General features: G+C 47.7%; 56 protein-coding genes (2 of these 56 running past the window's edge). 29 read left to right on the forward strand and 27 right to left on the reverse strand.

Features of this window, described 5'->3' with window-relative positions:
* On the forward strand, positions 1-21 hold the 3' portion of the coding sequence (locus tag ACT6R0_RS11070) for a sensor histidine kinase (protein ID WP_444653371.1). It extends 1,257 nt beyond the left edge of the window; 21 of the gene's 1,278 nt are visible here — the last part of the coding sequence; its start codon lies beyond the left edge, outside the window; it ends in the stop codon at positions 19-21.
* Positions 18-698, forward strand: a complete 681-nt coding sequence (locus tag ACT6R0_RS11075) for a response regulator transcription factor (RefSeq protein ID WP_444653370.1) — start codon at positions 18-20, stop codon at positions 696-698. The genes ACT6R0_RS11070 and ACT6R0_RS11075 overlap by 4 nt, the downstream gene beginning before the upstream one ends.
* A gap of 125 nt (positions 699-823) precedes the next feature.
* Here ACT6R0_RS11075 and ACT6R0_RS11080 read toward each other — a convergent pair whose 3' ends face one another.
* From ACT6R0_RS11080 to hemA, 10 genes are all read right to left on the reverse strand, one after another.
* Positions 824-1,228, reverse strand: a complete 405-nt coding sequence (locus tag ACT6R0_RS11080) for a c-type cytochrome (protein ID WP_444653369.1) — start codon at positions 1,226-1,228, stop codon at positions 824-826.
* Positions 1,229-1,375: 147 nt separating this feature from the next.
* A complete protein-coding gene (hemB, locus tag ACT6R0_RS11085; protein ID WP_444653368.1) occupies positions 1,376-2,371 on the reverse strand; it encodes a porphobilinogen synthase in 996 nt (331 codons plus the stop codon).
* A gap of 166 nt (positions 2,372-2,537) precedes the next feature.
* A complete protein-coding gene (locus tag ACT6R0_RS11090; protein ID WP_444653366.1) occupies positions 2,538-3,473 on the reverse strand; it encodes a DUF4421 family protein in 936 nt (311 codons plus the stop codon).
* A complete protein-coding gene (gene hemF, locus ACT6R0_RS11095) occupies positions 3,464-4,366 on the reverse strand; it encodes an oxygen-dependent coproporphyrinogen oxidase (RefSeq protein WP_444653364.1) in 903 nt (300 codons plus the stop codon). Before hemF ends, ACT6R0_RS11090 begins: the two co-directional genes overlap by 10 nt.
* Positions 4,367-4,368: 2 nt before the next feature.
* A complete protein-coding gene (locus tag ACT6R0_RS11100; protein WP_444653363.1) occupies positions 4,369-6,189 on the reverse strand; it encodes a hypothetical protein in 1,821 nt (606 codons plus the stop codon).
* The gene (locus tag ACT6R0_RS11105) at positions 6,176-6,715 is read right to left on the reverse strand and encodes a GNAT family N-acetyltransferase (RefSeq protein ID WP_444653362.1); all 540 of its coding nucleotides are present in this window, start codon (positions 6,713-6,715) and stop codon (positions 6,176-6,178) included. Before ACT6R0_RS11105 ends, ACT6R0_RS11100 begins: the two co-directional genes overlap by 14 nt.
* Before the next feature lie 19 nt (positions 6,716-6,734).
* Positions 6,735-7,760: a uroporphyrinogen decarboxylase gene (hemE, locus tag ACT6R0_RS11110; RefSeq protein ID WP_444653360.1), complete on the reverse strand. Its 1,026-nt coding sequence runs from the start codon at positions 7,758-7,760 to the stop codon at positions 6,735-6,737.
* 99 nt (positions 7,761-7,859) lie between these two features.
* The gene (locus ACT6R0_RS11115) at positions 7,860-8,528 is read right to left on the reverse strand and encodes a uroporphyrinogen-III synthase (RefSeq protein ID WP_444653358.1); all 669 of its coding nucleotides are present in this window, start codon (positions 8,526-8,528) and stop codon (positions 7,860-7,862) included.
* Complete coding sequence (gene hemC, locus ACT6R0_RS11120) at positions 8,528-9,448, reverse strand: hydroxymethylbilane synthase (RefSeq protein WP_444653356.1); 921 nt, start codon at positions 9,446-9,448, stop codon at positions 8,528-8,530. Before hemC ends, ACT6R0_RS11115 begins: the two co-directional genes overlap by 1 nt.
* Complete coding sequence (gene hemA, locus ACT6R0_RS11125; RefSeq protein WP_444653354.1) at positions 9,445-10,701, reverse strand: glutamyl-tRNA reductase; 1,257 nt, start codon at positions 10,699-10,701, stop codon at positions 9,445-9,447. Before hemA ends, hemC begins: the two co-directional genes overlap by 4 nt.
* Positions 10,702-10,935: 234 nt before the next feature.
* On the opposite strand from hemA, the gene ACT6R0_RS11130 reads away from it, so the two are divergent.
* The 7 genes from ACT6R0_RS11130 (at position 10,936) to ACT6R0_RS11160 (ending at position 17,687) form a co-directional block, all read left to right on the forward strand.
* Entirely contained in the window at positions 10,936-11,808 is an 873-nt protein-coding gene (locus ACT6R0_RS11130; RefSeq protein ID WP_444653353.1) for a helix-turn-helix transcriptional regulator, read from the forward strand.
* A 179-nt stretch (positions 11,809-11,987) separates the two neighbouring features.
* Complete coding sequence (hemH, locus tag ACT6R0_RS11135) at positions 11,988-13,019, forward strand: ferrochelatase (protein WP_444653351.1); 1,032 nt, start codon at positions 11,988-11,990, stop codon at positions 13,017-13,019.
* Positions 13,020-14,363 (forward strand): MATE family efflux transporter, encoded by a 1,344-nt coding sequence (locus ACT6R0_RS11140; protein ID WP_444653350.1) that lies wholly within the window; start codon positions 13,020-13,022, stop codon positions 14,361-14,363.
* A 1-nt stretch (position 14,364) separates the two neighbouring features.
* Positions 14,365-14,823 carry a hypothetical protein gene (locus ACT6R0_RS11145; RefSeq protein ID WP_444653348.1) on the forward strand — a complete coding sequence of 153 codons (459 nt, stop codon included), beginning with the start codon at positions 14,365-14,367 and terminating at the stop codon, positions 14,821-14,823.
* A gap of 24 nt (positions 14,824-14,847) precedes the next feature.
* Positions 14,848-15,393: a CopD family protein gene (locus ACT6R0_RS11150; protein ID WP_444653347.1), complete on the forward strand. Its 546-nt coding sequence runs from the start codon at positions 14,848-14,850 to the stop codon at positions 15,391-15,393.
* Positions 15,393-16,901 carry a sensor histidine kinase gene (locus ACT6R0_RS11155; RefSeq protein ID WP_444653346.1) on the forward strand — a complete coding sequence of 503 codons (1,509 nt, stop codon included), beginning with the start codon at positions 15,393-15,395 and terminating at the stop codon, positions 16,899-16,901. The genes ACT6R0_RS11150 and ACT6R0_RS11155 overlap by 1 nt, the downstream gene beginning before the upstream one ends.
* A 3-nt stretch (positions 16,902-16,904) precedes the next feature.
* On the forward strand, positions 16,905-17,687 hold the full coding sequence (locus ACT6R0_RS11160; RefSeq protein ID WP_444653345.1) for an enoyl-CoA hydratase/isomerase family protein: 783 nt from the start codon (positions 16,905-16,907) through the stop codon (positions 17,685-17,687).
* Positions 17,688-17,805: 118 nt separating this feature from the next.
* Here the strand turns inward: ACT6R0_RS11160 and ACT6R0_RS11165 are convergent, their stop codons facing one another.
* Both ACT6R0_RS11165 and ACT6R0_RS11170 read right to left on the reverse strand, forming a co-directional pair.
* Positions 17,806-18,636, reverse strand: a complete 831-nt coding sequence (locus ACT6R0_RS11165) for a ZIP family metal transporter (RefSeq protein WP_444653344.1) — start codon at positions 18,634-18,636, stop codon at positions 17,806-17,808.
* Positions 18,637-18,640: 4 nt separating this feature from the next.
* Entirely contained in the window at positions 18,641-19,294 is a 654-nt protein-coding gene (locus tag ACT6R0_RS11170) for a metal-dependent transcriptional regulator (RefSeq protein WP_444653342.1), read from the reverse strand.
* 95 nt (positions 19,295-19,389) lie between these two features.
* Between ACT6R0_RS11170 and ACT6R0_RS11175 the strand changes: the two genes are divergently transcribed.
* From ACT6R0_RS11175 to ACT6R0_RS11195, 5 genes are all read left to right on the forward strand, one after another.
* Positions 19,390-20,538: a lycopene cyclase family protein gene (locus tag ACT6R0_RS11175; protein WP_444653341.1), complete on the forward strand. Its 1,149-nt coding sequence runs from the start codon at positions 19,390-19,392 to the stop codon at positions 20,536-20,538.
* Positions 20,539-20,686: 148 nt separating this feature from the next.
* Complete coding sequence (locus tag ACT6R0_RS11180; protein WP_444653339.1) at positions 20,687-21,097, forward strand: BrxA/BrxB family bacilliredoxin; 411 nt, start codon at positions 20,687-20,689, stop codon at positions 21,095-21,097.
* A 328-nt stretch (positions 21,098-21,425) separates the two neighbouring features.
* Entirely contained in the window at positions 21,426-22,160 is a 735-nt protein-coding gene (locus tag ACT6R0_RS11185) for a lysophospholipid acyltransferase family protein (RefSeq protein WP_444653338.1), read from the forward strand.
* A gap of 6 nt (positions 22,161-22,166) precedes the next feature.
* Entirely contained in the window at positions 22,167-23,162 is a 996-nt protein-coding gene (locus ACT6R0_RS11190) for an acyl-ACP desaturase (RefSeq protein WP_444653337.1), read from the forward strand.
* A gap of 116 nt (positions 23,163-23,278) precedes the next feature.
* Entirely contained in the window at positions 23,279-23,926 is a 648-nt protein-coding gene (locus tag ACT6R0_RS11195; protein WP_444653336.1) for an HD domain-containing protein, read from the forward strand.
* A 144-nt stretch (positions 23,927-24,070) separates the two neighbouring features.
* Here ACT6R0_RS11195 and ACT6R0_RS11200 read toward each other — a convergent pair whose 3' ends face one another.
* Positions 24,071-25,564 carry a hypothetical protein gene (locus tag ACT6R0_RS11200; protein ID WP_444653334.1) on the reverse strand — a complete coding sequence of 498 codons (1,494 nt, stop codon included), beginning with the start codon at positions 25,562-25,564 and terminating at the stop codon, positions 24,071-24,073.
* A 172-nt stretch (positions 25,565-25,736) separates the two neighbouring features.
* Here ACT6R0_RS11200 and yiaA point away from each other — a divergent pair, with 172 nt between their 5' ends.
* The 3 genes from yiaA (at position 25,737) to ACT6R0_RS11215 (ending at position 28,074) form a co-directional block, all read left to right on the forward strand.
* Positions 25,737-26,168 (forward strand): inner membrane protein YiaA, encoded by a 432-nt coding sequence (yiaA, locus tag ACT6R0_RS11205; RefSeq protein WP_444653835.1) that lies wholly within the window; start codon positions 25,737-25,739, stop codon positions 26,166-26,168.
* 75 nt (positions 26,169-26,243) lie between these two features.
* Positions 26,244-27,512, forward strand: coding sequence for a DUF2157 domain-containing protein (locus tag ACT6R0_RS11210; RefSeq protein ID WP_444653333.1), 1,269 nt, complete (start codon positions 26,244-26,246; stop codon positions 27,510-27,512).
* A complete protein-coding gene (locus tag ACT6R0_RS11215) occupies positions 27,496-28,074 on the forward strand; it encodes a GDYXXLXY domain-containing protein (RefSeq protein ID WP_444653331.1) in 579 nt (192 codons plus the stop codon). The genes ACT6R0_RS11210 and ACT6R0_RS11215 overlap by 17 nt, the downstream gene beginning before the upstream one ends.
* Positions 28,075-28,083: 9 nt before the next feature.
* On the opposite strand, the gene ACT6R0_RS11220 is transcribed toward ACT6R0_RS11215, so the two are convergent.
* Genes ACT6R0_RS11220 through ACT6R0_RS11235 form a run of 4 tightly spaced genes read right to left on the reverse strand, consistent with a single transcriptional unit; the run spans position 28,084 to position 31,274 of the window.
* Complete coding sequence (locus tag ACT6R0_RS11220) at positions 28,084-28,203, reverse strand: FeoB-associated Cys-rich membrane protein (RefSeq protein WP_444653330.1); 120 nt, start codon at positions 28,201-28,203, stop codon at positions 28,084-28,086.
* Positions 28,203-30,296 carry a ferrous iron transport protein B gene (gene feoB / locus ACT6R0_RS11225; protein ID WP_444653328.1) on the reverse strand — a complete coding sequence of 698 codons (2,094 nt, stop codon included), beginning with the start codon at positions 30,294-30,296 and terminating at the stop codon, positions 28,203-28,205. Before feoB ends, ACT6R0_RS11220 begins: the two co-directional genes overlap by 1 nt.
* The gene (locus tag ACT6R0_RS11230; protein WP_444653327.1) at positions 30,296-30,538 is read right to left on the reverse strand and encodes a FeoA family protein; all 243 of its coding nucleotides are present in this window, start codon (positions 30,536-30,538) and stop codon (positions 30,296-30,298) included. Before ACT6R0_RS11230 ends, feoB begins: the two co-directional genes overlap by 1 nt.
* A gap of 43 nt (positions 30,539-30,581) precedes the next feature.
* Positions 30,582-31,274 carry an SCO family protein gene (locus tag ACT6R0_RS11235; protein ID WP_444653326.1) on the reverse strand — a complete coding sequence of 231 codons (693 nt, stop codon included), beginning with the start codon at positions 31,272-31,274 and terminating at the stop codon, positions 30,582-30,584.
* A 172-nt stretch (positions 31,275-31,446) separates the two neighbouring features.
* Here ACT6R0_RS11235 and ACT6R0_RS11240 point away from each other — a divergent pair, with 172 nt between their 5' ends.
* Complete coding sequence (locus tag ACT6R0_RS11240) at positions 31,447-33,507, forward strand: M13 family metallopeptidase (RefSeq protein WP_444653325.1); 2,061 nt, start codon at positions 31,447-31,449, stop codon at positions 33,505-33,507.
* 390 nt (positions 33,508-33,897) lie between these two features.
* Entirely contained in the window at positions 33,898-34,557 is a 660-nt protein-coding gene (locus ACT6R0_RS11245) for a response regulator (RefSeq protein ID WP_444653323.1), read from the forward strand.
* Here ACT6R0_RS11245 and ACT6R0_RS11250 read toward each other — a convergent pair.
* The 3 genes from ACT6R0_RS11250 to ACT6R0_RS11260 are packed head-to-tail and all read right to left on the reverse strand — an operon-like array spanning position 34,554 to position 37,287.
* A complete protein-coding gene (locus ACT6R0_RS11250) occupies positions 34,554-35,342 on the reverse strand; it encodes an SDR family NAD(P)-dependent oxidoreductase (protein ID WP_444653322.1) in 789 nt (262 codons plus the stop codon). The genes ACT6R0_RS11245 and ACT6R0_RS11250 overlap by 4 nt on opposite strands.
* Positions 35,339-35,695, reverse strand: a complete 357-nt coding sequence (locus ACT6R0_RS11255) for a hypothetical protein (RefSeq protein WP_444653321.1) — start codon at positions 35,693-35,695, stop codon at positions 35,339-35,341. Before ACT6R0_RS11255 ends, ACT6R0_RS11250 begins: the two co-directional genes overlap by 4 nt.
* The gene (locus ACT6R0_RS11260; protein WP_444653320.1) at positions 35,692-37,287 is read right to left on the reverse strand and encodes a GNAT family N-acetyltransferase; all 1,596 of its coding nucleotides are present in this window, start codon (positions 37,285-37,287) and stop codon (positions 35,692-35,694) included. Before ACT6R0_RS11260 ends, ACT6R0_RS11255 begins: the two co-directional genes overlap by 4 nt.
* 234 nt (positions 37,288-37,521) lie before the next feature.
* Here ACT6R0_RS11260 and ACT6R0_RS11265 point away from each other — a divergent pair, with 234 nt between their 5' ends.
* The 3 genes from ACT6R0_RS11265 to ACT6R0_RS11275 all read left to right on the forward strand — a co-directional run bounded on the left by ACT6R0_RS11265 (position 37,522) and on the right by ACT6R0_RS11275 (position 40,095).
* Positions 37,522-37,854, forward strand: a complete 333-nt coding sequence (locus ACT6R0_RS11265) for a single-stranded DNA-binding protein (protein ID WP_444653319.1) — start codon at positions 37,522-37,524, stop codon at positions 37,852-37,854.
* A gap of 411 nt (positions 37,855-38,265) precedes the next feature.
* Entirely contained in the window at positions 38,266-39,096 is an 831-nt protein-coding gene (locus ACT6R0_RS11270) for an SDR family NAD(P)-dependent oxidoreductase (protein WP_444653318.1), read from the forward strand.
* Between the two features lie 78 nt (positions 39,097-39,174).
* A complete protein-coding gene (locus ACT6R0_RS11275; protein ID WP_444653316.1) occupies positions 39,175-40,095 on the forward strand; it encodes a helix-turn-helix domain-containing protein in 921 nt (306 codons plus the stop codon).
* Between the two features lie 22 nt (positions 40,096-40,117).
* On the opposite strand, the gene ACT6R0_RS11280 is transcribed toward ACT6R0_RS11275, so the two are convergent.
* From ACT6R0_RS11280 to metG, 5 genes are all read right to left on the reverse strand, one after another.
* Positions 40,118-41,020, reverse strand: coding sequence for a histone deacetylase family protein (locus ACT6R0_RS11280; RefSeq protein WP_444653314.1), 903 nt, complete (start codon positions 41,018-41,020; stop codon positions 40,118-40,120).
* A gap of 234 nt (positions 41,021-41,254) precedes the next feature.
* The gene (locus tag ACT6R0_RS11285; protein ID WP_444653313.1) at positions 41,255-41,566 is read right to left on the reverse strand and encodes a hypothetical protein; all 312 of its coding nucleotides are present in this window, start codon (positions 41,564-41,566) and stop codon (positions 41,255-41,257) included.
* A gap of 4 nt (positions 41,567-41,570) precedes the next feature.
* Positions 41,571-42,959, reverse strand: a complete 1,389-nt coding sequence (locus tag ACT6R0_RS11290; RefSeq protein WP_444653312.1) for a hypothetical protein — start codon at positions 42,957-42,959, stop codon at positions 41,571-41,573.
* 34 nt (positions 42,960-42,993) lie between these two features.
* A complete protein-coding gene (locus ACT6R0_RS11295; protein WP_444653311.1) occupies positions 42,994-43,620 on the reverse strand; it encodes a CatA-like O-acetyltransferase in 627 nt (208 codons plus the stop codon).
* Between the two features lie 196 nt (positions 43,621-43,816).
* Complete coding sequence (gene metG / locus ACT6R0_RS11300) at positions 43,817-45,889, reverse strand: methionine--tRNA ligase (protein ID WP_444653309.1); 2,073 nt, start codon at positions 45,887-45,889, stop codon at positions 43,817-43,819.
* 122 nt (positions 45,890-46,011) lie between these two features.
* On the opposite strand from metG, the gene ACT6R0_RS11305 reads away from it, so the two are divergent.
* From ACT6R0_RS11305 to ACT6R0_RS11320, 4 genes are all read left to right on the forward strand, one after another.
* On the forward strand, positions 46,012-46,971 hold the full coding sequence (locus ACT6R0_RS11305) for a S66 peptidase family protein (RefSeq protein ID WP_444653307.1): 960 nt from the start codon (positions 46,012-46,014) through the stop codon (positions 46,969-46,971).
* Positions 46,971-47,330 carry a YraN family protein gene (locus ACT6R0_RS11310; protein ID WP_444653305.1) on the forward strand — a complete coding sequence of 120 codons (360 nt, stop codon included), beginning with the start codon at positions 46,971-46,973 and terminating at the stop codon, positions 47,328-47,330. Before ACT6R0_RS11305 ends, ACT6R0_RS11310 begins: the two co-directional genes overlap by 1 nt.
* Before the next feature lie 71 nt (positions 47,331-47,401).
* A complete protein-coding gene (locus ACT6R0_RS11315; RefSeq protein ID WP_444653303.1) occupies positions 47,402-48,064 on the forward strand; it encodes an aspartate kinase in 663 nt (220 codons plus the stop codon).
* Between the two features lie 80 nt (positions 48,065-48,144).
* The gene (locus ACT6R0_RS11320; RefSeq protein ID WP_444653302.1) at positions 48,145-49,239 is read left to right on the forward strand and encodes an MBL fold metallo-hydrolase; all 1,095 of its coding nucleotides are present in this window, start codon (positions 48,145-48,147) and stop codon (positions 49,237-49,239) included.
* Between the two features lie 291 nt (positions 49,240-49,530).
* On the opposite strand, the gene mfd is transcribed toward ACT6R0_RS11320, so the two are convergent.
* Positions 49,531-52,842: a transcription-repair coupling factor gene (mfd, locus tag ACT6R0_RS11325; RefSeq protein WP_444653834.1), complete on the reverse strand. Its 3,312-nt coding sequence runs from the start codon at positions 52,840-52,842 to the stop codon at positions 49,531-49,533.
* Positions 52,843-52,889: 47 nt separating this feature from the next.
* Positions 52,890-53,555 (reverse strand): hypothetical protein, encoded by a 666-nt coding sequence (locus tag ACT6R0_RS11330; RefSeq protein ID WP_444653301.1) that lies wholly within the window; start codon positions 53,553-53,555, stop codon positions 52,890-52,892.
* 240 nt (positions 53,556-53,795) lie between these two features.
* Here ACT6R0_RS11330 and ACT6R0_RS11335 point away from each other — a divergent pair, with 240 nt between their 5' ends.
* The 3 genes from ACT6R0_RS11335 to ACT6R0_RS11345 form a co-directional block, all read left to right on the forward strand.
* Positions 53,796-54,743 carry an L-threonine 3-dehydrogenase gene (locus ACT6R0_RS11335; protein WP_444653300.1) on the forward strand — a complete coding sequence of 316 codons (948 nt, stop codon included), beginning with the start codon at positions 53,796-53,798 and terminating at the stop codon, positions 54,741-54,743.
* Between the two features lie 243 nt (positions 54,744-54,986).
* On the forward strand, positions 54,987-56,462 hold the full coding sequence (locus tag ACT6R0_RS11340) for a tetratricopeptide repeat protein (protein WP_444653298.1): 1,476 nt from the start codon (positions 54,987-54,989) through the stop codon (positions 56,460-56,462).
* 212 nt (positions 56,463-56,674) lie between these two features.
* Positions 56,675-57,671, forward strand: the 5' end (the start) of a protein-coding gene (locus tag ACT6R0_RS11345; protein WP_444653296.1) for a GH92 family glycosyl hydrolase. The gene runs 1,862 nt beyond the window's last position; only the first 997 of its 2,859 coding nucleotides appear in the window; the start codon lies at positions 56,675-56,677; the stop codon falls past the right edge of the window.

The following is a 57,671-nucleotide window of genomic DNA, read 5'->3' on the forward strand; positions in this document are numbered from 1 at the left end:
CCCAAAAAAAGCATGGCATGAGGAAGAAGATACTGTATGTTGAAGATGATAACACCCTGGCGTTCCTTACTGCAGATAATTTGGAGCAGCATTATAATGTGGCCCATTATTCGAACGGTAAAGAGGCTTGGGAGGCATTTCGCAATGAGGAATTTGACCTTTGTGTATTGGATGTTATGCTCCCGGAGATGGACGGGTTTGAACTTGCAGAAGCGATACGGAAGCAAAATGTAGAAGTGCCCATCATTTTCCTTTCGGCAAAAACATTGAAGGAAGACCGCATAAAAGGTCTGAAGCTGGGCGCCGACGATTACCTGGTAAAGCCCTACAGCATAGAAGAGCTTATCCTAAAAATAGAAGTATTCCTGCAACGCAGCCAAAAACTGGCACCTGTCAAAAACAGCACCTGCTCGATCGGCTCTTTTGTTTTCGACCCCGAAAACTATGTGGTCACAAAAGGCCTCGAAAGGATAACGCTTACCGAAAGAGAATCGGCACTGCTCAAGCTGTTCATCGACAATAAGAATACCATATTAAAAAGGGAAAAAATACTCACCGCACTTTGGGGCACCGACGACTATTTCATGGGCCGCAGTATGGACGTGTTCATTTCACGCCTACGCAAAATATTCAAGGACGACGAGACTATCCGCATTGAGAACATCCCGAGGATAGGATTTAAGCTGGTAGCCCCTTAAACAAGCCCCCTAATCCCCGAAGGGGGAACGCCACTCTTGCGGAATAATTCTGCGGAATGTTGGCACGTTCCGGCTCCCTCTCCTTTAGAGAGGGTTGGGGTGAGGACTAATTCCCCCTTCGGGGGTTAGTGGGCTTGGATATGACTCATCATATACGCCTCCACCGCCTTCAGTTCTTCATCCGTAAAAGTCTTTGTAATGTAAAAATTGGTTTTCATTACTTCATACTGCGCGGGGTCTACTATCGGGTCGCCCTCGCCCATAAGGAAGGTTACCATATCGCCTTTCTGCTCCTTATAAATTTTGGCTATGTCCTTTATGCTTGGCCCGATCGCTTTTTGCTCCGGCTTGTGGCAGCTAAAGCAGTTGCCCTTTCCGTCAAAAATTTCCTGCCCCAGCTTTTGTTGAGGGGTCAGGTTGGCCAATTCGCCTTCGGCAGATCCGTTGACGGTGGTGATCGGTTCTTTTTTCTCCTCATTCTTACAGGAGAAGAGGGAAAGAGTGATTAAGAGTAATAAAAGATTTTTCATTTTATGGTGTATTAGGCAACAGACCTCACTCCTAATCCCCTCTCCAAAGGAGAGGGGAGCGAGCTTCACTCAACAAGTGTTAGAGTATGAGTGCATCGGTAAGAGTTTCCCTCTCCTTTGGAGAGGGGTTAGGGGTGAGGTCCATTATTACTTATTCAATAATATTGCGGCTTCTTTAGCAAAATAGGTCGAGATCAGGTCAGCTCCCGCGCGCTTAATGCAATACAGCTGCTCGATCATCACCCTGTCGTGGTCCAGCCAGCCCCTTTCGGATGCCGCCTTTATCATGGCATATTCGCCAGATACATGGAATACTGATACCGGTACGTTCACCGCATTCTTTACTTCGCGTACAATGTCCAGGTAGGCGATGCCCGGTTTCACCATTACAATGTCGGCGCCTTCCTCCACATCCTGTACAGCTTCCTTAATGGCCTCAATGCGGTTGGCATAGTCCATTTGGTACGTCTTTTTATCTTTAGGCACTTCGATCTCAGCATCTTTCGGCGCACTGTCCAATGCATCGCGGAAAGGCCCGTAAAATGCCGAAGCATATTTGGCGCTGTAGCTCATGATGCCCACATTTTGGAAACCCGCGCTGTCAAGCCCCTGGCGCAGGCGCAGCACCCTGCCATCCATCATATCGCTTGGTGCGGCAAAGTCGGCACCTGCTTCAGCGTGCGATACGGCCATGCGTACCAGTGCGTCTACGGTTTCATCGTTAGCCACATCGCCATTTTTGATGATGCCGTCGTGCCCGTAAATGGAGTAGGGGTCAAGCGCTACATCGGGCATCACGATCATTCCCGGCACGGCATGCTTTATGGATCTTATGGCGCGCTGCATCAGCCCATCGGGGTTCCAGGCTTCTTTACCGGTGTTGTCTTTCAGCCTGTCATCCACTTTTACGTAGATGTTCACTGCCTTAATGCCGAGGTTCCAAAGTTCCTTGACTTCCTTTACGGTAAGGTCGAGTGAACGGCGGTATATTCCGGGCATCGATGGGATGGCGATCTCAACATTCGTCCCTTCCGCAATAAACATCGGGAACATAAAGTCGTTAGGCGTTACTATGGTTTCGCGAACCAGCGAACGGATGGATCCGTTGGTCCTTAATCGTCTATTTCTGTGTAATGGAAACATAACCTATATCATTTATATGCCGCTCCTCCGGAGCTCATGGCGTTATCGTATTCTTTGCTATAAACATTTCGACCCTCCAGGGGAATCACAAGCAATATATCTTTTATATTCAATAATGGCGTTTTGCATTCGTGGCAACTGTAAACCGTTAACTGTAAACTTTAAACTACTTGAGCCGCTCTTCAATCTTCTCTTTTTCTTTTACCAAAAACTTAGGGGCATCAAAGCGGTAACCGACAAATGCCGTAGCATAGTTGATGGTGTCGTCCATAGCTACGTTGCCTGATGCCTGGTGATTCGATGCCATCGCACGGCTATTGATGCCTGCGAAGAATCGCTCCGAGTTGTACCCCAGCCCTACCAGCGCCGATGCCTGGCTGAGTATCTTCGTGTCGCCACCCTCGGGAAATGTTGCCCCTGCCCCAAGGCCCAATCCTACCGACACCATAAAATCTTTGGCGATGACCCAGTTATAATAGTATGTCGGGGTGAGCGCTACATTTACAAAATAACCTTTATCGCCCATACCCTCCTGGCTTTTGCCGTTCACTTCGGTGTAAAAGTAGGATAAGGTAGGGGCAAATGTACCCGCGCTTTTCAGCTGCTTGGCATTTTGCAACCCTATCGACCGGTACGAAAAGCGCTTGTTGAATACGAATGCTGTCGACCCGCCAACCTTCATCGTCTTCAGGTTTTCGAGGTATACGCTGCCGCCGTCCACATTCAGCGAAATGCCCCTTTGGTAATAATAATCCAGCCTCTGCACAAAACGTCCCGGGAACAGGTCCAGCCCGAATGATGTCATTTTTGAGTTGCCGTTGTCTTTGTTGTCGGCAAAAAATAAGGGTGCAAAACCCAGACTAAAGGCAACAATGTCATATTGCACCGAGAGGCCAAGGGTTGTCTTTTTATTGGGTTCCAAATCTATGGCCAGGTTATCCTCGCCATAGTTGAGTGCAAAGGTATTCGAGGTATTGAGCACAAACGCCTGTACCGAGAGCTTGCCGTCGTATTTTTTATGCCATGCATCATTTTCTTCACCGGTCTGCGCGCAGCAAACCGATGCAAAACAACAAATCGCTATGACACGAATTATATCCACTCTTTAGGCTCCCCTAATATTTTTATCAATCGTTCCTCCTCACTGCCTGCTTCCGGGTAGTGGTCGTATACCCACTGCACGTGTGGCGGCAGGCTCATTAATATGCTCTCCATGCGTCCATTGGTTTTGAGGCCGAAGAGCGTGCCCTTATCATGCACAAGGTTGAACTCGACATAGCGGCCGCGGCGAATTTCCTGCCAGGTGCGGTGCGTTTCATTCCACTCAATATCCTTGCGACGCTCTACGATCGGCACATAGGCGGACAGGAAACTGTTGCCGACTTCGGTTACAAAATCGTACCACTGCTCCATGCCAAAACCTTCCGACGCCTTGCAATGGTCGAAGAACAAGCCGCCAATGCCCCGGGACTCATTGCGGTGCGCATTCCAAAAATAGGCATCACACTGCTTTTTGAATTTCGGGTAAAACTCCGGGTCGTGCTTGTCGCAGGCGGTTTTGCACGTTTGGTGGAAATGTACGGCATCCTCGTCAAACAAGTAATACGGTGTAAGGTCCTGTCCGCCGCCAAACCAACTGGCCACAATATTCCCCTGCTTATCATACATCTCAAAATAACGCCAGTTGGCATGCACGGTGGGCACGAAAGGGTTCTTCGGGTGGATCACCAGGCTGAGCCCGCAGGCAAAAAAATCTACATCGCCCACGTTAAAGTACGCCTGCATCGCCTTGGGCAGTTCCCCATGCACTGCAGAGATGTTCACACCGCCTTTTTCAAAAACATTGCCGTTCTCAATTACGCGCGTGCGCCCGCCACCGCCTTCAGCGCGTTCCCACAGGTCCTCCCTGAATTTGGCAGTCCCGTCCACTTCTTCAAGTTTCGACGTTATGGTATCCTGTAGTTGCTGTATGTAATTGTAAAAAGTATCTTTCATCGTTATTCCTCATCCAATGTTAGTTCGGCAGCCAGCTTATAATCGTCAACCAGTTTCTGTACTTTTTGCGGCTCGCCAAAGATGTACCATGCCGTCTGGTCGCCTGTTTCTACAGGAACAAATTTTTCCTTTAACCCGCTGTCTTTGGCAATAGCTTCGAGAAGCAAAGAAAAAGCCTCCATGTCGTACCAGTCGCCCAGGTCTTCCGGGATCAGGATATACGCTTTGTTTTTGTATACCGCGATCAGGTGTATTTCAGATGTCTCTTCCTTGTCGTCAAATTTGCTTTGCTGGTAGGCTTTAACCCCCCTGATCTTTCCGGCCGATCTATTGGTAAGATCCAGCAGCAGCGTATCATGGTCGGCAGGGTAAACGCCGGGCTCTACATCAAAGTTATAGCTGATACCTGCAAGATCAAGTATGCTGTAAATAGAGTCATCACTATAAAATATATCCTCATCTGTCTTGCGTTTATTGAGCTGTTCCTGTGTGACCTGTGTTGTTATAAGTCCGTTTTTGATGAGGTAATCATTATTCTCTGCAACAGTTTTTTTCTCGAGCTTATAATATTCCGAAACCATCGTTCGCAATGTAACCGACTTTATCGTGAGAACAGCAGTTTCAAAAACCGGCTTGTCCATATCCTTTAATGCTGTAGCAAACTGCGCAGCATCATATTCTTTCGTAAGGCCGGCTTTCTCAAACAGCTTCATAAGGTATGCCGCGACCTCTTTATCATTGAGCAGGACTTTGTCTTTTGCAACCGCGTTCATAAGATCCATAATATCATCCTGCGCCGGCTGTAATGCCAGTGTGGCGGCTTTCTTTTTAGGAAAGTCATAAAACCGCAACAGATTAAGCTCCATGGCATCGTGCAGTTCCTTTTTTTCATCTCCTTTAAGATATCTGGACATCGAAGCCTCAGTTGTAGCCGAAAATGACGGGACCCGGGGGTCATCCGACTTGAGTACCAATTGCACGAAAAAGGTTTTAGGCTCGAATTCCGAACCAAATTCCCCACTCTGCTCAGCCAGCCCCCACTTTAAAAGGTCTGTCATTGTAATGGCATTCTTTTCCATGTACGCGATCGCAAAATGAATGATCTTTTTCTTTATCGGAGCTGTGCCGTTCTCCATGAAATCGTCCAGCCCTTCGGTAAACCAGTAGGTGTCCTGATCAGCATCATTAACAGGTATTTTGCCAAATGAAGAGATGAAATAGTCGATCGCTTTCTCGCTTTTTCCATCACGGCCCAGCCAAAAGAACAGCCTGCCGCTAACGGTTGACTTTCCGGAAATAAGGCGCGCCTCAAATGCGGGGACATGGCCTTCAATTTTGTTGTATCCGGCAAATTGCACTATATCGCGCTCAAGCTCATTATCATTGATCAGCTTAAAAAGCGCTGCCTTTACATCAGCATCAAGATCTACCGTTTTATCCTTGTCAAAATGATCCGGTTCCATTTCGTCAATGAGCTCCGATATCTTGTCTTTATCCTTTCCTTTTAGTATTGCCAGCACCTGCGTCTTAGCCGATCTGTCGCCTTTCCTATACCGCCTGCCAAGGGCTTTATCATTATTTGCAAGCAGCATCTGCTCCATCTCTTCCACAGCTTTTGCCCGTGCATCAATGTAAGATGAAAGAAATGCCACACTGCCCGCATCGGTTATGGTAAGCAGCTTTTGGTCTTTCTTACCCTTGCCCGCATCTTTAATTATTTTTTGTACCCTGATACTGTCCTTTACCAGATCCTGCGCAAAAGCAGCGGATGTGAATGCAAAACATAATACCAGCAGGAAATGGTATACTTTATTTTTTATCATATTCAGTTTTTAATAGCCCATAATAAATAAGGTCTTCTAACTCGCCGTTGCCATTTTTGAATTCACGGCGCAAAATACCTTCTTGTGTAAACCCTTGTTTGAATGCGATCCTTTGGCTGCCGTAATTGTCAAGTGCCGTGCATATGGTGATCTTGCCCATTCCCAATTCGCCAAAGCAAAAAGTGATAAGGTTGGCAACCGATGTGGTAATAATACCCTTGCCCTGAAAGTCCTTATCAACAAAATAAGCCAGTTCGCATTTATTGATCTTCCGGTCGATGTTCTTTACCAGCACATAGCCTATAAGCGCATTGGTTTTGGTATCGCGGAGGTAGCGGTAATAATTCTCATCCTTTTCCTCATTAATAGCCGACTGTTCCGACGCTGCCAAAGTAGCACCCAAACTCATAGTATTGGCCACTGTCACGGGAAACCCCCGGGCAATATGCTCCCTGTTCCTGTCGATGAGGCTGTAAAACTCCTCCGGCAGAATTTCGGATAGGGTATGTGTGGTCCAGCTTCTCATTTTTTGGTTATAGCGAGAACTATTTATACTCCTTCACCGCATCAATAAACGCTTTCGCATGGTCTACAGGGATATGCGGCAAAATGCCGTGGCCCAGGTTCACGATATAGTTGTCCTTGCCAAATTCATCGATCATTTGGTGTACCATTTTTTTGATGGTCGGTATTGGCGACAGCAGCCTGCTCGGATCGAAATTACCCTGCAATGTTATCCTGCCGCCCGATAGGTAACGGGCATTGCGGGCAGAACATGTCCAGTCTACCCCCAGCGCCGATGCCTTGCTTTGTGCCATTTCGCCCAGTGCGAACCAACACCCTTTCCCGAATACGATAACGTGCGTTTCGGGTGCCAGTGCCTCAACGATCTGGTTAATGTATTTCCACGAAAATTCCTGGTAATCTACAGGAGAGAGCATTCCGCCCCAGCTGTCGAATACCTGTACCGCATTCACTCCTGCCTTTACTTTTTCTTTAAGGTAAGCTATGGTGGTGTCGGTTATTTTCTGGAGCAGCACGTGCGCGGCTTCAGGCTGCGAAAAGCAGAAGCCTTTCGCCGTGTCGAAACTTTTTGATCCCTTGCCTTCCACGGCATAGCAGAAGATGGTCCACGGCGAACCCGCAAAGCCTATCAATGGTACCTCATCATTCAGCATTTCTTTCGTCAGCTTTATGGCATCCATCACATAGCCCAGTGTTTCGTGGATATCCGGCACGATGACCTTCTCCACATCCTGAGGTGTACGGATAGGGTTCGGCAGGAATGGGCCTACGCTTTCCTTCATCAGCACCTCGATGCCCATGGCCTGCGGCACTACAAGTATGTCCGAGAACAAGATCGCGGCATCCGGCTTTACTATGCGGATAGGCTGTACTGTAATTTCGGCGGCAAGCTCCGGTGTCTGGCAACGGGTAAAGAAATCGTACTTATCGCGCAGTGCACGGAATTCAGGCAAATACCTGCCTGCCTGGCGCATCATCCATACCGGCGGCCTTTCTACAGGCTCGTTGCGCAATGCTTTTAAAAAGAGGTCGTTTTTTAAGGTCATGTTTTTATTTTTTAGCTACACGCCTGTCATTGCGAGCGGAGGCACGGAGCGCGGCAATCTTGTTAGATCACTCCGTCGTTCCTCCTCGCGATGACGGTGCTATTCATAATTTCTGTAATAATTTACGCACTGGACCACCACATTCTCTACAGTTGGCTTGTTAGCAAGGACGATCTTTTCAGTAATTCCTTTCAATGCCGATGCTGTGGTGTTACCAATGCAAAAGCAAACTGCATCAGTAATGCTATTCTCCTTCAGGTAACTCTCCACCCCCGACGGGCTGTAAAACAGTATCGCGTCAGGCACTGTATTTATGGTAATTGGCGATAATACTGTTTGGTATATTTCAATTTCGTTCCAAATTATGTTGGCTTTCACCAATGCATCCGGCAGTGTATCCCGCCTCATGTTCCCCGAAAAGAATGTAAAGCTTTCGCCGGAATGTCCTGCTGTTATAATCTCCGCCAGTCCTTCAGCATATTCTGCAGAAGCGGCAACGGCATACCCTGCTCTTTCAATCGCTTCCTTTGTCTTGCTGCCTACGCAAAATACGGGATGGCTTGTATAGTTCCCGGCATGCTCATTCAGCAAAAAGCTTTTAACAGCATTCTGGCTTGTAAAGATAAGGTTTTGGTGAATGGCATCCAGTTCGAAAGGCTTGTATTGGATGCTGATAAAATCGGCTTCCACAACCCCCAGCCCGGCATTGAGCAGGAATTGCCTGTGGTTGGGCAGCAGTTTTTTGGTAGACAGCACCCTTGCTTTCATTATTTCTTCAGTTGGTTGCGGATTTTCTCCATCAGTTCCGCCCCGCCATTTTTTTGGATCTCTTCGGCACATTCATTGCCGAAATTGGCATGATCGCTATCAGCATGCAGTACTTTCTCAATATGCAGCTTTTCCGTACCGTCTATGGATAGCAGTACCCCCTCAAAGCGTATCTCTTCATCAATATACGTTGCCAATGCACCGATCGGGGCTGTACAGCCGCCCTCCAGTTTTTTCAGGAACTGGCGCTCTATGTGTGTGGTGATCTCGGTAGGTTTGTGGTTGAGGTGTGCGAGTGCTTCCCGGCAATACGCATCATTTTCCATGGCAACAACTACCATCGCGCCTTGTGCGGGTGCGGGTATCATCCACTCAAGGGCCATATGGTTTTCAGGCAGCAGGTTAATGCGCTCCAGTCCGGCAGCAGCGAATATCGCTCCCTGCCAGTCATTGTCCTTTAATTTCTGCAGACGGGTGTTCACGTTGCCCCTAAGGTCGGTCACGTTATGGTGAGGGTAACGGTTGAGCCATTGTGCCTGGCGGCGAAGGCTTCCCGTTGCTATTGTTGCAGGGTTGGTAAAAAATTCGGTACTGCCTTTGTGCACCAGCAGGTCATTTACGTTGGCACGCTCCAAAACGGCTGCCTGTACAATGCCTTTTGGCAGGGCGGTGGGCACATCCTTCATGGAATGCACGGCGATGTCCACCTCGCCCCGTATCATGGCAACGTCGAGTGTTTTGGTAAAAATGCCGGTAATGCCCAGTTCGTACAGCGGCACATCAAGGATGAGGTCGCCGGTAGATTTCACTGCCACGATCTCGGTTCCGTATCCCAAGGCGTTAAGTTGGCGTTCTACGGTGTGTGCCTGCCAAAGGGCAAGCTCGCTGTCGCGGGTGCCTATCCGTATGATCTTTCTCATTGTACGGGGGTTTCGATCCTGAATACCTTTTCGATCCACTCGATGCTTTCATCGACTACCGTGTCGCGGTCTTTCAGGTGATTGGCAAAATGCGTTGTAATTTTATGGATGATCCGCTGGCTGATGATCTCGGCCTGCTCCTCATCAAAATTACTTATTTTTTTACGCTGGAAGTCAAGTTCGCTGTCTTTTATCGAGTTCAGCTTTTCCTTTAGCGCGTTTATGGTAGGTGCAAATTTACGGGCATTGGTCCAATCATTGAATTCAGAAATTATGTCCTCGATGATCGCCTCGGCAGCAGGAATATGCAGCCTGCGGTTTTCCAGGGTCGCATCGGTAATGGTAGAAAGGTCGTCCAGGTGTACCAGGGTAACGCCCGGAAGCTCCTTTACATTATCATGTACGTTCTTCGGTATCGAAAGGTCTAATATCAGCAGGGGCTTGTCCAGCACCAGTATGTCTTTGTCAATGGTAGGTTCCTGGGCGCCGGTGGCTACGATAAGCACATCGGCCTTGGGAATTTCCAGCGGAAGCAGGTCATGGTCCTTTACAACCAGGTTAAATTTTCCGGCTATCTTTTCGGCTTTCTCGCGGGTTCGGTTCACCAATATGATATGGTCGTTCTTGGTATGCTTCACCAGGTTCTCGCAGGTATTGCGGCCTATTTTTCCGGTGCCGAAAAGCAAAATGTTCTTATGGCTGATGTTGGCCACATTGTTCATTATGTACTGCACCGAGGCAAAGGATACTGATGTTGCGCCCGAACTCAGTTCTGTTTCGTTCTTGATGCGTTTGCTGGCCTGGATCACGCTGTTCACCAGCCTTTCCAGGAAAGCATTGGCCAGTCCTGCGGCTTTCGATTCTGTGAACCCTGTCTTTATCTGGCTGATGATCTCAAAGTCGCCCAGGATTTGGCTGTCGAGCCCGGTGCCTACGCGAAATATGTGCGCAATGGCTTCATTGTTCTTATATACGAACGCGGCACGCTGGAACTCCTCAATGGATCCGCGGCTGTTGTCGCAAAGCAGTTTTATCAGTTGAAAGGGATGCTGTGCAAAACCATAGATCTCGGTACGGTTGCAGGTAGAGGTCACAATCAGGCTGTCTATGCCCTCCTGTTTGGCCTGTTGCAGCAATGCGGCTTTGCCGGCACTGTCCAGGCTGAATTTCCCCCGTGTCTCAGCATCAGCCTTCCTGTAACTCAGTCCTACCGCATAAAAGTACTGGTGCCTCGACGTATTGTTGTTCTCCATATTCGTTACTTCACACTTCTTAAAAGTTTCACAAAAGTAATTTGAACGTTTTTTAAAAAGTAACGCTCAAAGTCCTTTTTATGTCGCTCACGGATATTTAGCCCCTAAAATGCTTTTTTAAGCCGAAAAACGCTAAATTTGCGCTGAAATCAATGCTTTGCGAAAATTTAGTTTAGAACAATTCTAAATAAAGCAATGTCGTATTTTTGCAGTGGCATTCAAAAAAATATCGCTATGGGTTCCCATGAGGAAGTAATGATAGAGGATGGATTCAATGTGTTGCGGTTTGAGAACAACGGCGATGAGACCGTTCATTTTGAAAGGGAAGTGGATGTAGACATGATACAGTTCCACTTCGGCCTCAAGGGCAGGGCCAAGTTCATATTCAACCAGGGCCGTTATGCGCTCGATCTGCGTGAGGAACTGTCGCTTTTCCTCTTCAACCCTCAAAAAGAGCTGCCCGTACATTTGGAGATCGCCCCGCACAGCTGGGTCGTATCCATTCTTATTTCCATAAAAAAATTCCACGGCTTCTTTTCGGAACAGGCCGACCATATCCCATTCCTCAGTCCTGATAACAGCGATAAAAAGTACTATAAGGACGAAAAGATCAACCCGGCCATGTCCGTCGTACTGAGCCAGCTGTTCCACTTCAATCTGCACCCATCCATAAAAAAATTGTATTTTAAAGGTAAGGTGTATGAATTGCTGAGCCTGTACTTTAACCGCTCCGAAGATGCCAACACAGAGGCCTGCCCGTTCCTTGTGGATGAGGAGAATGTGATGAAGATACGTAAAGCCAAAGATATCGTGATCGCCAACATGGCCGAACCGCCGGGTCTGCAGGAACTCGCCGACCAGGTGGGGATCAACCTTAAAAAACTGAAGATGGGTTTCCGCCAGATCTATGGCGATACCGTGTACAGCTTTCTCTTCGATTATAAAATGGACTATGCCCGCAAGCTATTAGACAGCGGGTCGTACAACGTAAATGAAGTAGGACTGAAGATCGGGTACAGTACCGCAAGCCATTTCATATCGGCTTTCAGGAAGAAATACGGCACTACGCCGAAGAAGTATTTGATGAGTATTAATGAGAGGGTGTAACCTCACCCCTAACCCCTCTCCAAAGGAGGGGGGGGAACTCTTGCCGCTGCACTCTACTGCAATAAGAGCCTGAGTGAAGCTCGCTCCCCTCTCCTTTGGAGAGGGGCCGGGGGGTGAGGTTAAACTCCCGCACGGTTTTTGATGAACCCTGCGGGCTAACAAAGCAAACAAACAAAAACATGAAAGGAGTACTTTTAGTAAACCTGGGTTCGCCGGACAGTCCGGAGGCGAAAGACGTGAAACCCTACCTGGACCAGTTCCTGATGGATAAGTATGTGATCGATGTGCCATTCCTGCTGAGGGCATTGCTGGTGCGCGGCATTATACTGCGCAAAAGGCCTGAAGCATCGGCGGAAGCCTATAAAAAAATATGGTGGGAAGAAGGTTCGCCGCTCATCGTGCTTTCCCAAAGGATGCACAAAAAAGTAAAGCAGAAGACCGGATTGCCGGTTGCATTATCCATGCGTTACGGCAAACCTTCGATTGAAACAGGCCTCCAGGAACTTGCCGACAAAGGCGTGACCGAGGTGCTGCTTTTCCCACTGTACCCGCAATATGCCATGGCATCGACCCTGACCATACTTGTCCTTGCGGAAGAGATAAGGAAGAAGAAATTCCCGCAGATGACCTTTACTGATGTGCCTGCATTTTATGACAAGCCCGACTACATAAAGGTGCTCGCCAACTCTGTAAAGAAGTCGCTTGAAGGGTTTGAGTACGACCACCTGTTGTTCTCCTATCACGGTATTCCCGAAAGGCATATCCGGAAAACGGATGTGACCAAGTCGCATTGTAAAATAGACGGCACGTGTTGTGCTACGCCATCGGCAGCGCACAAATTCTGCTATCGCCACCAGTGTTATGAAACGACAAGACTGGTCGTAAAGGAACTTGGGCTGCCCGAAGATAAATACTCCCTTACCTTCCAGTCGCGGCTCGCGGGTGACAAATGGCTGGAACCGTATACCGACGTCGAGATCAACAAGATGCCTGAAAAAGGGATCAAGAACCTTGCTGTAGTAACACCTGCGTTTGTAGCCGACTGTCTTGAAACGCTTGAAGAGATCGCCATGCGCGCCAAAGAAGAGTTTGAAGAACATGGCGGCAAAAGCTTCCATGCGATACCCTGCCTTAACGATGATGACGAATGGGTAGCTGTTGTGGCCAACTGGATCAACGAATGGGCTAATGCGGAAATACCGGTAAGCTAAATGGGATCATCCAACAGCGAGCTTGCAAAAAAGGACATCAGGGGACTGCTGATAAAGCAGTCGGTCCCCGCATCAATAGGCATATTGTTCATGACCGTGAACGTGCTTATCGATGCGGTTTTTGTAGGCCGCTGGATCGGGTCGCTGGCCATTGCCGCGCTCTCGGTAGTAATGCCGATCACGTTTTTCATTTCGGCCATTGGTTTGGCAATTGGCACGGGTGGAGGTTCGGTATTGTCACGCGCATTGGGCGCGGGCGATAAGGAAAAAGCCTTGAATACCTTTGCGCACCAGGTCATGATGACGTTCGGGCTGTCTTCGTTGTTCGTTGTTTTCGGGCTGTTATTCGGCGATGAGATACTGTATGCGTTCGGAGCAAATGGCGCGATAAAAGGGCCGGCAAAGGAGTTCTTCCTGCCCATATTATTAGCCGTGCCATTCCAGGCGCTATGCATGATGGGTAATAATGTGATCCGTGCCGAGGACAAGTCGCGACACTCCATGATATCGATGATCGTGTCGGCAGTGGCCAATATCATATTAGATATCCTCTTCATCAAAGTGCTGGACATGGGGATCTTTGGGGCAGCGCTCGCTACAGGGCTGTCGTTCCTTGCCTGTTTCCTGTACATAGCGTGGTTCTTTGCTTTTAAAAGCGAATTGCGGCTGGGATGGCACAACTTTACTTTCCATAAAAAAATATTCAGTGAGATCACTTCCCTCAGTTTTGTAACCTTTGCAAGGCAGGGTGTGATCAGCGTATTGGCAGTGCTGCTTAACCACACACTATTCTCGTTCGGCGGTGAGCATGCGGTAACGGTGTATGGTATCATCAGCCGGATGCTCATGTTCGCGCTGTTCCCCGTTTTAGGCATTACGCAGGGCTTCCTGCCGATCGCGGGCTATAATTATGGCGCGGGCAATTATGGCCGGGTACGCGAAACAATATTCACTTCCATAAAATATGCAGGCGGACTGGCGATACTCATATTCATTGTAATACTCGTATTTGCCAAACCCATAACCGCCATTTTCACCACCGACCCCGAAGTGATACGCGACACACCGGGTGCGCTGCGCTGGGTATTTGCAGCGTCGCCCATTATTGCGGTGCAACTGATAGGTGCGGCCTACTTCCAGGCGGCAGGCAAGGCCACCAAGGCGCTACTGCTCACGCTGAGCAAACAGGGTTTCTTCCTTATACCCTTAGTACTCATATTGCCACATTTTTTTGGTATCTTCGGGGTATGGGTCGCGTTCCCCATTGCTGATGTGCTTTCTACGATCGTGACAGGCATATTTTTGAAAAAGGAGATGGGGACGGAGTTGAAGATTGATAACTAATATGGAAAAATATTTATTTGCCGGAATTATTGTGTTTCTTATCTTTAGCTGTAATAGTTCAGATAATCAGTCTATTGAATATCAGGAGCTATTGAATCAAAATGCTGAATTACGAAAGAAAAACATATTTTTGACCGATTCATTAGAAAGCTATAGAGAGGATTTAATCAGATCCTATATTCTTATAGGAATTCCTAATGACCCATTAATTAGAGTTGGAAAGAAAAATAACATTAAGTTATTATTTCATCCATTTTCAGTAGCGTTGCCTAAGTATGATATTTATGAAGTTAACGGTTCAAAAGAAATTAAAATCGGAAGCAATAACAAAACAGAATTTGATTATGCATTTGTCCCAAAATCAACTACAGATAATCAAGTCTACCTTAAAGTTAAAATTCCAAATAAAAACGATACGATTGAAATTCCTGCACATATGATACTTACTGTTGAGAATTAGTTTAAGAATAAGATTATAAGAAAATTGGAATACTACAACTACATAAAATCCCTCCACCTCATTTTTATCATTACCTGGTTTGCCGGGCTTTTTTACATTGTGCGGCTGTTCGTATACCACATCGAGGCCAATGATAAGCCCTCGCCCGAAAAGGAGATACTGATCAAACAATATCAATTAATGAGCTACCGCCTGTGGTACATCATCACATGGCCGTCGGCGGTATTAGCCACCATATTCGCGGTAATGCTGCTCATACTGATGCCCGGTTGGCTCAATGAATCGTGGATGCATGTAAAACTGGCATTCGTATTGCTGTTGTTCCTGTACCATTTAAAATGCCACCGGATATTTAAGCAACTGCAGCGCGGCGAGGTAAAGCATACCACTGGATTTATGAGATTGTGGAACGAAGGCGCTACCATTATCCTGTTTGCCGTGGTCTTTTTAGTAATACTGAAGAACGCCGTTAACTGGATCTATGGGGTTGTTGGAATTATCCTTTTCAGTATATTGCTGATGCTGGGCTATAAATTTTACAAACGCATCCGCGAGAAGAACAACTCCTGATGAATGAACGCTTTAAAATAAAACGCTGGTCGCTCCGTACAAGGATATTCATGTCAATGATCCTCGTTACGCTCATCGCGTCATTCCTCATTGCCATCGTAGCTATTTACCAGTTTAAAAAAGAAGCCAACGATTATAACGAAGACCGCCTGGAACGCAAGGAGTTTGCCATTAAAGAACACATGAACTATGTGCTTTCTACCACTACCTATCCAATGAATTCCGAGAACCTCCCGCTTATTTTCAGGGAGCGCATCCATGAGCTGGCGAACATTCACGGAATGGAGATCAACATTTACGACCTCAACGGGCATTTGCTTAAATCATCTAAAGCGGCATTTTCGGTCGATACCATCAACAGTACCATACCGCCAGTGATCCTAAAGGTATTGCGTGCTACTGCCGAAAAAAGGTATGTAGACCCAAAGTCCGAGAATGGGAAAAAGTTCCGCTCTGCCTACAGTTATATTAAAGACAATAAATTCAAGCCCCTGGGCATCCTGAACCTGCCGTACATTGAAGACGACGGCTACTACGAACGTGAGACCAACAACTTCCTTTGGCGCTTTGTCCAGGTGTATTCGTTCATGCTGCTCATATCCATTATCATTGCGTATTTCCTTTCAAGCTACATTACCCGTTCGATAAAAGAGATCAGCGAGCGCATTAAGGAAACCCGCCTGAATGAAGAGAATGCTAAAATTGACATGGGCGACTCGCCGCAGGAAATAAGCCTGCTGGTCGATGCCTACAACAACCTGGTGGACGACCTTGACGAAAGCGCTACCAAGCTGGCCCAAAGCGAACGCGAGCAGGCCTGGCGCGAAATGGCCAAACAGGTGGCCCACGAGATCAAGAACCCGCTTACACCCATGCGCCTTACCGTGCAGAGCTTCCAGCGCAAGTTCGACCCGAACAGCCCCGACATTAAGCAAAAGCTGGATGAATATTCCAAAACGCTTATACAGCAGATCGATACTATGAGCGCGGTGGCATCGGCATTCTCGAGCTTTGCATCAATGCCTGCCCAGCAGAATGAAACACTTAACGTGGTGAAGATCGTGCAGCTGGCGCTGGAGATATTCAATGAGCCCTACATTACCTTCCATAGTGATGAGCCGTATATCATTACCCGTATGGATCGCACGCAGCTCATCCGCATCATTACCAACCTTGTAAAAAATGCTACACAGGCACTGGACGAAAACCAGGCCAACCCAATGATCGCGGTATATGTGTACCGCGAAGAAGGCATGGCAAAAATTGCGGTAAAGGATAACGGCAAAGGCATTAGCATTGAGAACAAAAACCGTATTTTTGAGCCTAAATTCACCACCAAGACCAGTGGTATGGGGCTCGGGCTGGGCATCATCAGGAATATTGTGGAGAATTATTATGGCACGATAACCTTTGAAAGCGAGGCGGGAGAGGGCACGACATTTTTAGTAACCTTGCCCATTACCAGCCCCGAAGGCAACGAAACGAGAACAAACGACAAAACGATATAAACTATGAACTACGAGAACATACTGGCCGAAAAAGAGAACGGCTTAGGAGTAATAACAATAAACAGGCCTGCAAAGCTCAACGCGCTGAACAAGGCGACGATCGTCGACCTGCATGAAGCCTTCAAGGCTTTTGATGCCGACAAAGAAGTAAAAGTCATAATCGTGACCGGCAGCGGCGAAAAGGCTTTTGTAGCCGGCGCCGACATTGCCGAGTTTGCCGACTTTAACATTGAAGAAGGTGAAAAGCTGGCGGCCTTGGGTCAGGAATTGCTATTTGACCAGGTGCAGAACCTTGGCACCCCCGTGATCGCAGCAGTTAATGGCTTTGCCCTTGGCGGTGGGCTGGAACTGGCCATGGCGGCGCACTTTCGCATAGCTGGCGACAATGCCAAAATGGGCCTTCCGGAAGTGTCATTGGGTGTAATACCGGGCTATGGCGGTACACAGCGCCTTCCGCAGTTGGTGGGAAAAGGCCGCGCAATGGAGATGATCATGACCGCGGGAATGGTAAGTGCCGAAGACGCCAAAGCTTACGGGCTTGTAAACCACGTAGTGCCCCAGGCTGAGCTTATCGAATTCTGCAAAGGGATCGCCGCCAAAATAATGAAGAACTCATCTGTAGCCATTGCCAATGCGATAAAAGCCATTAATGCAAATTACGAAGATGGTACGAACGGATACAATACAGAGATAAGGGCATTTGGAGAATCTTTTGGCACTGCCGACTTTAAAGAGGGGACCACTGCTTTTCTGGAAAAGAGGAAAGCAGAGTTTCCGGGGGCGTAACAACGTTATTTTTACATCTCTATAAAACAATAAAAGCCCGGATCATTTAAAGTCCGGGTTTTTTTATACCCTTTCCTAAAGCCAAAAAGAAGGTTTTGGAGAGCAAAAGCATAAAGATCTACCCAAGCGCCACATCCAGCATCATCATGACCACAAAGCCGCCGATGAAGCCCAGTGTGGCGATATCAGTATGTTTATCCTGTTGGGTTTCCGGGATCACTTCCTCGACCACCACAAATATCATCGCGCCTGCGGCAAAAGCCAAAGCATAAGGCAGCATCGGTGTGAAAAAAGTTACAGCAACCGCGCCAAGCACGCCCGCAACAGGCTCTACCAGGGCAGATGATTGCCCGTACATAAAACTTTTGCGGCGGCTCATGCCCATACGCCTTAGTGGCATCGAGACCGCTATGCCCTCAGGGAAATTCTGTATGCCAATGCCAATAGCCAAAGTCAATGCACCCGCAATTGATGCTTCCGGAATGCCTGCCGCTACACCGCCAAAAAGCACGCCCACAGCAAGGCCCTCGGGTATATTGTGCAGTGTGATGGCAAGTACTAAAAGCGTTGTGCGCTGCCAGGGTGTTTTGGTCTTTATGCCTTCGGCTTCGGTTTCCTTAAAGTTGATGTGCAGGTGGGGCAGTGCCTTGTCCAGGCCAAAAAGGAACAATGCTCCAAGTATGAACCCAACAGATGCCGGAATAACTTTGGTAAACCCTTCGCCGGCGCTCATTTCTATAGCCGGGGCCAGCAGGCTCCAGTAGCTGGCGGCCACCATGACCCCGCCGGTAAAGCCCAGCATACCGTCGAGCACGGAGCGCTTCATATTCTTGAAGAAGAATACGACCGAGGCACCAAGAGCCGTAAGGAACCAGGTAAAAAGCGTAGCATAGAGCGCCGCGATCACGGGCGGTATGCTTTCGAAATACAGTACTATGCTATCAAACATATATTCAAACAGGTTTTACAAACAGGTTGGCGGCAATTTTATTTGAAACGGTAACATCCCTCTCATCGAGGCGCAGGGTAAGCGACATGTCGAAATCTTCTTTACTAACGATCTCTATAGATGAGCCCAGGGCTATCTGCTGCTTGTCGAGGTATTGCAAAAATGGCGGTGAACTGTCCTTTACGCCCACACAGATCACCTTTTTGCCAACGACCATTTCCGAGAGCAGCTTTTTGTCCACCTTAGCTATCTTCCCGTTGCGGTCGGGGATAGGGTCGCCGTGCGGATCTTCGGTCGGAAAATCCAGGAACTCATCCAGCTTGTCCGTTAATTTTTCACTCTTAATATGTTCCAGCTGTTCGGCCACATCGTGCACCTCGTCCCACGAAAAGTTGAGTTTTTCGACAAGGAAAACTTCCCATAGGCGGTGCTTGCGCACGATCATGAGTGCGGTAAACCTCCCTTTATCGGTTAGTTCCACACCCTGGTATTTTTTATAATTGACCAATTCTTTGTCGGCCAGCTTCTGTACCATGTCGGTTACAGATGATGGCTTGCTTTCCATAACATTCGCAATGGCATTGGTGCTGATCCCCTTGCCCGATGTTGTGGAAAGATGGTAGATCACCTTAAGGTAGTTTTCTTCAGAATAGGTCATTAATGAGCTAATTATAAACAAATATAAAATAATTTTTAGGTAAGCCTAAATATTTATCTGATAAAATTGTGCTAAATACGGTAAATTTGGGAGAGATGAAGCATTACGATTACATTTTTGCAGGCGCAGGCCTGGCATCGCTCATGACGGCTTACAAAATGGCCATGAGCGGAAAGTTTGCCGGGCACTCCATTTTGCTCATAGACCCTGATGCGAAAAAAGACAATGACCGCACCTGGTGCTTTTGGCAAAAAGGCATGGGTAACTGGGACGGCATCGTTCACAGGGAATGGGGTACAGCGCTTTTTGCCAACGAGCAATGGCGGGCAGATCTTAATTTTGGCGGGTATTCCTATAAAATGGTACGTGGAATAGATTTTTATGATCTTGTTCTTAAAGAATTACAGCAACATCCGAATATTGAATTCGTAGATCAAAAAGTCATTGACTTTAAAGATCCAGGCATACAAGTTTCGGTAGCTACAGGAACGGAGAACTACACCTGCGACTTTCTTTTCAACAGCATTTACGATCCGGAACTTCCGGCTTCGCAAAATAAATATCCTGTATTGCGGCAGCATTTCATTGGGTGGCATGTAAAGACCGAGAAGCCTGTATTCGATCCGGAATGCCCAACGTTCATGGATTTCAGCATTCCTCAAACGGGCAATACACGGTTTATGTACGTACTGCCATTCTCCGAAAAGGAAGCCATTGTAGAATACACGCTTTTCTCTAAGGACTTATTACCGGCAGAAGAATACGAAAGAGCTATTGAGGACTACCTGAATAACCTTGGGGCTTCGGGGTACAGCGTTATTGCCGAAGAGAAAGGCAGCATCCCGATGACTTCATACCCGTTTTGGAAAAATAATTCGAAAAAGATCCTCAACATCGGTTCGGCAGGCGGTTGGACCAAGGCCAGTACGGGTTATACCTTCCGCAATGCCGATAAGCTTTCGGGCAGGCTGGTCGAATTTATGCTTTTGCAGGAACCGGATATGAGGCAATTCCATAAAACGAGCAGGTTTTGGCTGTATGACCTTTTGTTGTTGGACATACTTGCAAAAAAGAACCACGAGGGCGCCGGCATCTTTTCATCTATGTTCAAAAAAGCAAAGGCGGCGCCGGTATTTAAATTTTTAGATGAGGAGACCTCCTTTGCCGAAGATCTGAAAGTGATATGGCAATGCCCGAAAGGGCTGTTCCTGAAAGCACTATTAGGGCGGATCTTTAAAGTTTAAATACGTAGTACTGGAAATGACCTGCTCCATCTCTGTCATTCTCATTCCCCTTCGACCTCAATGATCCTGCATCTGTAATAAAAATAATTGCAATTATATTTCAGATGAAATTTCCGTATCTTTGCCTCATAATTAATAATATAAAATTATGTATCCTGAAGAATTAGTAAAGCCAATGCGCGCAGAACTGTCTGACGCTGGTTTTGAAGAACTATATACTGCCGGCGATGTGAAGGACGCATTGTCTAAAGAAGGTACTACGCTTGTAGTGGTAAACTCGGTTTGCGGCTGCGCGGCCCGAAATGCACGCCCGGGCGCTAAAATGAGCCTTGACGGCGCTAAGAAGCCGGATCACCTTATCACGGTTTTTGCAGGTGTTGATAAAGAAGCGGTAGACGAGGCAAGGACACAAATGTTCCCTTTTCCTCCGTCATCGCCAAGCATGGCATTATTCAAAAATGGTGAGCTGGTACACATGCTGGAACGCCACCACATTGAAGGCCGTCCTGCCGAAATGATCGCCGAGAACCTGAAAGACGCTTACGACGAGTTTTGCTAAACAGCGATCTTAGGAATTATACCAAAACCACGTTAACCGCGTGGTTTTTTGTTTAATTGGAACGCGGATGACGCGGATCTGAATGTTTTTCACGGATCATACTCATTGCTCCGTAAAATTTATTTGATCGTTATATCGCAGAGGCCATGCAAAATGAACTATTTTCAGTACAGCATAAGATCTGCGATCATATTCCCGATCCGCGTCACCCGCGTTCCGGCTCGATCGAAAAAAGTGATCTTCATCACATCCGCTATGCCTGCATAGTAAAACTTTTTCGTATTCCATAAAAAGGATTTACTTTTACGGGAATTTTTTAAATCCATAAATGGAAAAGATACTGTCCTATCCGTTATCCATATTATTTTACCTGGCATTTTTATTAATGCTGCTCATATTCCATCCGATACAGTGGATATGCCTTAATGTATTTGGCTACCAGGCCCATAAAAAAAGCGTTGACCTGCTTAACGGATGCCTGGTCCGTACTACTCACATATTGGGTACCACGTATGATATACAAAACCGCGACCGATTGCCACAGGGTGTTCCCCTGATCATCGTGGCTAACCACCAAAGCATGTACGACATTCCGCCCATCATTTGGTTCATGCGCAAGGTGCACCCTAAATTTATAAGCAAGAAAGAGTTAGGTAAAGGCATCCCGAGCGTTTCCTATAATTTGAGGCATGGCGGCAGCGTTTTGATAGACCGCAAAGACCCTAAACAGGCGCTACCTGCCATAAAGCATATGGGCGAATACATAGAGAAATATAAACGCTCGGCGGTTATCTTCCCCGAAGGGACCAGGAGCAAGACCGGGGAGCCAAAGCGCTTTTCAGAAAACGGTCTTAAAATACTTTGTAAATACGCCCCTTCTGCGTACATTGTACCGATCAGCATCAACAATTCATGGAAATTGGTGCGTTTCGGGCAATACCCACTGGGATTGGGCAACCGGCTGACTTTCACGGTACAGGAACCTTTTGCCATCAATGGCATTCCTTTTGCTGAGGTGATGGAGCGGACAGAGAACGCAGTAGTACAAGGAATAAAAAACTAAGATATTATGTCTACACACAATGTAAGGCTTGAGGTGATGCAGTTGCTCGAAAAGGACATTAACACATTTGTTGACGAGTACCTCATTCCCGTAGAAAAAATTTGGCAGCCCACTGACTTGCTGCCCGACTCGCAAAGCGAAGGCTTCTATGATGAGGTAAAAGAACTTCGCGAGATCGCCAAAGACCTGCCTTATGACTTTTGGGTGGTAATGGTAGGCGATACAATAACTGAAGAAGCACTGCCTACTTACGAATCATGGCTGATGGATGTTGAAGGCATCAACCAGGTTGAAAATGGCGGCAACGGATGGTCTAAATGGGTACGCAGCTGGACAAGCGAAGAGAACCGCCATGGCGACGTGCTCAACAAATACCTGTACCTTTCTGGGCGGGTGAATATGCGCGAGGTTGAAATAACCACACAGCACCTTATTAGCGACGGGTTCGATATCGGTACCGACCGTGATCCGTATAAAAACTTTGTATATACCAGCTTCCAGGAGCTTGCCACTTATGTTTCGCACAACCGCGTATCGCAACTGGCCAAAAAATATGGCGACAACAAACTGTCTAAAACCTGCCGCCTCATAGCGGGCGACGAGATGCGTCACCACATGGCCTACAGCGAGTTCATCAACCGTATTTTCCAAGTGGACCCGAGTGAGATGATGCTGGCTTTCCAGTACATGATGAAGCAGAAGATCGTGATGCCGGCGCACTTCCTCAGGGAATCGGGACAGAAGATAGGCGAGGCGTTCGAGCAATTCTCCGACTCGGCACAGCGCATTGGCGTATATACGGCAATGGACTATGTGGACATCCTCCGCAAGCTGATCGACAAATGGCAGATCGACAAAATAAACGGGCTTACCGCTGAGGCCGAAAAGGCACGCGACTTCCTGATGAAGCTGCCGGACCGTATGCAGCGCATTTCAGAAAGGCTCGTTATTCCCGAAGAATCGCATATTTTCAAGTGGGTAACACCTGCTTTAGTAAAATAAACATTGAAAGCTGCTTTAGGGCAGCTTTTTTTTGTAGCTATGTTACATAAATATCCGTTAACGATTATTATGAATTCACGAAAATTGATGTAATTTGTTTGCAAAACCCTCTCATCATGACCAACCTGATAGACATTACGATAGCCTTTGTAAAAGCACAGCTTGCCCACGCCGAAGGAGGCCACGACTGGTTCCACATAGAGCGGGTATATAACAATGCGATGCTTATTGCCAAAGGTGAGGAATGCGACCTGCTGGTAGTGCAGCTGGGTGCATTGCTGCACGACATTGCCGACAGCAAGTTCCATGACGGGGATGAGACCGTAGGGCCAACACTAGCATGGCGCTTCCTTTCGGCACAGGGCGTAGCCGAGGAAACCATCATCCATGTGGTGAATATTATAGAGAATATCTCCTTTAAGGGCGGCAACTTTGAAAAGAAATTCGATTCTGTAGAACTTAATATCGTACAGGATGCCGACAGGCTTGATGCATTGGGAGCCATAGGGATCGCAAGGGCTTTCAATTACGGAGGGTTTAAGAACCGCGCCCTGTACGACCCTGCCATTGCACCTAATTTAAGTATGGACAAGGAGGAATACAAAAAGTCCACCGCGCCTACAATAACACATTTTTACGAAAAGCTGATGTTGCTTAAAGACCGTATGAACACTCCTACAGGAAAAAAAATTGCCGAAAGCCGCCATAACTATATGGAAGGTTTTCTGGAACAGTTTTTTGGGGAGTGGAAGGGAGAGAAATAGTTTTCAGGGAGTTTGTCATTTACTTCGTCGAATCACTTCGTTAGGTTTCTGACGAAGGAAGGATCTCAAGATGATCATGGCATGATCAAAAGGTTCATTAGTTGGCATGCCACTTTCCGAATAGACAAATAACCAGACGCCAGATCAACGCGACGCCATCATTTCCATTATCACCTCATACACCGGCCTTTTTTTTGCTTTTGCCAAAAGCCACGCCATAAAGCTGACCACGAAAATATCCTCCTTAGCATCATTGGCCTTGAGTGAGAGAATGCCCCTGGCAAAATCCGGATGCTGTGCGATCTCAGGCTTTAGCAGATAGCGTTCCACTAACTGTGCAAAGGCAAATACCCGCTCCTCATTTACATCGGCAAGGTATTTTTTGTAGCGTCGCTTAAAGCTTTTCAGGCGGGAAAGCGCAAGTTCTGTATTGTCATGATCGGCATATGCGGCTATCTCTACCAAAGCTTTGCGGATAGCCCAATCCACACCCATTTTCTTTTCGTACCAGGCATCGCTGTGATTGAAAAGCTTCAGGTGCTTAAAGGCGGCTTTGTCATGTTGCTGTACGCAGATGATCACCGCACACATTCGAAGGTCGTTCACATCTACCGGGTCTGATTTTGCGGTGGCTGTCTTCAGTGCTTTTTCAGTCAGATCCAATGCGGCCTGCCACGCCCCGGAGTAGTTTTCGTTCAGTGCCAAAAGCAGCGAGTGGCGCAGGATAAAACGGCTGTGGTATTTGGCCGACTGTTTTTGCATTTGTACAAACATTTTTCCAAGGTAGTCTTTCGATTCGGCAAAGCGGCGATTGCGAAAATGTGCATTGGCCAGCAGGTACAGTATATAAATATGGTAATAGAGCTGGCCTTCGGCTTTGTCCTCCTTTGCCGCGATAAAGGCATAGCTCTTTTCGGTAAATGGTTCGACCAGGCTGAAATCGGAGTTTAGCGAGGCATATTCGTTGGCGATGAACAATATCTGGTATAGCGACTTAAAAGAGAGTATATCATCCAGTGAAATGCCCAACGAGGCCATTGTTCCCTTAACCAGCGTACGGAAGTTGACCACCTTACCCTTATGGTAGATATCGGCCAGGTCCTTTCGCAGCAGCGCATAACCCATGTTGAGCTTTTCCTCCATTTCCATCTTTTCGCGGTTGGCGTTGTATCTCCCGATCACCTCTGCCATAGACAGCCCGACGTTAAAATGAGCATACTGCGCCTGCAGCTGGTAGGTCTCATTCAGCAGGCTGAAATGGTCCAGTTTCAGGGCTTTCACTTCGGCTTTTGCCAGGCATTTAAAGGCGGCTTTGTACAGCTTGTGCTCAAAGAACAGGCGGCTTACTACTATCAGTCGCAGTACTTCATGGGGCTCGGAAGTGCCTTTCTCAAACGCGCGGTTCGCCATGAAATCGACCAGCGTATCGTATAACCTTTTCCGCAATGCATGGTAGGCATCGCGGTTATCTTTACCGTCAATAAATTTTTCTTCAACATTTATATCATCAGTTTCAATAATTTTAAAGAGACGGATGTTCTGCACATCACTGCGCTTGTTACGGGTGCGAAGGTATGCTTTAAACAATTGTTTTTCTTCAGAAGTCATTAACAATACTACATCGGTCAGGCTGTTCATGGCGGTTTGGAATTAGAAGCATAAAGATACACAACTGAATTTTAATATCGTCAGTTTCATATTAATATTGATTTTCATGGCTTTTTGTTTTGGCGGAGATTTGCCTTATAATTTTAAACCAAAATAAATTATGGAACCGCTAAAACCACAGGAAGCAACAACTTCCGAAACTATGAAAAAAGAAACTGTTATTAATGGCGTGATGACGCTGAAGCCGAGCTCTGCCTTTGTAGGCGCGTCCTGGATGGCGTTGCTTATCGGTATGACAGCCTTTTGCATCGGCCTTTTCAATGCCGAGATGGAGCTCAACGAAAAAGGGTATTACTTTACAATACTGCTGTTCGGGCTCTTCTCGGTAATATCAGTGCAAAAAAGCGTCCGCGACCGGATGGAGGGCATACCGGTAACCGACCTGTACTACGGCATATGCTGGTTTACCACCGTAGCAGCCGTTGTACTGCTGATCATCGGACTTTGGAACGCCGACCTGTTCCTGAGCGAAAAAGGCTTCTTCGGGATGGCCTTTACGTTGAGCCTTTTTGCCGCCATAGCCGTACAAAAAAATACCCGCGACCTTAAACAGGCTGAAGCCCAAAATATATAATGCTTAGCGGTAACCCCATGCTTTCACCCAGGTGAGGGTGTGGGGTTTTTTTTATTATCCAAAACCAACATTATCATGAGAACCATACTGAAAGAACTGCCGGAACTGGTGGCCAATGATGTCATTACTTCCGACACGGCACAGGACATTGAGTCCTATTATGCCTCCAAAGCATTGCCGCAGGGCAGCAGCCTGCTTACCATATTTGGGGTAATTGGCGCCGTGCTTACCGGGCTCGGCATCATACTGATCTTCGCGCATAACTGGGATACCTTCTCCCGCAGTATAAAGACTATGCTGGCCCTGCTGCCGCTTGTAGTTTTCCAGGGGCTTGTCGCCTTTACCATTATTACAAAAAAAGATGCCCGATGGAAAGAGCCTGCCGGCGTACTGCTGTTTTTTGCAGTAGGCGCCTCTATCGCATTGGTAGCACAGATATACAATATCCCTGGAAATCTGGCCGGTTACCTGTTTACATGGATAGTGCTTTGCCTGCCGCTGGTTTACATATTGCGCTCCAATGCATTGGCGCTGCTTCACATTGTATTTACTACGTGGTATGCAGGAGAATGCGGATTAGGCACCACCGACAGGCCATGGATGTATCTTTTCTTCATGACAGCATTTATTCCTTTTTATATTGAAAGGCACAAGTCGCAGCCGATCGGCGGGATCACCAGCTTTTTTAACCTTGCCCTCCCGGCTAGTGCCACCTTTGCACTGGCTATGTTCCTTGATGACGCTTATAGGTTCAACGTAGCCATCTATATTGCCTTTTTCGGGATGCTTTACAGTATTGGGCTGCTGCCTGCGGTGCAAAGGCATTCGGCCAGAGCCAACGGCTTTATGTTAGTTTCGAGGCTTGGCATCCTTGCGATCCTGTTGGCCGTTTCGTTCAGGTGGTATTGGGAAATTGACATGGGAGGAAGATCTATCAGCCTGTATACACTCCCTGCCGGGATAGCGTTTTTAGCCATGGGCCTCTACCTTGCCATCACTAAAACGGATGCCCTGAAGCGTGCCGACCCTTTTTTATGGTCAGTGTTCCTTTTCCCGGCGATCTATTTCGTCGGTTTCCTCCACCCTATGGCCGCTGCCGTGCTATCAAACATTTTAGTCCTTACACTTGGCATCATGGTGATACGCAGGGCAGCTATGCGCTTCGACCTGCCTTCGCTCAACTTCGGGCTGATCATTGTGTCAGCACTGATCATTTGCCGATTCTTCGATACCGATATGTCATTTGCCATTCGAGGCCTGCTGTTCGTAGCCGTGGGTGCCGGATTCTTCTTTGCTAACTATTTGCTTATCCGAAAAAAGAAAAACTATGAAAATATCCAATAAATTACTGATCGCGGGCTTTGTACTGACAGCGCTCGCGCAAATTGCCGTCCCGGCGAAAATGATGTACGATTGCGAAATGACCGAAAGGCATGGCACTGAGTATAAGTTCAGGACGGAACCGATAGATCCTGCCGACCCATTTAGGGGTAAGTACATCACGCTTAGCTTTGACAATACCGTATACCTAAAAGATACTATCCGTAACTGGAATAAAGATGCGTACGTATACATAATAAAAGACAAAGATGGTTTTGCAAAAGTGACCAATGTCTCCTGCGATCCTATTAATTCAAAAAAGGATTTCTTTAAGGCTAAAGCATGGGGCTATAATGGGATGCTGCATATTGAATTCCCATTTGACCGTTACTATATGGAAGAAGGTAAAGCATATGAAGCTGAACTTGCGTACCGGGACTATAGCCGCAGGGACAGCCTGGAAAAACCGGCCTATGCGGTAGTGGCGGTAAAGGATGGGCATTCGGTGCTTAAGGATGTTATTGTGGATGGCAAGCCGATACGCGACTATGTGCTGGAGCAGCGTGAAATAAAAAAGGATGAATGATAAATGGGATCAGTTGCAGCCGCAATCCCCGCAATCCTTCTTCTTTTTCTTTTTAAAAAAGAATTTCTTTACCAGGAACACTGCTGCGCCGGCTACGAGTATATAGGATATAATACTTTGTATGTCCATTATTTAAGCAATTGGTAAGCAATTAATGAGACCACATAAGCAAAAGCGCTCATGCCGAACAGCTGTATGAGCGGCCACTTCCAGGAATTAGTTTCTTTTTTGGTAATGGCAAGCGTACTGATGCACTGCATGGCAAATGCATAAAACAGCAGCAGCGATATGCCCGTGGCAAAATTAAATACTTTTTTTCCTGTTATAGGGTCGATCTCAGAATCCATGCGTTCCCGTATGGTAACTTCGTTATCGGTACTGCCAATGTTATAGATGGTCGCCAGCGTACCTACAAATACCTCGCGCGCCGCGAACGATGAAACAATGGCTACGCCTATTTTCCAGTCATAACCCAACGGGCGGATGACAGGCTCGATGGTTTTGCCCATGATCCCAATGTAGGAGTTCTCCAATTGGTAAGCCGCTACGGCATCATCAAGCTCTTCGGGGGTGAGTGGTCGCTGCTGCCCTTTTACTATCTCTTCGGCATTGCTGAAATTGTCGCCCGGGCCATGCGAACCCAGGAACCAGATGATGATAGAAAGCGCCAGGATGATCTTGCCCGCGCCATATACAAAGGCTTTTGTCTTTTCCAGTACATTAAGGCCTACGTTCTTCAGCAAAGGCAGTTTGTAATTGGGCATTTCTGCCACGAAAAAGCTCTTGTGCTTTGCGTCGAGTATCTTGTTGAGTATCCATGCCGATACCATCGCTCCCAAAAAGCCCAGCAGGTACAGCGCCATTAGGGTTAAACCCTGCAGGCTGAATATTCCGGCTACTTTCGTTTCCGGGATGATGAGCGAAATGAGTATGATATAGACCGGTAGCCTCGCGGAGCAGGTCGTAAAAGGCGTAACAAGTATGGTGATCAGCCTTTCGCGCCAGTTCTCGATATTCCGGGCCGCCATAATGGCCGGAATGGCACAGGCTGTGCCCGATATAAGCGGCACCACGCTTTTTCCGCTAAGGCCGAAAGGCTTCATGAGGCGGTCCATTAGGAATACTACGCGGCTCATGTACCCACTTTCCTCAAGCAGGGATATGAACAGGAACAGGAACGCGATCTGCGGGATGAAGATGACCACACCGCCTATGCCCGCAATAACGCCATTGGCCAGCAGGTCAGATAATTTGCCGGGCGCCATATTCCCCAGTACAAAGTTCGAGAGCCATGCCGTTCCTTCCTCGATCAGTCCCATTGGCAGTTCAGACCAGGAGAAGATGGACTGGAATATGAGCATCAGTATGCCCAAGAATATCACGTATCCGAATACTTTATGCGTAAGCACCCTGTCCAGGCGGGCACGCAGGTCTTTCGCTTTAGAGGTATCGATCGCCTGTCCCGCTTTCAGCACATCGTTAATGAACTGGTAGCGCTTAATGGTTTCCTTTTGCTGCAGCCTTTTCAGGTCGGCGCGTGTTTTGGTGAACGACGTACCCATCAGTTCTGTTTTGTGCGAAAGCCCAAAGTTGGCATCCTGGGATATCAGTAGCCACAACTTGTACAACAGCTCATTAGGGAATGCCTTGCGAAGCTTGTTGAAATAGTCCGGATCGATGGACGAAGCGTGCAGACATGGCTCTGTAGACAGGCTTTTATAATTTACGATCAGTTCCTTCAGGTCGGCAATGCCGGTGCCCTTGCGCGAACTGATCAGTGCTATTTTAGTATTCAGCCTGCTTTCAAGGTACGGAATGTCCAGACTGATCCCTTTCTTGTCCATCCTGTCGGCCATATTGATGGCAAGTATGGTGGGGATTTCAAGGTCTTTTATCTGGGTGAACAGGAGCAGGTTTCGTTTCAGGTTCTCTACATCGGTAACTACAACGGCAACATCGGGGTAGTCTTTGTCGGTCTTGTTGAGCAGCAGTTCGATCACTACGTTCTCATCAATAGAGCTGGCATTAAGGCTATAGGTGCCGGGCAGGTCGATAATATTGCCCTTCACGCTACCGGGCAGTTTGCAGCTTCCGGCCTTGCGTTCTACAGTTATACCGGGATAGTTGCCTACCTGCTGGTTCAGTCCGGTGAGATGGTTGAACACCGAGGTCTTTCCCGTATTAGGGTTGCCTATTAGCGCTATTTTGAGGGATCCGGCCATTATAACGATGCGCTATTCAGTAGTTCAACATCAATTTCAAGAGCGGTCTCCCTTCGGATGGCCACGTGGCTGTCATTCACATTTATGTATAACGGATCACCCAGCGGCGCCACTTGCAGCAATTCGACCACATTGCCGGGAAGGCAGCCCATTTCGAGCAGCTTCAGGGGTATGGCATCGATGTTGAAATCGGTGATGGTGGCTTTTTGCCCTTTTTTCAGGGTGGCGAGGGTGGTCTTCAATATAATTATTTAGAATGAATTCAGATTGCAAACTTACGAAATATTACTCATTCTCCCGAAGCCATTTAATATCCTCGAGCAGCTGCTTAACGTTCTTTTCGCCTTTTGGTGCCTCTTCGTCGAGTATAGTCCCGTTGTAAAATCCGCGTATGCGCCCTTTTTTATCTACCAGTACAAAATTCTCGGTGTGTACCATGTCATACAGATCGGCAGAATTATTTGTCTTGGCGGCAAGGTACGATTGGCGGGCAATGTAGTAAATGTCTTTTTCGTTTCCGGTGACCAGGTTCCATTTGCTGTCGATAACACCTTTCTTTTCGGCGTATGCCTTTAGTACCGGCACGCTGTCAATCTTTGGCATTACGGTGTGCGAGAGCAGCATTACGTCGGGCATGCCCTTCACCTGTCCCTGCAGCCAGGCCATGTTATTGCCCATTGGTACGCAAATGCTGGGGCAGGTGGTAAAAAAGAAGTCGGCTACATAAATTTTCCCTTCATAATCTTTTTGGGTAATGGTTTTGCCATTTTGGTTGGTAAAGGCAAAATCGGCAATATGGTGGTTGCGGCCTACATACTGCACCATCGAGTCGACCATTTCCGGGTTAACATCGGCAGGGCTGTAAACTTTGAGTACTTTACGGGGCCTGAGCGCGGTATAAAAAAGCGTGAGGATAAAAGCCGAAAGGAGAATGAGGACGATAAAGAAAGTCCTGTATTTTTTGAAGAAGGAAAGCATTACCGGAAAATTTCTGTAAAATTACGAAAGAACGCACGATATAACCAGTCCGTTCGAACATTATACATACCTAAAAATGAACGGAAAAACCACATTTAACATATTTCGGAAAGGTATTTGGAAAGCTAACCTATATTTTTGTGATACAAGCAAAACAACGAAAACATAAACTATGAGATTTTACCTGAACACGGCGCTCGCTTTAACTGCTGTTTTGTCGGCAGCCAATGGTAATGCGCAAACTAAAGATGTCACACAGGACAAACCCGGCATCAACCTGTCGTATATGGATAAAAAGGTAAGGCCCGGTGATGACTTTTTCAGTTATGTGAACGGCACCTGGGTCGAACAGACCGAAATTCCGGGAGACAAGACACGCTGGGGCAGCTTTGACCAGTTGCGTGAAACCACCAACAATGATGCCCTTACCATATTGAAAGAGGCGGCCGCTAACAAAAAGCTCAGCTCAAATACCGACCAGGGCAAGGCAGCCAACCTGTATAAGACCATCATGGATACCGTAGCGCGAAACAAGGCAGGTATTAAGCCGCTGCAACCTTACCTTGCCAAAATAGACGCAGTTAAGGATGTGAGGACCCTTCAGGCGCTCCTGATGGAAATGGAGTCCGAAGGAGGTATTGGTTTTTTTGGTGTGAACATTGGTACCGATGCCAAAGACAGCAAACGCAATGTTGTTTCTGTAAATCCTGGGAGCCTGGGGCTGCCGGATAGGGATTATTACGTATCTGACGATGCTGACTCGCAGGAAAAACGTGAGAAATATGTGGCACACGTAGCACGAATGCTGAAATACATCGGTTACAAGGAAAAAGATGCCGCAAACGCCGCAAAAAAAATACTTGAACTAGAAACAGCCATGGCGCAACCAAGGCTGGACAGGGTAGAGCGACGCGACCGCAGGAAGAGTTACAACCCTATGACGGTGGCCGATCTGCAAAAGATCACCCCGTCACTGGACTGGAATAAGTACCTCATAACCGTGGGTATCCCGAAAATAGACACCCTCATTGTGTCGCAGCCCAAATATATGTCGGCATTACAGGGGCTGCTGACCGAAAATAAAGTGCAGGACTGGAAAGCCTACATGAAATGGACCTTGCTCAACAGGGCATCGGGGTACCTTTCTTCTGACATCGAAACGGCCAACTGGGAATTTTACAGTAAAACCCTGAAAGGGGCACTGAAAGAGGAAGCGCGCGACAAAAATGCACTGCAAACAGTGAACGGCTCTATAGGCGAGGCCCTAGGCAGGTTATATGTAGAGAAAAAATTTCCTGCAGAAGCTAAGGCCAAAGCCGAAAGCATGATAGAAAATGTGATGAAGGCTTACGAGAACCGCATCAACCGCCTGCCGTGGATGGCAAAGTCTACCCGCGAAAATGCCATACAAAAACTACGCAAGCTGACCGTGAAGATAGGATATCCTGATAAATGGAAAGACTATTCGGCATTGTCGATCCAGGGTACGAAAGAAGGCGGAACATTTTTTGGCAACATGAAGAACGTATCCCGTTGGAGGTGGCAGCGCGACCTTGAAAAACTCGGCAAGCCGGTAGACAAGACCGAATGGGGCATGGCACCGCAGATCGTGAACGCCTACTTTAACCCTTCCAACAATGAGATCGTGTTCCCTGCGGGTATATTGCAGCCGCCGTTTTACGATCACAGGGCCGATGAGGCGGTAAATTACGGAGGAATAGGCGCGGTTATAGGGCACGAGATATCGCATGGTTTCGACGATTCGGGTTCAAGGTACAATGCTGATGGCAACCTTGTGAATTGGTGGAGCGATGAGGACCTGGCACAGTTTACAGGCCTTGGCGGTGCCTTGTCCGATCAGTACAGCGCATTGCAGCCGCTGCCGGGCATTTATGTAGATGGTAAATTTACCCTTGGCGAGAATATTGGCGACCTTGGCGGTGTGAATGCGGCTTATGACGGACTTATGCTGCACATGAAGAAAAACGGGGATCCGGGATTGATTGATGGCTTTACGCAGCAGCAGCGTTTTTTCATTTCGTGGGCTACGATATGGAGGACCAAAATGCGCGATGAGGCCATAAAGAACCAGGTAAAGACAGACCCGCACTCGCCCGGGATGTACCGCGCCTATGTGCCGCTACAAAACGTAGATGCGTTCTATGAGGCGTTCGGTATAAAAGAAGGCGATAAAATGTATGTAGCACCTGATAAGAGGGTGAAGATCTGGTAAAATTATTTTTTAAATATGCATAAGGCCCATGCTGTACAGGCATGGGTTTTTTGTTACTTCAGGTGGTTTAGGTGTCAGAATTTTCGTTGACTATTCATTTTTTAATACTTTACGGGAACAATAATGCGATGTTCACAGCCATCGAAAACCTTTTTTTGGAATTTAGGGATGATTGTATGTTTATAAAGCACTTGTTGCAACTTATGGCCTAATCAACATTGTATCAGTAGTAATATTTAAATTATAGATTTTATATCTATATATTAATGATTAATGAAAATGTGCTTCTATTCTACGATTCTTAATAAAATGTTAATTGAGGAAAAACCGTAATTTTAGTTAATATTTAAAATATAAATTTGTTAATAGGTTAAAGTAAAAGGGAAGGGTTTGGTTAAAATATTACACGTGCTCGGCATTGATGATCATGCCGTAGTGCTCGAGGGCTATCATTCTATATTTAGCAGCCTCGATATTTCGGGTAAATTAAAATTCACCAAGGCGCATGACTGCAGGTCGGGTTATGAGGTGATCCATAGGCACAAGGATACCCCATTCGATATTGCGGTCCTCGACTACAGTATCCCGCATTTTCCCGAAAGGCAATTATACTCCGGTGAAGATATGGCGTTGCTCATAAGGGAGGTCATGCCTTCCTGCAAGATCGTCATGATGACCATGCACAATAAGGTTGACGTAATGGGAAGCATACTTGAAAAAGTGAAGCCCGAAGGATTCATAAACAAAAGCGACTGCTCTACGATCGAACTCATGGAGGGCTTCCGTGAAGTGCTGGAAGGGAACAGCTATTTTTCCAAAACTGTCGCCGGTTTTGTGGCCCGCAAACAAAGTGAAGTACTTTTAGAAGAGCTCGACATCAAGATAATCCTCCTTTTGGCCAATGGGATCAAGACTAAAAACCTTAGTAAATACATTCCTCTTTCTGAGAGCGGCATAGAAAAACGCAAATACCGCATTAAGCGGCTCCTGGACATCAATGGCGGCGATGAAGAATTAATACAAAAAGCAAGGGCATTGGGGTATATCTAGATCTGTCCCCTGAAGGTATACCCTGATCCTTGCTGTATTTTTTGTGGGTCGATCGTCTTCCCTCCCGACGTGTTTTCTGTGGCGAATTGCGGCAGTTGTAATCCTAATTCAAGAGCTTTGCCGGAATAATACTCCTTTCGAGAAGGATGGTGTGGTGCTACGGCATTGAATACTTCGCCCCAGATCCCTATTTGTATAATGGCTAAGATGATCCCGATGCAATCATCCCGGTGAATGAGGTTGATGGGCGCATCAGGATCTGTCAGGTTTTCCCTTCCGGCAAGGTGGTATACAGGATGCCTTTCGCCACCTATTAATCCGCCAAAGCGCAGTATCGTGGCTTTAAAATTCGCATTTTCCTGCAAAAGGCCTTCAACTTCCAGCAATTGCTTTCCGTTTTCGGTGTCGGGTTGGGGTAACGTCTCTTCAGTAACAATGCCGCTGTTTTTCCCGTATACCGAAATGGAGCTTACGAACAGCACTTTCCGGATCCCCGACTTTTCTATATGCGGTATGAGCATACGCATCTTCTCTGTAAGATCGCCTTCCTTCAGCCTGGGCGGAATATCAATGATGAGTACATCGGCATTTGCCAAAAATCCTTCGGTATCGCCATCCAAACCTGTTGTGCCAAGGTATAGAAGATACGGTTCTACCCCGGCATCCGCCATGGCAGGAAGTTTTTCGTGTGTTGTGGTCGATCCCTTTACAGCAAAGCCTTCTGCGATGATCGCTTCCGCCAATGGCAGTCCCAGCCATCCGCAGCCTAGTATGGATATTTTCATGAGGATATGTCCTTTCGCACCAATATATAGTAATCATTTTCCAGCGGCATATATCCCTGTTCGTACACGAAGAAGTAGGTATTGCCGGTCCTGGTATTCAGCAGGCTGGTAAAGTAGGTAAAGTCAAAACCCATGACCGTCATTTTGGCCCGCGTGGTCTTGGTCTTACCTTCCACATTCAGCTCGGCCAGTATGCGGTAATTTTTGCGCAGCCGGTTATTAATGTTGCGCATATAATTATTACTGTCCTTATTGATCTTATTGTTCCAGGCATTGCGGCAGGCATCACTGCAAAACTTCTTGTCTTCGCGGCCAATTATTTTTTCGCCGCATTCGGGGCAGTTGCGTGTCATTTGCGGGTGCGGGTTTTAGGTTTGCTTTCTTGGACCTCAGGCTTAGGCAGTGCAGATGGCAGTTTTTTTATCTTATAGAGGTCCTGCCTGCGGTCTTTCAATATCCTTACGCTCCCGAATTCATGCAGTTCCTTCAGCAGGTCAAGGTCAACGTCTACGATAATGGTCATCTCGGTATTCGGAGTTGCCTCTGCTTTTATGCCATTTGACGGGAATGAAAAATCCGATGGTGTGAAAACCGCTGTTTGCGCATATTGTATGTCCATGTTGTTCACGCCCGGCAGGTTGCCAACGCATCCCGCAATGGCCACATAGCATTCGTTCTCAATGGCGCGGGCCTGTGCGCAGTGCTTTACGCGGGTGTAGCCGTTCTGTGTATCGGTAAGGAAGGGAACGAATAGTATCTCCATGCCTTCGTCGGCCATGAGGCGCGACAGTTCGGGGAACTCCACATCATAGCATATCATGATACCTATCTTGCCGCAGTCGGTATCAAAGGTCTTGATCTCGTTGCCGCCCACCATGCCCCAATAGTTCACTTCGTTGGGCGTAATGTGTATCTTGGTATACATCTCGAACGTGCCGTCGCGTTTGCAGAGGAAACCCACGTTATACAGGTTTGCATCCTCTACCATAGGCATGCTGCCGGTAATGATATTGATATTGTAGGAGATCGCCATTTCCTGGAAACGCTTGCGTATGGGGTCGCAATACCTTGCGATCTCCCGTATGGCATCGGCTTCAGACAAGTGGTTGAAGTCGGCCATCAGCGGTGCCACGAACAGCTCGGGGAACAATGCAAAATCGCTCCCGTAGCCCGATACCGCATCAATGAAGAACTCGGCCTGCTCGAACAGCGCCTCCACATTGGCCAGCGGCCGCATTTGCCATTGCACTAAACCAAGACGGATAACGCTCTTACGGGTATTGATAAGCACCGGGTCTTTTTCGTAGTAAATGTTGTTCCATTCCATCAGTACGGCATAGTCCTGCGAGTTCTTGTCACCCTCAAGGTAATTGCGCATCACTTTTATTACGTGGAAGTCGTTGCTTAGCTGGAATGCCAGCACGGGATCATGTATCTCCTTAAGGCGCACCTTGTCGATGTATTCCTTTGGGGTCAGCTCGTCACCATATTTGTTGTAGCCCGGCATCCGTCCCGCAAAAATAATAGAGCGCAGGTTGAGCTGTTCACACAGTTCCTTACGTGCGTCATAGAGTCTCCGGCCAAGGCGAAGCCCGCGGTATTCGGGGTCTATGAACACATCGATGCCGTACAATACTTCGCCCTCGTAATCGTGGGTATCAAAGCTATAGTTGCCGGTTATCTTTTCGTAGGTGTGGTTCATCGTGGCTTTTTTATGGTCTACGATGAGCGACAGCGCCGAGCCCACCACTTTATCATCTACAAGTACGACCAACTGCCCTTCGGGGAATATTTTCAAAAGGCGCTTAATGTCCTTTTCATCCCAGTAGGGCTGCTCCATATCCATGTCGTCGGGCTTGTAGGCGTGCTGCATGGTCATGCGCAGTTCTTTATAATCTTCTATACGGAGGTTGCGCAGCTCAACCTTTGATATTTCTGTTTGCATGGAAAGTCATTTCTGTAAATATAAGGAAAACTTTCCGTTTGCAAACGTTTGTATGAGGATTTGGAGGGAGATCAACTTTAATTGGCAAGCGTTTACAAACGGCTACAACCGATTTTAAACAGTTAACAACCGAATAAAATTTGGTGACTGCCGCAACTTTGCCTCGTTGAAACTATGATACGGTTTCTTCAGTTGCACGATAAAAATAACGATAACATTTAATTACTACACGCCATGAACGCATTAAAGAACAAAGTACAGCTGATAGGGAACGCGGGGTCCGACCCGGAGATCAAAACCTTTGAAGGCGGCAAAAAGCTGGCACGGTTCACCCTGGCCACCAACGAGAGCTACACCAACGAAAAAGGAGAAAAGATCACCGACACGCAGTGGCACACGCTCACTGCATGGGGAAAGACCGCGGCCATCATAGAGAAATATGTTACCAGGGGTAAAGAGCTCGCCATAGAGGGTAAGCTGACGCATCGCAGCTACAACGACACCAACGGGGAGAAACGCTACATTACCGAGGTCGTTGTTAGTGACGTGCTGCTGTTTGGTAAATAGCGGGGCGGCTGTGGGGAATGGCCACCTTTGCTGATGAGGCTGCCTGTGCACGGGCAGCCTTTATTTTTTATCCAATTTACACCACTAAATTAAATTACATTAGAGCAAGAGTAAGCACATTCGGGTGAAGCCCGGACTAAAATATTTCACGTAAAAATCAAGGCGAAGGTTCAGCGTTGGTCGAAGGAGAGTGACCCACGAGCGGCGCGAAGCAGGCCGCGGCTTGGATCGCGATGGGAGAAGCTTGCCGTAGATTTTAAGTGAAATATTTGGAGCCTTAAATTTTTGCTTATTTTGTTTCAAGACAAAAGAAGGTTCATCCTCATTTCGGCTACGTAACCCTCCGTTTAGGCTACATCCCGCCACACCTTGCTGCCGACCTTTGTACCATAATCTTAAATACTAAAAATCATGTCAGATCAAAAAACAAAGGTTTGGTTCATAACAGGCGCATCAAGGGGGTTTGGCCGTATATGGGCCGAAGCGGCATTAAAGCGCGGCGATAAGGTAGCCGCAACAGCACGCAAATTGGAAAGTATCACAGCGCTCAAAGAAACGTTTGGAGACAATGTACTTACCCTGAAGCTGGATGTTACCAATGCCGCACAGGCCAAAGAAGCCGTGCAGCAGGCCCATGCCCATTTCGGCAGGCTGGATGTGGTGCTCAACAACGCGGGCTACTCGCTGGTAGGCACCATAGAGGAAGCCCCTGCCGACGATGTAAGGGCCATGTTTGACACCAATATTTTCGGTGCGGTAACCGTAATCCAGGCGGCTTTGCCATTGCTGAGGGAACAGGGCTACGGCCACATACTGGGCACATCGAGCAACCTGGGGCATGTAACGCTGCCGGTGATAGGCTATTATGCATCCTCCAAATGGGCGTTTGAAGCCATACACGAAAGCTTGGCGCTGGAGGTAAAGCAGTTCAACATTAAAGTGACCATCATCGAGCCGGGTGCTTATGCCACCGAATTCGGCACGCCCGAATCCCTGAAGTTTGCGCCGTCAATGGATATCTATGACGGGTTTAAGGCCAACTTCTTCGAAAGCCTGCAAAACATGGAACGCGGTAATCCACTGGCTACTCCCGAAAGCCTTTTCAAAGCTGTAGATGCGGAGAACCCGCCGTTGCGGCTTTCGCTGGGCAGCCATAACCTGCCATGGGTACGAGGTGCCTATGCCGAACGCATGGCCGAATGGGAAGCCTGGGAAGAGGTGGCGATCGCCGCGCAGGGATAACTATAAGAATTTAAATTACTTTGAGGTAACCGGTAATAATAGTATTATCGGTTACCTTTATATATTAAGAATAATACAATGAAAAAAGAAGCCATCGTTCCCTATAGCTTTACCTCGCTGACCGAGGCAGCACGCACCTTTGGCCTGCCGGAGCCCAACCATCCGCTCATAACGATACTGGGTGCCGAAAGCAATAACATTGTGGAGCGTGCCGTGCCGCAGTCGCACGTGCTGCACTTTTATAAAATGTCCTACAAGCCACGCCTTAGCGGACGTGTAAAGTATGGACAGGACTATTATGATTTTGATGAAGGCGGCCTGCTCTTCGCCGCACCGGGCCAGATCATTGGAGCCGATGAACAGCACGGCGGCGTATGCTCGCAATACACGCTCCTCATTCACCCCGACTTCCTGCTGGGCTATTCGCTTGCCAAAAAGATAAAGCAGTTCGGGTTCTTTTCGTATTCGGCCAATGAGGCATTGCACCTTTCCGATAAGGAAAAAGCGACCATCCTTTCGATCTTTGCCATAATCGAGGAAGAGCTCACGGGCAGGCTCGACGATTTCAGCCAGGATGTTGTCATTTCGCAGATAGAGCTGCTGCTCAACTATGCCAACCGTTTCTATAAGCGCCAGTTCATTACCCGCAAGGCCGTAAGCACGGGCTTGCTGCAGGACATGGAGGAGATACTGGAGGAATATTTTGGTAGTGAGGCATCGGCCGGAAAGGGCATACCCACAGTACAATTCCTGGCCGACAGGCTGCACATCTCAGCGGGGTACTTAAGCGACATGCTGCGCTCGCTTACAGGGCAAAATGCACAGCAGCACATACACGGCAAGCTCATCGAAAAAGCAAAGGAAAAACTTTCGACCACCGAATTGTCGGTCAGTGAAATTGCCTACGATCTGGGCTTTGAGCACCCGCAGTCGTTCAGCAAATTGTTCAAGACTAAAACCAGCGTATCGCCGGTGGAGTTCAGGCGGAGTTTTAATTAGGCATAGGATGCCAGCCATGAATTTAGCCGTATAGCTGCCTCGCCACCCTATACGTATTCGCATGCGCCTCAATAATTGTCCGGATATCCGGGCTGTAACCGCCGCCCATGCTGCATTGCACAGGGATGCCCAACTTATGGCAAAACGATAATACAAAGGCATCACGCTCTTTACAGCCGTTGAGGGTACACCCCAATTTACCCAGTTTGTCGGTAGCAAGAATATCGACCCCGCTGAGGTAAAAGATGAAATCCGGCTTTTCGGAATCGATGAGTTTCGGCAGGGTTTCTTCTAAGATGGAAAGGTATTCGTCATCACCCGTGTTGTCCGGCAGGGCAATGTCAAGATCGGATGTTTCCTTATGGAAGGGGTAATTACTCTTGCCGTGCATGGAAAAAGTGAATACCCTGTCATTGCCTGTAAAAATTTCGGCAGTACCATTCCCCTGGTGTACGTCGAGGTCAACGATCAGCATCTTCTTAGCAAGGTTTTTGTTTAAGAGATATTGTGCCGCTATAGCCTGGTCGTTCAGCAGGCAGAAAGCCTCACCGTGCGTGCTGTAGGCATGGTGCGTACCACCCGCAATGTTGAAGGCAATGCCGGTTTCCAGTGCCTTTTCGCAGCCCCATATCGTGCCTTGCGCAATGCGCAGCTCACGCTCCGCCAATTCGGCAGAGAGTGGGAAGCCTATTTTGCGAACCGCCCTTGGGTCAAGGGTAAGGTTGAGCAGGTCATCGACATATTCTTTTTTATGCACCGCCAATATATGCATCATGTCAGGCAAGCCGGGCGAATGGAAATCGCTTTCTGTTGCAGTGCCTTCATGCAGCAATTGCTGGGGCAGCAGCTCGTATTTTACCATCGGGAAGCGGTGGCCTTCCGGCAGTGGATGCTTGTAAATGGGATGAAAAGCAATGGGCAGCATTGGCAAATTTTTGCCGCAAAGATAACCTGACTTTTTATTTCACGCAAAGCTGTTGCCACAATGGGGACTTAATCAAACACATAGGTATATAGGTTTCATAGCTTTATTTTTTGTATCCTAAGGACAATAAAGTAACACATAGTAGAAGCGTAGCTTCTCTATGTACGGATATGTTTTGCTTAGATCTCATCCCAAAATTCTATGTACCTATGTGGTTAAATAAAAGATACAGATTTACATCAGCGAAAACAGCTTCCACATCAGCAATACTGCCGAAGCGATGCCTAATACCGCGGCGGTTTTCTTTAGCGAATTTGTTTTGGCTGCATTCAGGAAAATGAAGCCGGCTATTGTGAGCAGCATTATGGATAGTACCGTGAGCAGCCTGGCATTGCCAAAAGCATCAGGATAATAGCCCAGGTATTGGGCCCGTGCTTCTTCAAAATCATTGGTGCGCCCGGTTACTGCAAACCAAAGGAACAGGTCGGCCATTACCATGAACAGGCACAATATGGCGAATGCAAACAGTAAGGATCGTGTTTTCATAGTTTTATTTTGTGGGTATAAGGCTTCCGTCGGTATATTTTTCGAGTACATAACTTTTCGCTATCTTATTATAGTATCCTAAAATATAATAGTCTTTAAAAGGTATGATAGCACGCATGGATGTCCACCCTTTCACTTTTGCGCTAAAGTCATTGATGAAGTCTATGGCCAAAGGCGAAAGTGCCCCTTCAATGTGGCCAAAGTTCCCATCAAATACGCTTTCGAAATAGGTGGTACGAATGTCTTCATAATCTTCAGGGTCCGCATCTTCACCCATGATCATAGTTGTAATGATGCCCTGCTCAAAGGGCTTGATGATCCGTGTTGCCCCGGCTGTGACCAATAGTTCATCGGGTGTGCCGTATACGGCTATCGCCGCGCCTTCATCCCCTGCTTTTTTCAGGAATTTCTCAGTGCTTTCAATCTCTGAAGCTTTAGCACCTACGCCCCTTTCGGTATACAGTGGCGTATTTTTAAAAGTGATGGCTTCGTTTTTTCTTGCGGTGTAACTCTTCATTTCGTTGCCTGTTTCGGGTAATGCGGCCGAAAGCCTGATAGCATCCTTCTTCAGTAAAATACGGTACAATTTGCCTTCAAAATAAAAAGAGTTGGCCGTAGCGCCTTTTTCATAACCGGTTTGGAGAATGTTCGCTTCCGTTACTTCAAAGGTTTCGGGGTCGATGTTAAACACCTGTGTAAATTCAGGGTTGTTGTCGAGCGTCAGCAGCATCCTGTCGGGCAGTACATAAAACTTGATCTTGCTGCCCGCATCCATAAGGGCATTATATGTTTTGGTATCGATCTTTTGCAGGCCATATTCTTTGATGAGGTAGTTGAGCGATGTCTTTTTGTTATCGGCGCCAACAATGTGGAACGGTGAAAAGTCGGCTACCTTGTCCACATACTGCGTACCATTAAAGATACTGAATCGCAGTTGTCCCTTAGGCAGCAGTGTAAGCAGGTAAAACGAATTGTTTTCGCTGAACGTAATTAGCCGATCTTCATTTTTACCGTAAGTAAATTTGAATTGCTTTTTGGTGACGTTTTTTGTCCCGAGATCAAAATCGACCGCCTCGATCTTGTTCAGCCATTGGTCACCCCAATACACCGTAGCCCTCTGGCCGTTAAAGCTGTAGCCCTCCATTCCCAAAAATTCCCTGGCCGGGCGTTTGGTCACAAGGCTGTCAGTAAAAAATACTGCACTGTTATACCGCAACACTTTCAGCTTTTCTTTGTCGGAGATATAAACTGCTACCTGCGAATTAGCTGTGTCCGAAGCCATAAAGGCTTTGTGGTGGTGTTCGCCTTTATGGAGGTTGGTTTTGGTCGAGGCCAATTGTTTTTGGGCAGCGGCACTTAAGGATGCCAGCAGGAACAGGAACAGGATTCTCATAGGTGTGTTTTATTGATAACGGCGCAAGAATGGACTAACTATCCATCTCCTTTTGCAACGCATCAAAAAACAAGCCAACATGATAGCCGTCCATCAGGCCATGGTGTACATGTACCGATACCGGCATCGATTTCACACCATCCTTCTCCGTCATTTTGCCTACGGATATTTTCGGGCAGCTGTCGGGAAAGGTAAAACTCCGCGCATGAGACAGTGATGTAAAATCAACCCATGGTATGGCAGAAAAGTGGATAATGTTGTCATTGTCGAACTCACGGGTAAACAGTCCCTGCGTGTTGCGAACGCGCTCGATCTCTGCTTTGGCATTCGCCGAAAACACTTCAATCTCTGGGTTGAACTCTATCAGCGAAAAGCCGAACGTGTTGTCCTCGCGGGTCAGCGTTGCCGAGGCATCCACGCGGTCGTATACGAACACCTCATTGCCGGATATGCGGTAGCGGAACTCGGCCACGCTGTTTACTGTCACCAGGACTTTATGCAGGTAATATGTGAAGAAGGATATGTTATTGGCTTTTGCCGAAGCATAGGCTTTTGTGCAGTCGACAGTAGCCACTAGCCCGAAGAACGGCTCTTCGAATTTGCTGAAAAAATCGAAATGCTCTTTGCGTGGCCAGGTGGAAAGGTTGAGTTTTGTTTTCATTTTTATGATAATGAAAAGCCACACGGTGAGGTGCGGCTTATATATATAATTCGTTTCGGTTTTGTCATTCTGACGAAGTAAGGATCTCAAATATAGAAAAGAGATTCTTCACTTCGCAAGCTACGTTCAGAATGACAGAAATCTTCGCGCTTTCGACATTTGACTTTCGTCTTTCGACTTTCGATCTTCAAATACTCTAGCTGATCACCTCCCCATTTCCAACGCCATCGGTATCAGGGTTCAAGAAAACAAGCTTGCCTTCGCTGTTCTGGGTCATTAATATCATGCCCTGGCTTTCCACACCGCGAAGCGCACGCGGGGCGAGGTTTACCAGTACAGTGACGCGTTTGCCTACCACTTCCTCGGGGGTGAAGCTTTCCGCAATGCCCGAAACAATAGTACGCACGTCAATGCCGGTGTCAACTTTTAGTACCAGCAGCTTATTGGCTTTCGGCATTTTTTCTGCCTCAAGGATGGTTCCTGTACGGATGTCCATCTTGGCAAAATCATCATATTGTATCAGGTCCTTTTGCGGCTCGGCTACTTTGTTCTCAGCAGCGTTAGCGGTTTTTGTAGCTTCCAGTTTGTCCACTTGTTTTTGTATTTCTTCGTCTTCTATTTTGGCAAAAAGCAATTCGGCCTGGCCTATCTGGCCTCCGGCAGGGAGTAAGTCGGTTTTTAGGGAAATGTCGTTCCATGAAAGCTTCCCGACCGCGCCCGAAGTGATACCCAGCATACCTCTAAGTTTCGCTGCGGTAAATGGCAGGAACGGCTCACTTAGTACCGATAGCGCCGTAGCGATCTGCAGCGCCACATACATCTGCGTCTGTACACGCGCCGGATTATCCTTTATCACTTTCCACGGCTCTTCATCAGCAAGGTATTTGTTGCCAAGGCGCGCGAGGTTCATCAATTCGCCCAGTGCTTCACGAAAACGGTAACGCTCTACAGAACTTGCTATCACGGCAGGGTAGGCGCGCATTTCGGTCAGTGTGGCTTCATCCACATCGCTGAAGTCATTCGGCTGTGGCACTACACCTTCATAATATTTATTGGTCAGCACCACCACACGGTTGATGAAATTGCCGAATATGGCCACCAGCTCGTTGTTATTTCGGGCCTGAAAATCCTTCCAGGTAAAGTCATTGTCTTTTGTTTCGGGAGCGTTTGATGTTAATGCATAACGGAGCACATCCTGCTGTCCAGGGAAATCCTGAAGATACTCGTGCAGCCACACTGCCCAGTTTTTGGAGGTAGAAAGCTTGTTGCCTTCAAGGTTCAGGAACTCGTTGGCAGGAACGTTGTCCGGGAGTATGTACGAGCCTTCCGCTTTCAGCATTGCGGGGAATATCACACAATGGAAAACGATATTGTCCTTTCCGATAAAATGTACCAGCTTGGTATCGTCGCTTTTCCAGTACGGCTCCCAGTCCTTGCCTTCGCGCTGCGCCCATTCTTTAGTTGACGAGATATACCCGATAGGTGCGTCGAACCATACATAAAGCACTTTTCCTTCGGCACCTGCCACCGGAACGGGTATGCCCCAGTCGAGGTCGCGGGTTACGGCGCGGGGCTTCAGGCCGTCGTCAAGCCATGATCTTACCTGCCCGTATACGTTGGGCTTCCAGTCGTTCTTATGTCCTTCCAATATCCATTCGCGCAGGAAAGCATCATAGCGGTCAAGCGGAAGGAACCAGTGTTTAGTTTCCTTTATAACGGGTTTGCTGCCGGAAATGGCCGATCTCGGGTTGATGAGGTCGGTCGCGTTAAGCGTAGACCCACAGCGTTCGCACTGGTCGCCATATGCCTCATCATTGCCGCACTTAGGGCAGGTACCGATAACGAAACGGTCGGCCAGGAACTGCCCTGCCTCGGCATCATACAGCTGCTCGGTAACTTCTTCTATGAAATCGCCTTTATCATACAACTTTTTGAAAAATTCCGAAGCCGTATCATGATGGATCTTCGCCGAAGTCCGTGAATAATTATCGAATGAAATGCCGAAATCCGCAAAACTCTGCTTGATGATCGCGTGGTATTTGTCGATAACCTCCTGCGGGGTAATGCCTTCCTTCTTAGCCTTCATGGAGATGGCCACACCGTGCTCATCGCTTCCGCAGATGAAGGCAACATCTTTGCCCTGCAGCCTGAGGAAACGCGAATAAATATCAGAAGGGACATATACGCCTGCCAGGTGGCCTATGTGTATGGGGCCGTTGGTATATGGCAGGGCTGCGGTAACAGTATATCGTTTCGGGTCGTGTAACATTTTGTTTTCGGATTTTAAAGAGGCAAAAGTACGAAATAATTAGCCTCTCCCCAACCCTCTCCCCGGAAGTGGGTTGGGGGAGAGGGCATCTTTTCTTATCTTTGTTTGTATAAGCCTTCACCATGCATAAAAACGCGCTCTTTCTGCTCCTAGCTTTTGTCACTTTTCCAATATTCGCCCAATCGGTAAAGATCCCGCCCTACCTCAAAAAAGGCGACACGATAGGCATACTGGCTACGGCCCGTAAAGTAGACATGGCGCCGCTGGATGCCGGGATAAAGCTCATGGAGAAGTGGGGGCTCCATGTGGTCATCGGCAAGACCATAGGGCTGGACAACGATCAGCTCGCCGGAGCCGACTGGCAGCGCGCCACCGACCTCCAACAGATGATGGATAACCCTGCCATAAAAGCCATCTGGTGTGCCAAGGGCGGTTATGGTACCGTGCGCCTGATAGAACGCCTGGACTTCACGAACTTCAAAAAGAAGCCTAAATGGTTCATCGGCTTTAGCGATGCGACCGTGCTGCACAGCCACATAAACAATTTTGACATTGCTACACTGCACGGCATGGTAGCCATTAGCGTAGGCCGCGCCACACCCGAGGCCATCGAGAGTTTCCGTAAAGCATTATTCGGCGAAAAGCTATCGTACACACTTCCTGCGCATAAGTTCAACAAACCCGGCAAGGTTACCGGCGAGCTGGTAGGAGGCAACCTTTCGGTGCTGTACAGCATTATCGGGTCGCCATCGGAAGCCGATCCAAAGGGTAAGATCATTTTTATTGAGGACCTTGATGAGTACCTGTATCATATCGACCGCATGATGATGAACCTGAAGCGCAACGATTACTTTAAAAATGTAAAAGGCATCATCATAGGGGGCATGACCAAGATGCGTGACAACGACATCCCGTGGGGGCATGACGCGCTAGAGATCATACAGGACATAACGAAAGAATATAACATTCCCATCTGCTTCAATTTCCCTGCGGGGCATATACAGGACAACCGTGCACTGGTGTTCGGCAAGCAGGTAACGCTCGATGTTTCGGCAACGGGCACTATAATAATATTTGAATAATGGCCGGGCACAACGACCTTGGCAAACTAGGCGAGGAACTGGCAGCCGACTTCCTGAAAAAGGCAGGCTATGAGATCTTGGCGACCAACTGGGTATACCTGAAGGCCGAGATCGACATTATTGCAAGAATGGACGGTGTGCTGGCTATCGTAGAGGTAAAAACACGCTCTACCCTCGAGTTCGGCCTGCCGCAAGAAGCAGTGAAACCCGCTAAGATAAAACTGCTGGTGCGTGCAGTAGATGCGTATGTGGAACAAAATGATATTGAGGGTGAAGTACGGTTCGATATTATTTCTATACATAAAAATAACAATATGTTTGAAATTGAACATTTGACGGATGCATTCTATTATTTTTAACACCTAAATTTTTAACAAAAAATTAAAGTTCGTATATTTGTGCCTAACAACACAAACACAACACGCTGATTATGAAAACCATTTCTTCTGTAGTAGAACACTACATTAAGACCAAGCCCTTTTTACTTAGTGCGCTTTCCCAAGGCATTATCAACCTCACATCCCTGGCCAGGAACATGATGCCCGAACTTGAGCAGGAATTGGGCAAGGACGTGAAGCAGGGTGCTGTGGTAATGTCGCTGAAAAGGCTGTCGGAAGACCTGGATTTCCGCGTTAACCACAAGATCGTAAAAGTGCTGAAGGCGATCGGCGAGATCACCGTGCGTTCTTCACTTACCGACTATACTTTTGCCGTAAGCGATACCATCCTGAACAAGCAGGCCGAGCTTATTGCCAAGATCAATGCCAACCCGGATGTTTTCTACACTTCCTCAAGGGGCGTGAACGAAACCAATGTTGTGGTAAGTTCTTCTATGAGCCATGTGGTGGACGGGCTTTTTGCCGATGAAAAGCAAATTGAGCGTACCGATAACCTTGCCTCGATCACCGTGAAATTACCAAAGGATAATATCTCGACACCGGGCGTATATTACTATATCTTCCAAAGGCTGGCGTGGGAAGGCATCATCATCAATGAGGTGATCTCAACATCGTACGAATTTACCATCCTGGTCAGCGAAGATGAGGTTGATATGGCCTTTAAAGTGATAAAAGACCTGAAAAGCCTAAATTAAATATTGAAAATATATGAAATGCAGCGGTGATCACCGCTGCATTTTGTTTTTAGCTACCTTTGGATATCAACTCCACATAAATGACCACGATCCTTATAATCGTTATCCTCCTCATTGCGGGCATAGCGGTATTCATGAAACAGCCACAGTTTGGCAGGCTACCCTCCGGCGAAAGGCAAGCACGCATTGAGCTATCCCCAAATTATAAAGAAGGCCAGTTCCAAAACCTGAGCCACACACCCGCCTTAAAGGAAGGCGTGAGCATGCTGCGGGTGTTGTATGAGTTCTTCTTCAACAAAAGCAAAAGGAGTAAGCCAAGAGAAACTCTGCCATCTCAAAAAATAAACCTGTACGACCTTGACCCAAATGAAAATGTGTTGGTGTGGTTCGGGCATTCATCCTACTTCATGCAGGTTGACGGGAAAAAGATATTGGCCGACCCGGTTTTCAGTGGTAATGCTTCGCCGGTAAAATTCACTACCAAAGCTTTTGCCGGAGCCGATGTGTATGGTGTGCAGGACATGCCCGAGATCGATATCCTCATCATCACCCACGATCACTGGGACCATCTTGATTACGAAACCATACTGAAACTGAAGCCAAAGGTAAAGAAAGTCGTTACCGGCCTCGGCACTGCCGAGCACCTTCAAACCTGGGGCTACGATATGGCTCGTGTTGAAGAAAGGGATTGGAACGAGAGCATTACCCTTGGCAGTGGCTTTACCATATATACCACCCCGGCGCGCCATTTCGCCGGGCGGACCTTTACCCGCAATAAAGCAATGTGGATGTCGTTCGTACTGCAATCGCCATCATTCAGGATATTCCTCGGGGGTGATTCAGGCTATGACTATTTCTTTAAGGAGATCGGTGAAAGGTTCGGCCCCTTCGACCTGGCGATACTGGAATGCGGGCAGTACAATGCCAACTGGGAGTACATACACATGCTTCCCGAACAGGTAGTAGCCGCCGCACACGACCTCAAAACCAAAAAATTGCTGCCGGTGCACTGGGCCAAGTTCTCCCTCGCCCTTCACGACTGGGACGAGCCCATAATACGCGTTACCACCGAAGCCGAAAAGCAGGGCATGCCGATTTTGACACCAATGATAGGTGAGAAGGTAAGTCTGGATAAACCACAGGTGTTTAGAAAATGGTGGGAGGGGTTGGAGTAGATTTTTGACGATGTGTAACATTTCGCTCCTCAGGAGTTTTGAATTGCTCCCCCTTAATTGCTATAATATATTGCCCCGCCGTGGCTGCAAAGCGAATTCCGTATTACTTTCGAAAACTGTATTGCATCATCAACCAACGCTACTGAGTAGTGAAACATTTATTATTTGAACTTTCAGTTTGCTTCATCGGCAAGGAACTATTGTCCGTTCAACCAGCTCCGGAGGAGCGGCCTATTTAGAGCAAAAATTTACCCGCGACCACCTAAAGCTCCGGAGGGGCGATAGATAAATTTATTCCCCAAACACCATCTCCAACATTTCCAGCGCCTTTTTCAGCGATTTCACATTCTCGAAGGTTAATAGCAATCTCAAACCGTTTTTCGTCTGCTTCTCCTTCATTTTAGATAATGTCGGGAACTGCTGTACGAACTTTAGCACGGTGCGGAAAGTACTGCTTTGGTAGTAATCGCTTTGCTGGTCGCCTACAAAATAGCCTACCATTTTGCCTTGCTTGAGCACCAGTTTTTCGAGTCCCATCTTAGTAGCAACCCACTTTATGCGCATGCTGGTAAGCAGTGCCTGTGCCTGTTTCGGCAGCGGCCCGAAGCGGTCGATGAGCTTCTGCTCGAAAGCGATGAGTCCGGCTTCGTCCTTAATGGCACCAAGGTCGTTATACAGGTTGAGCCTTTCGGTGATGTTATTGATATATTCATCAGGGAACAACAGCTCGAAGTCGGTATCGATCTGCAGGTCCTTTACATATTCTTTTTCTGTAGTATCGTCGCCATCATCATACAGGTCTTTGAACTCATTTTCCTTCAGTTCCTCAATGGCCTCGTTCATGATCTTCTGGTAGGTCTCAAAGCCGATCTCGTTGATGAAGCCGCTTTGTTCGCCTCCTAACAGATCTCCAGCGCCGCGTATCTCCAGGTCCTTCATGGCAATGTTGAATCCGCTGCCCAATTCGCTGAACTGCTCCAATGCCTGTATGCGCTTGCGGGCATCCTCGGTCATGGCGCTATACGGTGGCGCGATGAAGTAGCAGAATGCCTTTTTATTACTCCGGCCCACTCGCCCGCGCATCTGGTGCAGGTCGGATAGCCCGAAGTTGTTGGCATTGTTGATGAATATCGTATTGGCATTCGGTACGTCCAGCCCGCTCTCGATGATAGTGGTGGCAACAAGCACATCGAAGTCGCCCTCCATGAACGCCAGCATCAGTTCTTCCAGTTTTTTACCGTCCATCTGGCCGTGGCCCACACCTACTTTTGCACCAGGTACCAATCGCTGTATCATGCCCGCGACTTCCTTGATGTTCTCGATACGGTTGTGGATAAAGAACACCTGCCCACCGCGCTGTATCTCATACGAAATGGCATCGCGTATCACCTCTTCATTAAAGCCCACAACCTGGCTCTCGATGGGGTAGCGGTTCGGCGGTGGCGTGGTAATTACCGAAAGGTCGCGTGCCGCCATAAGCGAAAATTGCAGCGTCCTTGGTATTGGGGTGGCCGTCAGTGTCAGTGTATCCACATTAGCGGCTATGGTCTTAAGTTTGTCTTTTACATTCACGCCAAATTTCTGCTCTTCGTCAACGATAAGAAGCCCAAGATCTTTAAAGTTGACATTCTTGCTCACAAGCTGGTGCGTTCCGATCAGAATGTCCAGTTTACCATCTTCAAGTTGCTTCAGGGTATCGGCTTTTTGCTTCGCGGTACGGAAACGGTTCAGGTAGCCGATACTCACCGGCATATCTTTCAATCGTTCACTAAACGTACGATAGTGCTGGTAGGCGAGTATCGTGGTAGGCACCAGTATGGCGACCTGCTTACCATTGTCCACTGCTTTAAATGCAGCGCGTATGGCAACTTCCGTTTTACCAAATCCCACGTCGCCGCACACCAGGCGGTCCATGGGACGTTCGCTTTCCATATCGGCCTTTACGTCGCGGGTAGCAGTGATCTGGTCGGGCGTATCTTCGTAAATGAACGACGACTCCAGCTCTGCCTGCAGGTAGCTGTCAGGTGAATACTGGAAACCTTTCTCCAGCCTGCGCTTGGCATACAGCTGTATGAGGTTAAAGGCGATGTGCTTAACGCGTGCCTTGGTTTTTTGTTTGAGGGCTTTCCAGGCACCGGAGCCAAGCTTGTATATTTTTGGCGGTGCACCGTCTTTGCCATTGTATTTGGATATTTTATGGAGCGAGTGGATGCTCACATACACAATGTCGTTATCGGCGTAGACAAGTTTAATGGCTTCCTGTGTCCTGCCTTCTACCTGTATCTTTTGCAGCCCGCCGAATTTCCCGATGCCGTGGTCGATATGCGTTACGTAATCGCCAACGGATAAGGAATTGAGTTCCTTTAGTGTGATCGTCTGCTTTTTCGAATAGCCGTTCTTAATGCTGAACTTATGGTAACGCTCAAAAATCTGGTGGTCGGTATAGCACGCGATCTGGTTTTCCTCATCTACAAAACCTTCGTAGATCGGGAAAACTATCGTTTTATATTGCTTGCGGGTATCGTCATGGCTGGCCTCGTCAAGCGTTTCGAAGATGTCGTCGAAACGTTTTGCCTGCGCCTCGTTCGAGCAGAAAAGGTAATTTTTAAACCCGTTGTGGTGATTTTCCTGAAGGTTGTTCAGCAGCAGGTCGAACTGCTTGTTGAACGATGGCTGCGGCTGTATGTGGAATTCAAAGGTTGCCTGTGTCCTGAACGTGGCACGATTGGAAAGTTCCACGACCGCAAAGTCAAGTGCCTTTTTCACGAACGACTGCTGGTTAATAAAAAGCTCTTCGGGCGAGGCGCGCTTCACGTCTGTTGACAATTTGGCGAAAGCCTCAGTAGCTTTGGCGAAAAGAGCGTCCAGCTGTGCCAGCGATGCTTCGGCATCTTTTATGAACAGCACTGTCTTTTCGCTGATATATTCTAAAAAGCTTTCCCGCTTCTCCTGCATGAATTTGTTCTCGACATTCGGGATAACGGTAATTTTCTTTTTCTTTTCTACCGATAGCTGCGAAGCAACATCAAAGGTACGGATGCTGTCTACCTCATTGCCAAAAAACTCGATGCGGTAAGGATTATCATTCGAAAAGGAGAATACGTCCACAATGCCCCCGCGTACGGAGAATTCCCCCGGTTCAGAAACGAAATCTACGCGGCGGAACTCGTATTCGAACAATACCTCATTGATGAAGTCGATGGATACCAGATCTCCCGTCGCTATTTTCAGCGTATTCTTTTCAAGGTCCTTGCGGGTTACTACTTTTTCAAACAGTGCTTCGGCATAAGATACGATGATGGCCGGTTTTTTACGCGAGTTGATGCGGTTTAGAACCTCGGCACGCAACAGTATGTTGGCGTTGTCGGTCTCCTCTATCTGGTAGGGGCGACGATAAGAGCCGGGATAGAACAGTACGTCCTGGTCGCCGATAAGCTGCTCCAGGTCGTTCAGGTAATAGGCGGCCTCTTCCTTGTCTTTAAGGATAAGGAGGAATGGCAATTCACTCTGGCGGAATAGCTGGTCGATGACAAAAGACAGCGAAGAGCCCAAAAGGCCCTTTACCTGCAGCTTATTCTCCGGCTTCGCAATGGCTTCGGCGATCTGCTTTACTTTGGGCGACTGCCCGTATTTATCTAAAAATTCAGGTCTCAATTTTGCTTTTTTATAAATCCGCCGTGGCCGGGAGAAAGTGAACGTTGCGGCCTTTGCGGTGTTGTGGTTGTTGGTGGCTGCGGCTGTGCATCGGGGTTAGCATGGCGCACGGTATCGAGCGCGCGCAGCATTTCCGCTTCACCGATCTCTTTAGGGATCTCCTTGATTCGGATCATTTCGTCGAACTGGTTAAAGATGGACGCTGCTTCATAATTGACGCTTCCCATGATCTCGAAAACTTTTTTGGGCGATACCGGATCCACGCTTACAAAAGTGTGCAGCGATTTTATTTTGGTGACCAGTACATCAAAACGGCTGCTCACCTGCGGCTTCCTGAAGGCGGCCGGAATAGTGTTGCGTGCCAGTTCCGCCTTACGCACCAGGTCTTTGGTCTTTTGGCGGTAGGTAGCCAGGTCGCCGGCAGGTCTTTGGAGCAATTCACTTTTCAGCTGCTCCCATTCTCCCCAATTGTCTATTTGCTGCTGCACTTTGGCAGTGGGCGAAGGGACGTTGAATTTCCAGTTTTTGGCAAGCGCCTTTACGATGGAGTCGTTTTGCCTCTCTATCCTTTTGGCCTGGGCTACACGTTGCTCCTTGTCGTCCTCGCAGGAATAGAGGAGTACGGAGAACGTAAGTATGGCTATTATCTTCAGGTATTTCATTTTCTTGTGATTGACAGCAAATTTACAAATGTTGGGCCAAAGTGACCGCTATGTTTTGATTTTCTTTACGCAACAGGTGTTGGGTGATGTTTGTTGCCTGAAGAATAATTATTTTAAAGATAATGCGGTTTACCTGTGTTTAAAATCACGATCTTTTAAAAAATTGTTAGAACAGCATTCTAAAAGAATGAATATCATAATTCGAAACCGTTATATTTGCATTGCAAACGAACACAACTCATGGCAAAAATACTCATTATAGGCGCCTGCGGGCAAATTGGTACCGAACTGACAAAAAAACTGCGTAGTATTTACGGTAAAGACGAAGTTGTAGCTTCGGATGTACGCAAGGGCGATCCCGGATTTGTAGCTTCAGGTCCGTTTGAGGTGGTAAATGCGCTTGATTTTAACCAGGTGCAGGCCGTGATAGAGCAATACCATGTAGAGGATGTTTACCTTATGGCCGCGCTGCTTTCGGCGACTGCCGAAAAGAACCCTGCCTTTGCCTGGGACCTCAATATGAACTCACTATTCCACGTGCTGAACATTGCCAAGGCCGGAAAGATCAAAAAAATATTCTGGCCGTCGAGCATTGCTGTGTTCGGGCCTACAACACCTAAATTAAACACGCCGCAATATACCGTTATGGAGCCATCTACCGTATACGGCATCTCCAAGCAATCAGGCGAGCGCTGGGGCGAATATTACCACAATATTTACGGTGTCGACATACGCAGCATCCGTTATCCGGGCCTCATCAGCTGGTCAACCCCTCCTGGTGGAGGCACTACCGATTATGCCGTTGACATTTACCATAAAGCTTTGGCCGATGGTAAATATACCTGCTTCCTTAATGCCGAAACCCGACTGCCGATGATGTATATGGACGATGCCATACGTGCCACCGTCGAGATCATGCAGGCACCTGCCGAAAATATAAAGATACGCTCTGCCTACAACCTTTCGGCAATGGATTTTACACCTGAGGAAATAACCGAAGCGATCAAAAAGCACATTCCTGGTTTTACCATTGATTATGCGCCCGACTTTCGCCAGAAGATAGCCGATAGCTGGCCGCAAAGCATTGATGACAGTAGCGCAAGGCAGGACTGGGGCTGGAAGCATGATTTCGGCCTGGATGCCATGACGGCTGATATGCTGGAGCATCTTTCTGAGGGGAAGACGTAATACCTATACCGAACATTTTCCGGGTAACCTCACCCCCTCCTCTCCAAAGGAGAGGGAGGAGCTTCACTCGCATGTAAGCTGACCATTCTTAAATTACACCGTCAAACTAAGTACTTTAAAGTCCTTTCTTCCCCTCTCCTTTGGAGAGGGTTGGGGGTGAGGTCTACAATTAAGGATTAAACTAACCCAATTTTTTCTATATTGCGGTAAGCGAAAACATCGCTTTGTCCCGATATGAAAAAAATGCCTGCACTGTTTTTTTTCTATACCTTACTCGTCCTGCTGCTTTTCGGCGCATGCCAAAAAGAAGTGGAAGAGCAAAAAGTTGTGGGCAAACAGGTCCCTGCTTCCGTCAGCCTGACCGATCTGGGCAATGAGGAATGGCGTATGGGCAACTATCAAAAAGCGCTGGACTATTTTACACAGGCCTATAAAAAAGTAAAGGAGGAAGGGAATAAGGAGCAAATGGCAACGCTGCTCAATAATCTTGGCCTTGTGCACTGGCGGCTTGAGAACAATGATGCAGCTATGGAGTGCTATGACGAAGCAGCCGCGCTGGCAACCCGGCTCGACATGAAGAGACTGCTCGGGCTTACCTATACCAACCGTGCCCTTATCCTCAAAGAACAGCGCGATTTTGAAAAGGCGTTCGCAAGCAATGAGGCAGCCATCGCCATCTTTAAAGAACTGAACGAACCACGCGACCTTGCCATTGCTTATAATAACCAGGGGCAGATATACCGCTATGGAGAGAACCTCGATGCCGCGCTGAATTATTACCTGCTCTCGCTGGAGGAATGCCGTAAGATAGATTATAAAGAAGGCATAGCCACCGCCTGGCAGAACCTCGGAACCGTTTACACGCAGAAAGGCGATGCTAAAAAAGCCTTTAATGCCGCACGCAGGTGCCTTGCCATAGCGCGCCAGCTGGACAGCAAGGTACGCATTCGTGAAGCGTGTGAAGAACTGTCCAAGAGCCATGAGCGGTTCGGCACGGCAGATTCGGCACTGTATTACTACAAAAAATATTTTGAGGTGGAGCGCGAGCTGATGGAAGCCAACCAAAGCGAGCGCCTGTCGCAAAACCAGGCAGAGCTGGGACTGGAGGTAAAAAACCTGCGCATACAAAACCTGCAAAATGAAAAGGACATTGCCAACAACCGGCTGTTGACGATAGCTTTTGGGGTACTTGCGGTACTGATGGTGGTCGCACTCTTCATATACCGCTATTTTTCGCGGATGCGATTCAAGGAACGCCAATTGGAAATGGAACTGCACAACACCCAAAAGATCATCGATGTAAAGGAGCAGGAGCTTAAGACCTATATCATCGATCTTTCCCGGAAGAACGCCATCATCAGCAGCCTGCAGGAAGGAGCAGCCCCCAAACAGGAAACTGCCGAACCTACCGAAGAGGAGATCGCGGCACTGCTGGAACAAAAGATCCTTACCGACGATGATTGGGCGCAGTTCCAGTCGCGCTTCAGGGCGATATACCCGGGCTTCTTTTCGCGGATAAAAGAAAGCGGGGTAGCCCTGACCGAAGCCGAGACCCGCATACTGGTGCTCATGCGACTGGAGCTCAACGGGCCTGACATGGCGGACATCCTTGGCATATCGCCCCAAAGTGTGCGGGTATGTAAGATGCGCCTTAAGAAGAAGCTGCCATCAGAAAACTATGAAACGGTAGAGGCCTTTTTGGAGTACCTGATACGGTAGCACTGGAACGCGGATGACGCGGATCGGGCTGATCTCCACGGATTGATCCCACTTTGTGAACATTCTATAAAGACCCGGAGAAATTGTGGTAATGGGACGTATTCAAAAGTGTAAATAGTATAGTTTATAAAAGATCTGCGCTGATCCGCCCGATCCGCATCTTCCGTGTTCCATTATCTTTTCTATCTTTATCGAAATTTTTCCATCCACAAATGAAAAAAACAGCACTACTACTCTCATTGTTCGTTTCAGTAATTGCATATTCGCAGAATACGGCTTATTCAAAACACGTCAATCCCTTCATTGGGACAGGCGGGCACGGGCATACCTTTCCCGGGGCGACCGTGCCTTTCGGGATGGTGCAGCTCAGCCCCGATACCCGCATCGACGGCAGCTGGGACGGGTGCAGTGGCTACCATTATTCGGATAATGTCATTTACGGGTTTTCGCATACGCACCTTAATGGCACAGGGGTTTCTGACTATGGAGACATCATGCTGATGCCCACTATGGGCGAACCGAAGCTGGATACTAAAAATTATTCTTCATCCTTTTCGCATGCCAATGAAAAGGCTACGGCAGGCTATTATTCCGTAAAGCTTGACGATGATGCTATAAATGTTGAACTAACGGCTTCGGCACGCGTAGGGCTGCACCAATATACATTTACCAAAGAAGGTCAGGCCAACATCATCCTTGACCTGAACCATAGAGATAAGCTCCTGATGGGTGATGTACGGATAATCGACAGCAAAACCATCGAAGTGCTGCGCCGTAGTGAAGCCTGGGCACGCGACCAGTATGTATACGCCCGCATTGAGTTTAGCCAGCCGATGAACATAACGGCGATAAATAACAATGCCTTTGCACCGGCAAAAGTGACCGATAAACAATTCGCGGGTTCGCTGTTGGCAATAAGCTTTAGCAAAGGTGTAAAGGCGGGAGAGAAGCTGTTGGTTAAGGTTGCGCTTTCGCCTACAAGCTATGAAGGCGCCGCAAAGAACATGAAGGCCGAGATGCCCGATTGGGATCTTGAAAAGGCAAAAGCCGCTGCCGCAAAGCTTTGGGACAAGGAACTTTCGAAGATAGAGATACAAGAAAAAAACAAGGACAAGCTGGCGATATTCTACACCGCGCTATACCACACAATGATGCAGCCCAACATTGCCATGGATGTGGACGGTATGTACCGTGGCCGTGATAATGAAG

It is taken from the genome of Flavobacterium sp. (assembly GCF_052437795.1).
Lineage (GTDB): Bacteria > Bacteroidota > Bacteroidia > Flavobacteriales > Flavobacteriaceae > Flavobacterium.

Coding starts and splice junctions, on each gene's coding strand:
- ACT6R0_RS11175 (WP_444653341.1), top strand. CDS start 19,390: ATGAAGCATTACGATTACATTTTTGCAGGCGCAGGCCTGGCATCGCTC.
- ACT6R0_RS11130 (WP_444653353.1), top strand. CDS start 10,936: ATGGGTTCCCATGAGGAAGTAATGATAGAGGATGGATTCAATGTGTTG.
- ACT6R0_RS11320 (WP_444653302.1), top strand. CDS start 48,145: ATGACCACGATCCTTATAATCGTTATCCTCCTCATTGCGGGCATAGCG.
- ACT6R0_RS11170 (WP_444653342.1), bottom strand. CDS start 19,294: ATGACCTATTCTGAAGAAAACTACCTTAAGGTGATCTACCATCTTTCC.
- ACT6R0_RS11185 (WP_444653338.1), top strand. CDS start 21,426: ATGGAAAAGATACTGTCCTATCCGTTATCCATATTATTTTACCTGGCA.
- ACT6R0_RS11280 (WP_444653314.1), bottom strand. CDS start 41,020: ATGCTGCCCATTGCTTTTCATCCCATTTACAAGCATCCACTGCCGGAA.
- ACT6R0_RS11195 (WP_444653336.1), top strand. CDS start 23,279: ATGACCAACCTGATAGACATTACGATAGCCTTTGTAAAAGCACAGCTT.
- hemB (WP_444653368.1), bottom strand. CDS start 2,371: ATGTTTCCATTACACAGAAATAGACGATTAAGGACCAACGGATCCATC.
- hemH (WP_444653351.1), top strand. CDS start 11,988: ATGAAAGGAGTACTTTTAGTAAACCTGGGTTCGCCGGACAGTCCGGAG.
- ACT6R0_RS11235 (WP_444653326.1), bottom strand. CDS start 31,274: ATGCTTTCCTTCTTCAAAAAATACAGGACTTTCTTTATCGTCCTCATT.
- ACT6R0_RS11145 (WP_444653348.1), top strand. CDS start 14,365: ATGGAAAAATATTTATTTGCCGGAATTATTGTGTTTCTTATCTTTAGC.
- ACT6R0_RS11075 (WP_444653370.1), top strand. CDS start 18: ATGAGGAAGAAGATACTGTATGTTGAAGATGATAACACCCTGGCGTTC.
- ACT6R0_RS11305 (WP_444653307.1), top strand. CDS start 46,012: ATGCATAAAAACGCGCTCTTTCTGCTCCTAGCTTTTGTCACTTTTCCA.
- ACT6R0_RS11295 (WP_444653311.1), bottom strand. CDS start 43,620: ATGAAAACAAAACTCAACCTTTCCACCTGGCCACGCAAAGAGCATTTC.
- hemF (WP_444653364.1), bottom strand. CDS start 4,366: ATGAAAGATACTTTTTACAATTACATACAGCAACTACAGGATACCATA.
- ACT6R0_RS11275 (WP_444653316.1), top strand. CDS start 39,175: ATGAAAAAAGAAGCCATCGTTCCCTATAGCTTTACCTCGCTGACCGAG.
- ACT6R0_RS11155 (WP_444653346.1), top strand. CDS start 15,393: ATGAATGAACGCTTTAAAATAAAACGCTGGTCGCTCCGTACAAGGATA.
- metG (WP_444653309.1), bottom strand. CDS start 45,889: ATGTTACACGACCCGAAACGATATACTGTTACCGCAGCCCTGCCATAT.
- ACT6R0_RS11080 (WP_444653369.1), bottom strand. CDS start 1,228: ATGAAAAATCTTTTATTACTCTTAATCACTCTTTCCCTCTTCTCCTGT.
- ACT6R0_RS11330 (WP_444653301.1), bottom strand. CDS start 53,555: ATGAAATACCTGAAGATAATAGCCATACTTACGTTCTCCGTACTCCTC.
- ACT6R0_RS11310 (WP_444653305.1), top strand. CDS start 46,971: ATGGCCGGGCACAACGACCTTGGCAAACTAGGCGAGGAACTGGCAGCC.
- ACT6R0_RS11340 (WP_444653298.1), top strand. CDS start 54,987: ATGCCTGCACTGTTTTTTTTCTATACCTTACTCGTCCTGCTGCTTTTC.
- ACT6R0_RS11250 (WP_444653322.1), bottom strand. CDS start 35,342: ATGAAAATATCCATACTAGGCTGCGGATGGCTGGGACTGCCATTGGCG.
- ACT6R0_RS11200 (WP_444653334.1), bottom strand. CDS start 25,564: ATGAACAGCCTGACCGATGTAGTATTGTTAATGACTTCTGAAGAAAAA.
- ACT6R0_RS11290 (WP_444653312.1), bottom strand. CDS start 42,959: ATGAGAATCCTGTTCCTGTTCCTGCTGGCATCCTTAAGTGCCGCTGCC.
- ACT6R0_RS11100 (WP_444653363.1), bottom strand. CDS start 6,189: ATGATAAAAAATAAAGTATACCATTTCCTGCTGGTATTATGTTTTGCA.
- yiaA (WP_444653835.1), top strand. CDS start 25,737: ATGAAAAAAGAAACTGTTATTAATGGCGTGATGACGCTGAAGCCGAGC.
- ACT6R0_RS11270 (WP_444653318.1), top strand. CDS start 38,266: ATGTCAGATCAAAAAACAAAGGTTTGGTTCATAACAGGCGCATCAAGG.
- ACT6R0_RS11160 (WP_444653345.1), top strand. CDS start 16,905: ATGAACTACGAGAACATACTGGCCGAAAAAGAGAACGGCTTAGGAGTA.
- ACT6R0_RS11165 (WP_444653344.1), bottom strand. CDS start 18,636: ATGTTTGATAGCATAGTACTGTATTTCGAAAGCATACCGCCCGTGATC.
- ACT6R0_RS11105 (WP_444653362.1), bottom strand. CDS start 6,715: ATGAGAAGCTGGACCACACATACCCTATCCGAAATTCTGCCGGAGGAG.
- hemC (WP_444653356.1), bottom strand. CDS start 9,448: ATGAGAAAGATCATACGGATAGGCACCCGCGACAGCGAGCTTGCCCTT.
- hemE (WP_444653360.1), bottom strand. CDS start 7,760: ATGACCTTAAAAAACGACCTCTTTTTAAAAGCATTGCGCAACGAGCCT.
- feoB (WP_444653328.1), bottom strand. CDS start 30,296: ATGGCCGGATCCCTCAAAATAGCGCTAATAGGCAACCCTAATACGGGA.
- ACT6R0_RS11180 (WP_444653339.1), top strand. CDS start 20,687: ATGTATCCTGAAGAATTAGTAAAGCCAATGCGCGCAGAACTGTCTGAC.
- ACT6R0_RS11285 (WP_444653313.1), bottom strand. CDS start 41,566: ATGAAAACACGATCCTTACTGTTTGCATTCGCCATATTGTGCCTGTTC.
- ACT6R0_RS11240 (WP_444653325.1), top strand. CDS start 31,447: ATGAGATTTTACCTGAACACGGCGCTCGCTTTAACTGCTGTTTTGTCG.
- hemA (WP_444653354.1), bottom strand. CDS start 10,701: ATGGAGAACAACAATACGTCGAGGCACCAGTACTTTTATGCGGTAGGA.
- ACT6R0_RS11315 (WP_444653303.1), top strand. CDS start 47,402: ATGAAAACCATTTCTTCTGTAGTAGAACACTACATTAAGACCAAGCCC.
- ACT6R0_RS11115 (WP_444653358.1), bottom strand. CDS start 8,528: ATGAAAGCAAGGGTGCTGTCTACCAAAAAACTGCTGCCCAACCACAGG.
- ACT6R0_RS11260 (WP_444653320.1), bottom strand. CDS start 37,287: ATGCAAACAGAAATATCAAAGGTTGAGCTGCGCAACCTCCGTATAGAA.
- ACT6R0_RS11215 (WP_444653331.1), top strand. CDS start 27,496: ATGAAAATATCCAATAAATTACTGATCGCGGGCTTTGTACTGACAGCG.
- ACT6R0_RS11140 (WP_444653350.1), top strand. CDS start 13,020: ATGGGATCATCCAACAGCGAGCTTGCAAAAAAGGACATCAGGGGACTG.
- ACT6R0_RS11265 (WP_444653319.1), top strand. CDS start 37,522: ATGAACGCATTAAAGAACAAAGTACAGCTGATAGGGAACGCGGGGTCC.
- ACT6R0_RS11255 (WP_444653321.1), bottom strand. CDS start 35,695: ATGACACGCAACTGCCCCGAATGCGGCGAAAAAATAATTGGCCGCGAA.
- ACT6R0_RS11190 (WP_444653337.1), top strand. CDS start 22,167: ATGTCTACACACAATGTAAGGCTTGAGGTGATGCAGTTGCTCGAAAAG.
- ACT6R0_RS11220 (WP_444653330.1), bottom strand. CDS start 28,203: ATGGACATACAAAGTATTATATCCTATATACTCGTAGCCGGCGCAGCA.
- ACT6R0_RS11210 (WP_444653333.1), top strand. CDS start 26,244: ATGAGAACCATACTGAAAGAACTGCCGGAACTGGTGGCCAATGATGTC.
- ACT6R0_RS11335 (WP_444653300.1), top strand. CDS start 53,796: ATGGCAAAAATACTCATTATAGGCGCCTGCGGGCAAATTGGTACCGAA.